Source organism: Brevundimonas sp. UBA7664 (genome assembly GCF_002483305.1).
Taxonomy (GTDB): domain Bacteria; phylum Pseudomonadota; class Alphaproteobacteria; order Caulobacterales; family Caulobacteraceae; genus Brevundimonas.
In genome coordinates this window covers 1-56908 of the sequence record NZ_DLHQ01000024.1, presented here as the reverse complement: position 1 = coordinate 56908, position 56908 = coordinate 1, and the positions used below count along the sequence as shown (strand labels likewise).

The following is a 56908-nucleotide window of genomic DNA, read 5'->3' as shown; positions in this document are numbered from 1 at the left end:
CGAGAGGTCGGCGAGCGGGCGATCCTGAGCACCGCATCGGTGGACAGGATCAGGGCCTCCACGGCCAGACCCTCGCCCTGGCCGTCGGTGTCGAGATTGATCTCGATCAGCCGCCCGATCGTCTGGCTCATCATGGCGCTGCGTCGGGCCATCAGCTGGAACAGCTGGGTCGGCCCCAGGGTCGGCGGGCTCAGGCTTTCGCCGGGGCCGGAGAAGGACGCGGGAGAGCCGCCGGGCGCCCGGGCGGTATAGACGGTCATGCCGCCGCCGGGGGTCACCCGCAGCAGCTGGTCGCCGGCGTCATTGCGATAGATGACATCGCCGCGCGGGGCGGCGGTGGGGCGCAGCACCCAGGTCTCGTCGCGGCGGTCGAAACGCAGCAGGGGCCGCTGGCCCGACCGGTCGAGGATGAAGGCCTCGCCGGACTCGGCGACATAGCGCCCCGTCGGCGGCGGGGTGCGGCCCGGCGCGCCGCGATTGCGCAGGGCCTCGGTCTGTTCGGCCTGGACGTTGCCGCGGGTCTGGGCCTGGGCCTGGGAGGCGACAGGCAGCAGGGAAAGGGCCGCCGCCGCGAGGGCGATCGCCATCGCGGCCGGAAGCGGCGTTCGCGCCGTTCTGACCCTTGCCGTCAACTCCATGACGCTATTCGTGAAACGGGCACACGGCGGATTTTGGGCGGACGCGCGTCAGCCGACCAGATACTGACCGCCGTTCAGCGACAGGGTGCAGCCTGTGACATATCCGGCACGTTCGCCGGCCAGCCACGACACCATGTCCGCGATTTCCTCGCCTTTTCCGAGTCTTCCGACCGGAATCTGGGCGATGATTCCGGCCAGGACCTTCTCGTCCATGGCCCCGACCATCTCGGTGTCGATATAGCCCGGGGCGATGCAGTTCACGGTGACGCCCTTGCGCGCATTCTCCAGCGCCAGCGCCTTGGTGAAGCCGATCATCCCGGCCTTGGCGGCGGAATAGTTGGTCTGGCCGATCTGGCCCTTCTGGCCGTTGATCGACGAGATGTTGACGATCCGGCCGAAGCCGCGGTCGCGCATGCCGTTGATCACCTGGCGCGTCATGTTGAAGACGCTGTCCATGTTCACCCGGATCACGTCCGACCACTGCTCCGAGCTCATCTTGTGGAAGAAGCCGTCGCGGGTGATGCCGGCGTTGTTGACCAGGATGTCGATGGGACCCAGCTGGTCCTCGATCTCCTTCACCGCCCGGGCGCAGTCGTCGAACGAGCCGACATTGCCCTTGACGATGGTGACGCCCAGCTCCTTCGCCGTGGCCTCGGCGGCCTCGACATTGCCGGAATAGCCGGCGGCGACGGACATGCCGTCTTCCTTCAGACGCTGAACGATCGCCTTGCCGATGCCGCGGGTTCCACCCGTGACCAGAGCCACTCGAGCCATATGCGTTTCCTTGTCCCTGCTGGTGGTCCGCTCTGACGGCGGGCCTTCGTCAACAGGTGTAGCGGCGGGAGTGGCGAGGGTCGAGGGGCGAGGGTCGAAGCAGGGCGACACTCGCTCCCGGATCGCGTCTTCCTCGACCCTCGACCCTCGGCTCTCGCCCCTAGATCTTCGCCATATCCAGCACGAACCGGTACCGCACGTCCGACTTCTCCAGCCGGGCATAGGCCTCGTTGATCTGGTCCGGGGCGATCACCTCGATGTCGCAGGCCAGGCCGTGCTCGGCGCAGAAATCGAGCATCTCCTGGGTCTCGCGGATGCCGCCGATCAGCGACCCGGCCACCGACCGGCGCCGCCACAGCAACCCCATCGCATAGACCGGCAGCCCCTCGGTGGTCAGGCCCAGCATGACCATGGTGCCGTCCTTGGCCAGCAGGTTCACATGGCTGGCGATCTCATGCGTGGCCGAGACGGTGTTGATGATCAGGTCGAAGCTCTCGCCCGCCGCCTGCATCGCCGCCTTGTCCGAGTTGATCAGGAAATGTTTGGCCCCCATCCGCTCGGCGTCGGCCTTCTTGCGGTCCGAGGTCGACAGGACGGTGACTTCCGCCCCCATGGCCGCCGCCTGTTTGACCGCCATATGCCCCAGCCCGCCAAGGCCGATCACCGCCACCTTCGATCCCGGCCCCACCTTCCAGTGGCGCAGCGGCGAATAGGTGGTGATCCCGGCGCACAGCAGCGGCGCCGCGGCGTCCAGCGGAATGCTGTCGGGAATGGTCACGACATAGTTCTGGTCGACCACGATGGCGGTGGAATAGCCGCCCTGGGTGATGGTCTGGCCGACGGCCGCCCCCTTGGGATCGGGCGAGCCATAGGTCTGGGTCATGCCGGGCACGCAGTACTGCTCCTCGCCCTCGCGGCACGGCGCGCACTGGCGGCAGCTGTCGACCATGCAGCCGACGCCGACCCGGTCGCCGACCTTGAAGCGGGCGACATTGCCGCCGACCGCGGTCACCACGCCGGCGATCTCGTGACCCGGCACGATGGGATAGGTCGTGTTGCCGAGGTCGTTCTTCACGATATGCAGGTCGGAGTGGCAGACCCCCGCGAATTTGATCTCGATGGCCACATCGTCCGGACCGGGATCGCGCCGGTCGAAGCTGTAGGGCGACAGCGGCGCCGTGCTGGAGGTGGCGGCGAAGGCGCGGGTGGCGATGGGCATGGAGGGTCCTTGGGTCTGGCTTCAGGGCAAGGTGACTACGATGGACCCGCCCCGCAAGGTCACCCGCCGTCGCGCCCATCGACCTGGCGCACCGGCACGGCGGCCAAGTCGAGGTCGTCGAACAGCCGGGCGTTCAGTACGAGGCGCGCGGGCCGGCCCTCGCCCGCGTCCGTGGTCCAGGCGGGCGCTTCGTCGAACACGCCGCACCCGCACGTCGTGCAATGGTGAAAGGTCATCATCCGGTCGCCCCACTGGTAGTCGGCGAGGCGTTCCGGCGTCAGGCTGAGTTCGACCTCGTCCGGCGCATAATAGGCGACCAGCGCCCCGCGCTTCGAACAGATCGAACAGTTGCACGACGTCACCGACTGCGGCGCCGGCGCCGAAAACCGCTGGGCCCCGCAGTGGCAGCTGCCGCGCAGCATGGTCACCCGGCCAGCTTGGCGATCAGCGCCTGCGCCGCGGCCGGATTGCGCACCTTCGCCCCGGCGATGAAATAGGCGAAGACGTCGCCGCTTTTCGCCCAGTCGCGGGTCTGACGGACGATCCCGTCCAGTTCCTTCGAGGTCATCCCCGACGACTCGTCCTCGCGGCTCGACATCAGCCGGGCGTACCGGAAATCGGCCGTGTCCTGGTCGATCGTCGGCCACTCCGGGGCCTCGTCGTCCTGGCCGTAGACGATCGCCGCGCCGTATTTGCGCGCCAGGTCGTAGAACTGCTCGCTCTCGAACGTCCCGCTGCGGACCTCGAGCGCGTGGCGCAGCCGCACCCCGTCCTTCTCCTTCGGCAACAGCTTCAGGAAGCCCTCGAAATCGACCGGATCGAATTTCTTGGTGGCCATAGTTACCAAGGCGATTAACAAAGCAGAGTCTGACTCGACGCTAAGACGCTGATCGGCGGTTCATAGCGACCACGGTGCCAACGGAATGGATGACAGATCACAATCTTGAGCGACAATGCCTTCCCAGCCCCGGAGGTCATTTGAGCCAGCACACAATCGTCTTCGATCTCGAAACTGTGCCCTGCACCGAGACGCTCGCGCGCCTGCACGGACGCGATGTCCTCACCGACGATGAGGCGGTAGAAATCCTTGGAGAGAAGTTCCCCAAGCTTCCGCTCCACAAGGTCGCTGTGCTCGCCGCCCTCGTGGCAGAGCGTATTGAGGGAATCTGGCGCGTAAGGTCGCTGGGTGCACCGCACATCGGCGACCGAACAGAAGTCGATTTAATCTCCGCATTCGCCGCCCGCGTGGACAGCCTTCGACCGACTTTAGTGACCTTCAACGGCAATGGGTTCGACATGCCGGTCCTGCGCTACCGGGCGATGGTCAACGGCATCGCTGCTCCCGGCCTGACCGCTCGCCCCTACTTCAAGCGCTACGATCAGGCGCACGTCGATCTATGTGAAGAACTCGCCAGCTTCCAATCGAACGCGAAGTCATCGTTAGACGACCTGTGCAAGATGATGGGCCTTCCGGGGAAACCGGAGGGGATCGACGGCTCGAAGGTCTGGGAGCACGTTCGAGCCGGTCGCATTCAAGAATGCGCCAACTACGGGGAGACCGATGTTGTGAACACCTACCGGGTGTGGCTGCGCTACGAACTTTTCCGAGGAGCAATCACGGAGGAGCAGATGGTTGGAAGCGAGGCTGACCTTTCCGCGTTCATCACGGCCCGGCTCTGCGAGCGCCCGCACCTTGCGTTTCTCGTTGCCCCACCTGCGGAGGGCGAAGGCGATGTGCGGACGCTTTGAGACCACAGGCAAGTTCAGTTGGGCCGAAATCCACGAGGCTCTGTCCACCTATGCACCGGTGACGACAGCCCCTCTGAATTTTGAGCCAAATGACGATGTGCGACCGACGACAAGTCAGGCCACTGCGCGGCTGGGCGAGGACGGCTGGATCGTCGAGAAGATGCGCTGGGGCCTCGTGCCCTTCTGGCGCAACGGCAAGCCGCTCAAGGACACCGAGAAGGGCAAAGGCGATGGCTTCAAGCTGACCACGTTCAACGCCCGATCAGAGACCTGTGCGGGCACAACCACCTTCCGCGAAGCCTTCGGCAAGCGACGTTGCATCGTCCCCGCCTCGGCATGGTTCGAATGGACCGGCGACAAGGGGTCGAAGACCAAGCATCGCTTCGCCCGCGCAGACGATGACCTGCTCTGGTTCGCCGGTATCTGGGATCGCGTCACCACCCCCGACGCGGGCGAGTTCGGCAGCTTCACGATCATCACGGCAGAGTCGTCCGGTTGGCTCGGCGACTATCACTCTCGTGCGCCGGTGATCCTTGAGCGCGACGACTGGGGCCTATGGCTGGACCCGTCCGCCGACGCTCGCGACTTGTTCGCGGCGGTGCGTCCCGAACGGTTTGGGATGGGTTAGGCCCGAACTTCCATGAGATCGCTGATCCGCGTCGTGTAGCGAGGCGACCGATTGCTCGACCGCGTGGACCATGATGTCGCTTTGCTGATCCCGCCCGGCCGTAGCGTCCCTCGACCGAACCGAGCGTTTACCGCGTCCAGCGCCGTCATCAGTTTCTCGGATCGCACCGGGTCCACAGTCGGGAGCAGATCGCGCGGTGCGTCCTCCGCAAGCTGGAGGTCTAACAAGATCACGCCGCACTTGGCGTAGCGTGTATCTGGCCGCCACATCGACCGCCCGGCGGCGACTACCTGTCTGATGATCGCGAAGCTGTCGGCTGTCGGCTCGATCTCGAACGAACGCTGACCGTGATACCAAGGGTCGCCGTTATGCGGATGGGTCTGGAAGAACACCTGCATGGCGTTGGCTTGAAGACCGTGCTTCCTACATTTCTCCGCAGCGCGCGAAGCGTGGGCCGCGAGCGCTTCACGCATGTCCTCCCAAGTCTCGACCAACCGACCGAACATCCGTGTCACGGCGACGGTTTGCTTCTGATCTGGAGCGAGGGTTAGGGGCATACAGGACACCCCGTTCAGTTCGGCGTGGGTCCGCTGGCCGGTCACCGTCATGAGCTTTCTGACGGACGCGCTCGGCAACGCCGCGAACTGCTCAACGGTGAAAATGCCCTGATTGTTGAGCTTGGTCTGACTTGCCCCGCCTACGCCCCATATCTCGCTGATCGGCATTTCCGCGAACGCCTGACGACGGACGTCGATGTCGCTGAAATCCGACACGCCGGTCGGACCGCCCTTGGCGTGTTTGTTCGCCAGCTTCGCCAGCGTCTTCGTCGGCCCAATCCCGATGCACGTCGGAATTTTGGTGATCTGACGCACCCGATCCCGAACCCGGCGGCAGTAGTCCACCCGCGCGAACTGAGTCAGGTCCAGAAACATTTCGTCGATGCTGTAAGGTTCGACGCGCTGGAAGCTCTCGGACAGAACCTCGAACACGCGGCGGCTCATGTCGCCGTAGAGGGCGTAGTTTGAGGACTTGGCTATAACGGCGCGGAACTCCGGCTTGCGCTTCGACAGATGCCACACCTCACCCATTTTGATCCCGAGCGCCTTCGCCTCGGCTGACCGGGCGATGGCGCAGCCGTCGTTGTTCGACAGCACGATCACTGGCTTGCCGATCAGGGTCGGGTTAAAGGCTCGCTCGCACGAGACATAGAAGTTGTTGCCGTCGATCAGGCCGAACATCAGACATCCGTCCGAACCAGCGCTGCGATCATGGCCCAGACCTCGGTGTCGTCGGATACGGGCTGGGGCGTTTGGTTCGAAGGCTCCAGCCACCATTGGCCGTCCTTCTCCATCAGCACCGCCAGCACCACGTCGCCATGCAGGAAGGCCACGCAGACCTTGCCGGTGATCGGCGGGGCGTCGGTCGTCACCACGAGGATGTCGCCGCCATGGATGCCGCGCTTCCTCAGACCCTCCCCCTTCACCCTGACAGCGTATCGCTGCGGCCGCCGTAGCTCCAGAAGCTCCGCGAGATCGGGCACGCCCTCGATGTGATCTTGGGCGGGCGATTGGAAGCCGGTTGTCTCGCCGCCCTTATAAGCAGGTGCTGCCACGTCAGACCGGCCGATCCAGTTTCTTCATGGCTTCCATCTGCTCGCGGTAGCGCACCTTCAACAGCGCGTCGGCGATCTTCGCCTCCGTCCGTTTCTTGGACGCGGCTAACCGCGCGGGCGTGGGTTGGCGGGTGGACATCGCTTTAGCATGTTCTTGCAATGTTCTCATTGCAAGGCGGTTGGCGAGATGGTCCACAGACGCTACCAATCAGCGTTATGAATGAAGCCGAGAAAGCCCACGAGCGGACGAACAGCAAGCTGTTCTACGGCTTCATTGCCGCTGCGATTTTATCGGTCGTGGTGGTCACGATGAATCGCGATCCTGCCGACGCTAAACGAAGCGACGACCGTAATGCGGCGGTTAAAGCGTGCTCAGAGCGCGGGATGAGCCGTGCCTATAATCAGGGATATTCGCCCAGCGACGACGATATTGAACGGATCGTCGTGACCTGCATGAACGCCAATCCTCGCCAATGAAACCTGTCGCTGACTGGACGGTAGCTGACCTCGAAGCCCTGATCGGGGTGGAAGAGTCATCTAATCTTGAGTTCAAGGATGGCCGCTCGCTTTTGAATGAGCCGGAGAAAAAGAAGGAAATCGCCAAGGACGTAAGCGCCATGGCGAACGCGGCTGGGGGGACCATCGTTTATGGGCTGCATGAGCGGGACAGCATAGCGACCGAGATCGTTGGCTGCGATGCCAGCCACGGTAAAGCAGAATGGTTCGACCAAATCATCACAAGCAACATCGAGCCAAAGGTTCAAGGTGTTCAGGTGAAGCGGATCGACCTGCCCAATGGGAGGTTGGCTCTCTTGGTCGAAGTGCCGCAAGCGACGAACTTCGCACCGCATCAATCCAAACCTCACTGCCAGTATTTCCGCCGTTACAACACGACGATACAGCCGATGTTGGATCACGAGGTGCGCGACCTCATGCGTCGATCTTCCGCGCCCGAACTTTATCTTCGCTGGGCGATCCTACCGGCGGGCGGAAACCGTGACCTGTTTTCGCTACATGTCTTCTACGGAAACATGGCGAAAGAACCAGCGCTCTACAGTCAGGTCGAGCTGATATTCGAAGATTCCGTCGCTCCGATTCACCCGGACGCCGGATGGCAAATGTCCAATCTCCACATTCAGGATGTCGGACAAGGGAAGGTCTACAAGCGGCAGTTTATGGTTCCGAACCACATGCCGATCATGACAGAGCGTGAGCAGGAGATTTTTAGAAGCGAAATGATCCTCGGCGAAAACATGGTCTACACGCTGGGTTTTCAAATCAGCGCGCCGGGATTCTTCAAGGCGCTACTGTTCAGCGCATCCCGCTTCGGCACAGAACTTAAAGTGCATCTGGAGCCAGCGAGCTTAAGCCGACGCCCGAAGTGATTTTGGGTCGCGCATCCGAAGTTGGGATTTGAGGTGTGCGGCAACTGACCGGCCCCCGTGGGAGTGGTCGCCCGCCAGCGTCGAGGGGCACCCCTCCCAAACGTCAGGTCACTGCAAACTCTTTCGCATCGTCCGGCTAAGGTGCTGAAACCGTTGGCCCTCGCTACCACAGGCTACGGCACGCTGTGTTGAGACGTCATTTCCAGCAGGCTACGTCCGCCGGGCAAGGTTCGATAAAGCGTGCTCGGGGCCACCCCGACCTGTCGGGCGATCTCGGACATCGAAAGCTGATCGTCGGCCATCAAAGCCTTTGCGATCTTGAGCTTGGTCTCGTCCATCGCCTTGGGTCGGCCGCCGAGACGTCCGCGCGCGATTGCGGCCTTCCGCCCAGCTTCACAAGCCAGACGCTTCTGCTCCACCTCATACTGACCGAGCGCTGCGAGCGTGTGCACTGCCAGCCGCCCGCTGGGCGTGGTGCTGTCGATAGCCTCGCTTAAGGACTTCAGACCGATGTCGCGGCGCGTGAACTGATCGACCAGATCGAGGATTTGACGGACATCTCGGGCCAACCGGTCGAGCCGAAGAACGACCACGGTGTCTCCGGGCCGCGCAAACTGGAGAAGCTCGGTTAGCTGCGGCCTATCCGACCGGGTGCCGGATGCTGTCTCGACAAAGATGCGTTCGCACCCTGCTCGCTCCAGCGCGTCAATCTGTGACTCGTGGTTCTGTCCGCGAGCCGAGCACCTCGAATATCCGATCAACATCCGTGTCCGAAAACCCCTGAAAGCTCCGCGTTGTCGGAGATAGATTTCAGGATACGGTATTCGGAGAATCTGTCATCCATATCTGATGATTAACGCGATACTTCCACGCGCGTGATCCCACATCTCCCAGAAGTATACGTTCTGGGAAGACGCTCTTCGTGGGACGCTTGCGTATCGAGCAGGCCGCAGGATGGAGGCCGCAAAACATATGGACAGCAACTGCTTCCTTAGACGATAAATAGGATCATAACCTGTTCTGCCGTGAGCAAGACGTTTGGACCGGGCCATTAGATATTGGATAAATATGATCGGAACTTTGCATTCAGTTCTGAATCTAATCCGAAAACTCAGGCCCTGCGATCTTGCTCATCGCGGGGCCTTTTGCTTTTCGGACTTTAGATGGACAACCCCTTCGCAGCCGTCGTGGCTGAACTTGATTACCTTGGGCAAGATAACGCCTTGCTCAACTGCGCTCTCCACAAGAACCCTGATTTCGTTCGGTGGTGCGAGCGTGTCGTTGATCGTCAGCACGAAGCTTCAAAGGGTCGGGTGATGCCCTTCCCAGCGTTCGCCGACGTTTTGGCGCTGGAGGCAACGATCTTCGACAATGGCGAGGACAAGAAGTTCCGCCACAAGCTGACCCTTAAGGCGTATACAGGACCAAGGATCAAGAGTTGGAAACGGCCCGACTGGACCGCCACCGCGACCCTCTGGCCCTACGATGTCGCGGTGAAGACGGCGAAGAGATCGAAGGCGAAGTTCACTGACGCCACGCTTGCCCTGATCGAGGAAATGGCGGCCGGGGGTTCCGGCTACATCGGCGTGTTCATGCACACTGGCGGCGGTTCCGCTTACAACGATCTGCACGTCGTCTGGGTCGATCTCACCGATAACAGGGCCATGGTCTACACGCCGAACTGTCAGTGCTGGCTTGCACCGTTCGAAACGACCGACGCCAAAAACAAGCCGCTCAAGGGGAACGCGATGCTCCACTCCCGCTCATCCTCGGCCATGGCGCTGGACCATTGGGCCACAGGCGACGCCACGCCTCTGTGATCCCTGTTTGCGCCGGCAGAAGTGTTCCCTCTATTAATACCCCCAAATACAAATATATTAATAGAGGGAGTAGCCCTCGGTTCTGAATATAGCTCTTATCGGTTCCCTCTAATACAGAGCGTCACCTTACGGTTCGCTCGACAATAGATATACAGGTCGTCCTCGCCTCGTTTCACTCGGTCGAGGCCAGACCTTCTCTAATAGGGGGAATGGGGTTGCGGCGGCGATGGCTGCGAGTGAGGGTCGCACGAAGCTGGAGGGAAAATGACCGACGACGCACTGCACCCGAACGTCGCTTTCGCCACGAAGTTCGGCGATCCAACAGGTGACTTCCTGAACGCCTACACGGCGCTCGCTCGCTTAGACGGGCTTATTGAAGACGCCGAGAAGGTCCGAGACATGTTGGATAAGGCGGAGCCGAAATCCGAAAGGTGGTTCCCGTGGTATGGAGCCGAGATCGTCTCCTACTACGCCGTGGCATATGTCACATGCTTGGAGTGGCACGCCAAATCGCGTTTTGCCGACCTTGCTGCTTATTCTCCATCATCGCTAACGACCGGCGACTTGAAGGGTCAGGTCAGCGACAAGGTAATGGTGCAGCTTCTGACACAGGGCGCTTCGGTAGCAAATCTTCTGAGTGCGGCCACGAGCGTAGGTAGCTTCCCGAAATACATGAGCCTGATGAACCGCGTTCTTACCGCTTTCGGCAGCACTGAAGATGCCTACGCAAGCGCCAAATCCATCGGCACTACAATCAGCGCGCCATGGCTTGAAGGAAGTGACTTCGAGGAACTGGAGCGGCTCTTCCTGTTCCGTAATGAACTCGCCCACGAGATTGGGCGGGGGGTCGTTGGCCATCTGAACGTCAGAGAAGGGTGGACCCCCGCTGAGGCAGTCGAAGCCGGGCAAAGGGTTCGGAAGCTCATGATGGCGGTGGAGCGGAGCATTACGGCAAATGCCCCCGACGACTTCCCAAATCTGCTCGACGAGACCGGCTTTCCAGTTTGGCGTCAAGAACGGTTGAATGGCGAAATCGCCAAGCTCGAAGCGGAAGTCCTGACCATCATCGAGAGGGCGGATTTCGGCAGTCAGGATCGCAACAAGGCCGAATGGTTTGAGGCTCTTGAGGCATCACGAGCGCACATCAAGGCCGAGCATAGCTTCGTTCAGAATGCTCCGTTTTTGCACTCCCGCTACATCGACCTGACGAGCGGGCTACAGCTTCATATCGTCAACGCGCGACACCAGTATCTGAAAATGCTTTTGAAGAATGCCGACGTGCTCTGGGGAGATAACCCGGACAATGGCCAACAGGATGAAGGATAGGCCGCCAGTTGATGTCTGCTGCGCCGACGCCAACCTTACCCGCGTCCGGGTCATCAAAATCAATAAGTCCGAGGACAGAGGTTTATCGTGAAGTGCAGATCGGCCGCTGTCGGTTGAAGCGATCCCAGATCAACGCGGCACCACTCTCCACCATGGCGCAATTTATCTCGACGCCTGATGTGTTGTGGCAGATCGCGGTCACCCGTTCGTAGCTTTGCCCCGTGCGTAAGCAGTTGATTCTGTTTCCGGCAAGCCGAGTCAGGGCGGCGGTGCTGGTCGCGGCCGAAGCTGTCGGGCACGGGTGTCCCGGCGAACAGGAGTTGTCAGTTTCTCTGGCGGCTATGGCGTGAAGACGAACGCGCGTGCCGTCTCGGCAGCGGAGAGTATCGCCGTCGTTCACATAGGCGACGTCGCATACGAAGTCGTAGGCTGGCGTCGCAGCTTCGGCTGGCGTTAGTTCTCCAGACCGAGGCCACCACATCGTCCCAGCGAACGCAGCCACGGCCACAAACACGACCGTCGTGATGAACTTCGCCGTCGAGCGCTTGGCCGGTGCTCTCGCCCTCCGCTTCGGCCAGCGGCGGTAGTTCACAGTTTTGGGCACTCTCTTCATGCGGTGAGCACGGCCACGGTCTGGCAAACGACCGCCTAACGACCGGCTGGATCGCTTCTAATCGTCGGTGATTTGGTTGACGGACCCAGCTTCCGTGAGACCCTGAAACCCCCACAAAACAGGAGGTTGAATGGCACCGGAAGAAGCCCCGCTGCGATGTCTTGCTGTCCGAGCCGTCGTTGACGAGGCGGGCGAGATCGACGGTCTCGAACTCGAACTCTACATGAATGCCGTCGCCGGTCCTCACCAATGGATCAGCACGACAGAGTGGCTTTTTATCAGCCCCCCCGCAGAAGCTGACGGGGAAATCACCGTGCCCGTCGTGGTCCCCGAGGCCATCGCGATCAAGGCGATCCTTGCGGACCTCACCAACGATCCGAATCGCATCGTCTTCGACCAAGCTACCTCGCCGGGCGAGACCAGAAAATGGCGCTGGGTCGCCTTCCAGACTGCGCCGAACGCTCAAGGGCAAGGCCGATTTCCGTGGGAGCGCTTCAATGCGTGAGGGCGGGCTGCTCGGGTGGAGCACGTCTGCTTTGATCCGGGCCGACGACGAGGCCCCCGGAACCATCGCCCGCGTGCTCACGGCTGCTCCGGCGCGTCGTCAGGCGATCTTCTCAGCGCTGGCAGCACACGAGGTAAAGGCCGGTGTTTTCGATGCGGGTGAAGACCTCTTTCCGCAGTCGTTCGCGGAGGTGATCCGCCACGGCCGCGTCGCCGACATCCTCCGTGCGGCGTTTGGTGATGTCCCCGAGGGTTATCCGGGTCTGCTCGAACGCATCGGAGAGCGACCTTTGGATCGGCCGGGTGACTATCTCGCGATCCACCAGATGCTCGCCCGCAACGATGTCAGAGCGGCCGATGCGCTGCGTGGAGCGGGACGGATCACCCGCCGGAAGTTGGAAGTGTTGTCGGCGCTCGATGTCCGCTGGCATCACTCCAACACGCTCGTTCGGATCGACACTGGACCCGAAGCTCTGACGTTCAATGCGGCCGTGAACTTTGTTCAATCCGTCAGCACTCGCGCGACGGATGAAGCGGTAGCGCAAGCTATCGCGCTCATGCGACCGACATCGACGTTGCCCAGACTGCTCGACCGCTTGCTTCGACGCGCCGACCGCATGCCGCCCCACCCTTTGCCTGTGGGTGACGATCAACTTCGTCCCCTCGCGACCATGCGCGCGCTCATTGAAGCTGGCCGAAGGTATCGAAACTGCTTGTCTCACCGGCTGGCTGAGGTCGCGGCAGGCAAGATGGCGGTGGCGGAATTTAGGGACGAGTGCCTCGTGGAGTTTCGGCCTTTGACTCAGGGGGCGGGTTGGATACTGCGAGACGTCCACATTGAGCGCAACGCACCAACCCCGCTGACTCTGATCGCGGCGGTGGAGTCGAAGTGCGACGCCCTCGGCTTCGCCCGGATCGACGAAGTGGTAGGCGGCGACTGGAAGAGCTATCGCCGCTTCACCGGCGAGTTGGAATGGGGTTAGCGAGACATACATCACTAACACAAGTCTGGCCCTTGACGGGCATGGCTGCGCTTGTTGCAGTTCTTCGATGCACTCGATTTTCGGCAAGCCTATCGGCGTCAGCACGTCAGAAGCTCGGGGTATCGCCGCGTGGCTTGTGGACAACACCGCTCTGACGTTCGAGCAGATTGCAGAGTTTATCGGTATTGCTCGATTTGAGGTCAAACTCATCGCCGACGACCAGATGGTTCCCCGCCCACAAACTACTGATCCAGTTAAATCGGGCTGGTTGAACAAAGACGACATTCACCGTTGCGAAGCGGACGCCACGCGGTCGCTGTCAAAGCCTTGGGCATGGATTTCAGACACGCTCACACAGGCCGCCTCGGCATCACTTCGAGACGCGCCGATCTACGGGGCACAACTCACGCGCTTGGCGTTTCTCACATATGGCAGGAATGCATGGCACAGCACTTGGATTACTCGGTATTACACTGCTGGCAGCATCGGCCTGACCGTGGGCACACTCCAGTCCAAAGCGGAGCGGCTTCGAACGCAAGGGTCAGTTTTCAAGATCGACGAAATGCCCGCGTTGGCCCTCCAGACAGAAGCGGCGACGCTCTTTCTCGTGGAGGTAAACCGGGGGCGTCAACTGGAAGCCTTGGAGGAAGAAGTCCTTGCACCCCTATTCAGCGCTGGCTTGTTGAAGAAGGTAGCAGACTGCCCGAAGAACTCCCTTGTCTGCCTTCAAGCCCCAGCGCGGATCAATCCCCCACCCATGCGCGGCACCAGACCGTTCCACCAACTCCGGTCGTCACCGCAGGGGGCCAACCGAAGTTTGGGCTGGTCGAAGACCAATCTCGATCTCCTTTCTGACATGGCGCGGTTCGAGAAGCTCCAAAGCCATTTCTCTGGCCTTGAAGACCTGACGGAGAAGGTCTGGGTCGCCTCCAAGCACCTTCCACCGGAAGCCCGCCTGCACCCGTCCAAAATTGAAATCTCGACGGACGCCGACAAGCGCGTCCTACGCTGGGGCGAGGCCAGCTATCACCTCGATGTTTGACGTTTCGGATTAGCCGCCTTCGCGCAACTCATATCGTCCTCGCAGGTCCGCATCCGGCGCTCGCACGAATTGGGACAGCAGACCGTCCAGCGTCGCGTTCGGCTGCACCGCATCGTCGGGCACCAGCGCGTAGCGCCACGGCTTGTCGCCGTGCTGCTTGGCGTGGTGTTCGGTTGCGATGAAGCACCAGAGAGAGGCAGCGTCGGCTTTTCGGCGAACTTCCACATCGTCCATGTCCGAGCGCCGCTTGGTCTCGATGATCAGGCGCTCGGTCTTGGTTTCGACCACGAAGTCGGGGCGGTAGGCGGACCCTTCGCTGTCGAAAATTTTGAACTGGTTGGGGCCGGGCTTCATCCAGAGATCGACCGTAGGATCGCGCTCCAAGAGGACCGCCATCTTCCGCTCGGTGTCGGAATCGAACTTCGCCTGCGCGTAGCAGGCACGCGGGCCGAAGCCGGTGAAGATGAAGCGTTTGATCTCGTTCAGCCGCTCGGGCGGGCTGCGGAAGTCGCGCACCGCGTCTTTGCCTGATCCGTCGAATGCCTGTGGCTTCAGTTCGCTGAAAGCGGCGTTCAGGGTCACCCGATAGGTCGTCGTGGTCCGCCACATGTTCTGGCGCATCTGGGCGAATACGGCCTTGGCCATGTCCCGGCTCCAGCCCTGAAGCGTGGCGCGGACCTCCTCGTCGTCCTTCAGATAGCCGCGCAGGTGCGCCACCACCTGACCGGCGAGGTCGTAGAGAAGCTCGGCGTGGGCGTCGTAGTCGATCTCGTCGAAGTCGATCAGCTTGACGACCAGATAGTCCTCCAGTCGCGCGGGCGTGTCGCCGCCCTCTTCGCCGCTGATCACGGTCTGCTTCTCGGTGCGGAGCACCTGCACCAAAAGCTCGCGCGAGAGCGGCTGGTAGTTCCAGCTACCGACGTCGAGTGTGAAGGGCTGGAAGCCGAACGACACCTGATCCTGCGGCGTGACCGTGAGGCTCGGGATGGCGATGGTCTTGGCGACGAACGCGGCACAGAACTCCTTCACCACGGCCTCGGCGCGCTCCTCGGTCAGTTCCGAGAACAGGCCCTGTTTGCTGCGCTGGATCGCCATGGCGTCGGCGACGATGCGCTTGACCACTTTGTCGTCGTTGAGGTCGCGCATGGTGCCGATCTGCGTCTTGATCCTCGGCAAGACATCGGTGAGCACGGTCTGCGCCAGCGCCAGTTCCTCCTCCTTCTGGAAGGTGAAGGCGGGCGCGGGCCTCTCGGACATCCCGCTGGCTTTAGGGTCAGGCGCGAATTCGACGGCTACAGAGTCCTCGGGCGGCTGCACGATCTGCTTCAGCATCTGCTCGATGACGGACGGGGCCTCGACCATCACCGGTTTGGCGGTGGAGACGTCGCCGCCGTCGCCGATCTTCACCTGCTTCAGCGAGTGGATGACGCCATCGGCGTCCTTGGCCTTCTCGATCAGGTCGTTGAAGCGGTCGTGGGCGATGACCGTCAGAGTGTCCACGGCATCGACGCCCGTGCGCTTGCCGTAGGGCAGACGCAGACCCCGGCCGAGGGTCTGCTCGGTGAGGATGTCGGAGGCCGAGGCCCGCAGCGGGACGATGGTGAAGAGGTTGGAGACGTCCCAGCCTTCCTTCAGCTTGTTGACGTGAACCACGATGTCCGTGTCGCCGCTTTTCTCGATGTTGAGCAGTCTTTGGGCGTTCTCGTCGCTCTCCTCGCCCGTCAGCTTGGAATGGATTTCCGCGACCCGGCCCTTGTAGCGACCCTCAAAGAAGCTGTCGGACTCGACGTATTCCCGCACACGCCGGGCATGGTCGGTGTCCTGCGTCACGACCAGCATGAAAGGATGCACGAGGGGCTTCTCGTTCTGCTTGGCGTAGGTCGCAAGCTGGACCTTCACATGCTCGTGGTAGTGGATGCCGTCTTCGAGCTTGATGTGCTCCAGCGTGTCCTCATCGACCGACTTCGGATCGAAGTTGGCGCGGGTGCCAACCGCCGGTTCCTTGACGTAGCCGTCCGCCATCGCGGCGGGTAGATCGTAGCGATAGACCACGTTCTTGAAGGCGGCCGACTTGGCACCGACGCTCTTGGGCGTGGCGGTGACTTCCAGCCCGAGGATCGGTTTCAGTTCAGCGATAGCCTTGGCCCCGGCCGAGCCGCGATAACGGTGCGCCTCGTCCATCAGCAGGACCAGATCGTCGAGACCCGCCAGATAGCTGAAGTAGCTCTCGCCGATGTATTCCTGAAGTCGCTTGATCCGGGGAAGCTGGCCCTTCCGCTGGGATGCGGTCGTGTCGGAATTGATCTTCGAGATATTGAAGATGTTGATGATCGCCGCCTCCTGCCCCAGCAGGTCTGTGCCGCGCACGCCGCGACCCTCCTCGTAGTTCTCGGCGTTAACGATCAACGGCGGCTGATGGGCGAACGCCTCCACGCCCTTGAACACATACTTCGGGCTGGACGGCTGAAAGTCGGCCAGCAGCTTTTCGTAGATGGTCAGGTTCGGGGCCAGAACGAAGAAGTTGCGGCTTTTGCCGATCATGAACAGGTAGCTGACGAACGCACCCATCAGCCGGGTCTTCCCGACCCCGGTTGCCAAGGCGAAGCAGACGCTGGGGAAGTCGCGCTCGAAGTCCTCGAAATAGGCATCGTCCAGATCGCCATAGGCGGCCCGGATCGCGTCGCGCGCGGCATCGACAACCGTCTTCTTGGACGGAGCGATCAGGTCCACGATGTCCGCGAGGCGACGCAAGGATTCCGTTTGTGGTTTCCGCAGCGAGAGACGCTGATTGATCTGAGTTTCGGCTCGCTTGGGATCGACGGCCGAGATGCTCACGCCTCGCCCTCCTCGTCGCCGTTGAACAGGCCGGGCTGGTTCGGATTACCGACCGACTTCCGGCGCGGTGCCTCGTCCACTACTCCTTCCGGCTCGTCCTCGATCAGCGGCAGAGCCTCGATCTTCAGCGAGTAGTCGTCTTTGCCCCACTCGCACCGGTCGAGGATTGCGCCCGGAATCTTCCTGATGGTCAGATTGCCAAAGGCGTCGGCGTTGCCGCCTTGGAACGCTCTGCAGCAGATCAGAAGGGTGCGCTCTGGTCCCACTTCATCCGAGATGGCCGCAAGCTGCTCATGGGTCAGGCTGTTGGTCGTGACGTAGATGAAGTCCGTCTCCGACGAATGGCCGTGCATCCAGTAGTGCTCGTCGGAAGGCGCGTAGGCGAAGCCAAAATGCTTGCACATCGCCTCGGCCAGCATCGCGGGGTTGTAGGATTTGGAGATCACCCAGTTGTCGAACTGGTCCTTCTCCAGCAGCGAGGGTGCCAGTTTGTAATAGCGATATCCGCCGCCACCCTTCCAGCTAACAGCTTCAGTGATGCCACCGGAGTCTTCGCCGTTGATCACCTTGTTAAGGCGGGGAACGATGTGAGTTTCGCAGTGATCACCGAGTTCGACCATGATCCAACGACGGCCCATCTTGTGAGCCACTGCTCCGGTCGTGCCGGAACCGGCGAAGCTATCGAGCACGAGGTCACCGGGATTGGTCGCGATCTGCAAAATCCGCTCGATTAGCCTCTCAGGCTTTGGCGTGGGGAAAGGCTGATCAGGCTGGCTTGCGACCGCTTCCTTCTTCGCCTCCTGCGTATTTCCTACATCTTCATGGAGCCACAGAGTTGTTGGCACTTGATCAGTGGCTTCTACGGCCTTGAAGTTCTTGTATCGAGGCACAGAATTCGTGCCCTTCTTCCCCCAATAAACAAGGCCCTCTTCCACATTCTTCGCATGTGTCTCCGGCGAGAACCTCCACACAGCCGTCTCCTTGGGCCAAACTTCCTCCCCGGTGTTCGGATTCTTGATTGGGTAGTAGAGCCTCGGCCGCTCTTGGCGATTTTTGTTGCAGGTGTAGTCTACCGAAATCCATGCGCCCCTCGCGTCGTCGTCGGCGTTCGACCTTTTCGTTGAAGTCTTTGTTGCGATGGGGAGGCGATTTGGACGCCAGATTTCCTTGTTTCGAGCGTATACAAGTATGTGTTCATGGACATCACTCAGCCATTTGGCATCGTTCTGTGCAGAAAACTTCTTTTGCCAGATGACGTTTGCAACGAAATTGGCCCGGCCGAAAATCTCGTCCATTAAGACCTTAAGGTAATGTCCCTCTCTGTCGTCAATCGAAATCCAAATTGAACCGTCGTCGGATAGAAGACGGTGGAGCACTGAAACTCGTTCTCTTAGTAAGCCGAGCCAGAGCGAATGCTCCACTGAGTCATCATAGAGAGTGAATGCCGATCCGGTGTTATACGGCGGGTCTATATATATGCACTTCACGCTGCCTGTGTGAGTAGCTTCCAGCGCCTTCAATCCGAGCAGATTGTCACCTCGGATAAGGACATTGTTAAACTTGTCACCGTCTCGTCGCGCCGTCGCGTGATGCGATAGCCGCTCTTCCTCGATCAGAATGCGCGGCTCCAATCGAGGCCGGTTCTCCTTGCCGATCCACGTTAGTTCCAGCTTGGTCTTGGCGGCCATCAGGCAAGGCTCCATCGGATCGTGAATAGGGTCGTCATTTCGGGCGTCAGGGACAGCTTGTCGGCGATCTCGTCGAGCATGCGTTCGCGCTCGTCGTCGATCTCCTTCAGCCGGGTGTAAAGCTGATGCTGGAGGTCGTCAGCCTGACGCTTCAAGGCCGATGCCTCGCGCTGTAGCTCGACCTTCTCCTGAAGGTTCTGGACCGCGCGGGCCAGCTTCTTCTTCTCGTTGGCTTCCTTGGTCAGGGCCTTGATCTGCTGGTCGTAGGAGACCCGCGCGTCGTCACGCCAGTTGTCGAGCCGCTCCTCCTCCTCATTGAGGAAGTCGCCCAGCCTCTCCTGCGCTCGGCCGACGATCTCGGTCTGGCCGTCCTCCAGCAACTTCGACAAGTCGCTCTCCGGTGCCGCACCATCGGCGGCTCCGGTGACCGAGGCGGGCACGCTCATCATGCGGGCGGCGGTTTCGGCATGGATCAGTTCGCCGGTATCCGTAATGGCGGCGCAGATGAGTTCATCAAAGGTGCGCGCGGGCGTGACAAGCTTTAGCCGCGCGACCTTCAACCAGCCCCTCTTGCCCCGAAGCGGGGCCACATCGCCAAGCTGCCCGTCGTAGGCGTCGTAGTCGAACGCCACCTCGGCCGCGCCCAGATCGCGTCCCTTGGCTCTCGTCACCAGTTCGTCGGCCAGACCCTCGTCAGCCAGCCGGAAGAAGCGCCAGCCGCGCTCGTCTGCCTCCGGCCATTCTGACGAGTAGGTGTCGCCGTCGTAGTCGAAGCGTTCGACGTGATCCTCGTGGAAACGTGCCTCGGGCAGTTCGGCGCGAGCCAGCGTGAGCAACGCGCGTTTGAACTCGTTCAGCGACGAAGCGACCGCGCCCTGCCGGAACTTCAGGCGTGAGATCACCTTGTCGTCCATCTCGGCCAGCAGCTTGTTGCGGGCCTCCGTCTTGGCCTCGTCGATCTCGACGCTGAACTCGGCCTGAAGCGCGTCGAAGGCTTCGTTGATCTGGTCGTTGGTGCGGCAGGACTGCACGATGTCGAGGATGCGGCGCTCGATATCGACGCCGGATTCGATGGCACCCAGCACCTCGTCCGACGAGCCGAAGACGCCCTCGAACAGTTTGAACTTCTGATCCAGAAGCTGGACGATCCGCGCCTCGGCTTGGTTCTTCCGGTTCATGAAGTTGATGACGGTGACGTCGATCTTCTGGCCGTAGCGATGGCAGCGGCCGATGCGCTGCTCTACCCGCTGGGGATTCCAAGGCAGGTCGTAGTTGATCAGCAGCGAGCAGAACTGAAGGTTGATGCCCTCGGCACCCGATTCTGTGGCGATCAGGATAGTGCGGTCGTTGCGGAAGGCGTCCACGATGGCCGCTTTCATGTCGGCGGTCTTGGAGCCGGAGACCACATCGGTTCCCCGGTGCTTCTCCAGCCACGCCTTGTAGATGGCGTTGCTGTCCTTGTCGGAGTTCGAGCCGTTCAGGACGACCGTCTGGCCCTCGAAGCCATGCCGCTCCAGAAGCTCCCGAAGATAGGTCTGGGTGCGGACGGACTCGGTGAAGATCACGGACTTCCGCTGACCACCCTTGCCGACGATCTCGTCGAGCACGCCCGGCAGACAATCGAGCAGCGCCTTTCCCTTGGCGTTCGTCTGGATCGACGCGGCGAGGTCGCGATAGCGCGCCAGTTCGTCGATCTCGGCCTTCAGGTGCGCGGGGTCTATGTCGTCGATGTCGTCGTCAGTCTCGTCCTCCAGCGCCTCGGCTTCGCGGGCGTCGCCGTCCTCACGCCACTCCTCGGCGGTCTCCTCGACGCCATCAATGTCGTCGAGAGCTTCTTCATTGACGGCCAACTTCCGCTCAAGGCGGGTGACCATCTTGTCGAGCGTCGCGGCCACAGCGAATGACGACGATCCGAGGATTTTACGCAGGACCAGCGTGACGAGGTGTCGGCCGTTCTGCCCCACGGCCAGAGTGTCATCCCGTTGCAGGTAGGACGACATGTGCTCGTAGAGGTCGGTCTCCAGCTTGTCTGGGGTGAAGTCGAATGTCTTGGGCAGACGGTTGGTGTAGTTGATCAAGCCCGCCTTCTGGACCTGACGGCGCAGCGTGCGTTTGCAGATAGGCTCCAGTCGCCGCGCCAGCAGCGCTTGGGCCGCCTTGTCCTCGCGCCCGCCGAACTCGGCCCGAAACGCCTGTTCCGAGCCGAAGTAGGTCTCGTCGATGATGGTGACGAGGCCGTATAGCTCCATCAGGTTGTTCTGGAGCGGCGTGGCCGTCAGCAGCAGCTTCTGGCGACCGGCCAGCGCGTCGCGCAGCACGGCGGCCCGCGAGGTCTCGATGGCCCGGTAGACGTTCCGCAGCTTGTGCGCCTCGTCGAAAACCACGAGGTTCCACGGGATGCCACGAAGCTGGTCGGCGATCCGCGCAGCGTATTCGTAAGACAGAATGATGATGCCCTCGCCGCGCCCCAACGGGTTGGGCTTGCCGACCTTGGCGAGGTCTTTCACCCGCTTGGCGTCGAGGATCACCGAGGGCAGCGAGAACTTCTCGCGCAGTTCGGTCGCCCACTGCTTCCGCAGCGATGCGGGCACGATCAGGATTAGGTCGCGTTGGCGCTCCCACCAGCGCTGTGACAGGACCAGCGCCGCCTCGATGGTCTTGCCCAGCCCTACCTCGTCGGCCAGCAGCACGCCCTTGGACAGCGGAGATCGCAGCGCGAACATCGCGGCATCGACTTGGTGGGGGTTCAGGTCCACCCGCGCCGATGACAGCGATTGGGTCAGCCCTTCGCCTTCATCGAGACCCTCACGGGTCAAGAAGTGCGCGAAATACTTGGCCTGATGAGGCGTATAGCTGGGCGTGGCGCTCATGTTCCCCCGATGTGATCCGGGGCGTTAGCGACAGCTACCGGTGCACACCAGTCTCTCGAATCGCGGCCACAGTTCGGCTGTTTGTTCAGGGGATGTTCCCGCAGTTGCACGGTTCGATCAAGCGCAGGATCGTTATGCCTTGCACGTTTCAATGGACGCCGTTCGCGCAAGCGCCTTATCTATGTGGATGTTGGACGAGGCCGAGTCGCTACAGCTAACTTTGAATCACGAGGGGCCAATCCCTCTCGCCGACTTCACCAATGCCCTCTACCGGATCGATGCACGCTACGCGCGCTTCGCGCGGGGGCGAAAGTCGCCCCTCGAAGACCAGCACCTTTCGATCACGCGCATTCACGAAGGATCGGTTGTCATCGATCTCGTCGTCGCGGCGGCAGCGGCCCAAAGCGTAATCGCGGGCGCTGGCGGCCTAAACACGCTCGTTGATTTCGGTAAAAATGTCGCCGCCCTGCTGACCGCGTTTCGCTCTCCTGACACGAGCGCGTCTGATGTTTCGATTGCCGATTGCGATGACGCGCGGGCGTTGGTGAAACCTGTCCTGAACACAGAAGGCGGCGGCATCACACTGGCGGTCAACGGTGACAATAACGTCATCCAACCGATCCTGATTCAGATCGATCAGGCCGATGCACGGATCATAGACAATCGAGCGGCGCTTATCAGGAATACCCTTGCGTCTCCCGACGAGGAGACGCGGCGGGAAGTCCTTTTCGTCTGGAAGCAAATACAGGATGCCCCCGGTAAGGAAGTCGGGCAACGCAGCCCCGACCGAGGGATTATCCAGTCTATCGATGGCGTCGCGCGCGCGATCACCTTCGCTGACAAAGCGATCAAGGAGGAGATGTATCGTGGAGACATCAACCCTTTCGAGGTCGGATATATCGTCGATGTGAAGGTGCTCATCAGCCCTACTGGCATCGCGGGATACCGCATCCTCGTAGTGCATGACACGATCCCGCTCGACACTGCGTGAGCGGCATAAATACCGGAAAGGAGACCTCCGGTATGGACATCTACCACTACTTTCTCGAACGCGGCCTGACGGATTCGCATCGACATTTCTCGTCAGCATGGCTGGGTCGCGCGGAAAACTATCTCTGCCTCCGGTCTGGGCGAGGGCCTTCCAGCGACGCGCTGATCGAACTGTTCCAGACCCTCTGGCGCGAAGGTCGCCTGATGCTCGCAGCAAGGGTCGCGTGGGCGGTTCTCTGGCTGAAGCCGGAGGCGCGGCGATGAACGACGACAATGACCTGCTGTTCGGGTTGGACGATCTGGACGGCTACAAGCGGGGAGAAAAGCCGCACGGGTGGCTGGAGAAGCAGAAGGAAGCGCTTCTCGAACGCTTCAGCGCCCAGTCAGCCGGTTTTCAGAAATTGCTCATGTCGGCGGCCCCTCACACGGCCCGCCGACTTCACAAGCGGCTCTAAATCCCGCCGACCGATCAAGCGGCAATGGGCATGTCCTCTGCGATGATGTTGTCATTGTCGCCCAACCCGACTTTCTCGCGATCTTCCGAGCGCATGGCTCCAAGGCGATCCTCGGCCATTCGGCAATAGTCAGCCGACTGTTCGATCCCGACGAAACGTCGCCCTTCCATCAGCGCGGCCAAGCCGGTTGAGCCAGAGCCGCAGAAGGGGTCGCAGACCGTCGTTGAATACGTCGCCGCGATAAGCATGCGCGGCAGTTCAACGGGAAACGGGGCGGGGTGTGGATTGCCGCGATCCGGCAAAACCTTGATGACGTCCTTCAGGCCGTGCCCCTTGCGGAAGCGGAACTTGGGCTTGGCGAACACATAGATCACTTCGTGCGACGGCGTGGCAAAGGCGCGATTGAAGTTCATGCCCGAGCCGCGATCCCAGACGATGATCTGGCGCAGCGGCAGATCGGGATTCAGGTCGTGGGGCGTCCGCACTACACCGTTCTGAACGCGGTTTTTGTGTTGGTAGAAGATCGCGCCGTCCTCGGGGATCAGACGCCAGCATTCCAGCAGAAACGCCTTCTGCCATGCGACGTAATCGTCATAGGCCATCGCGTCGTCGTGCCCGTCGTAGCCCTCGCGCAGCTTGGCGGTCTTCCACTTGCCCTTGCGGGTCGGAAAGCCTCCCTGCCCTTCACCGAGATTGTAGGGCGGGCTGGTCACGATGATGTCCACCGAGCCGTCGGCCATCTTCTTCATCTCGGTCAGGCAATCGCCGTGAATGACGTTGATCGCAAGGGGATCACGAGGAGGAGCTTGCATTGCGATGTCGTCCTTTGCGGGCGACATCAGCCCGGCATCCTCAACAGCGGCGGGCGGCGTCGAATTCGCATCAGGCGACAGGCTCTGCTCGACAGCTTCGATGCGTTGCTTTGCGATCTGGAAGAACTTGGGATCGCGCTCGATGCCGATGAACTTGCGGCCAGCGGCCACCGCCGCGCAGCCGGTCGTTCCGCTCCCCATCGTGTTGTCCAGCACGACATCACCGGGATTGGAGTAGGTGCGGACGATCCAGTCGAACAGTTCGACAGGCTTCTGGGTGGGATGAACCGGCTTGAAGACAGACGGGAAACGCAGGACCGAGCGAGGGTAGTTGGTGTGCGTTTGACGGCGTTGGGAATCTGAACGGTAGGGATGGGTCTGATAGAGGGCCGATCCCACCCCACCATTGCGGCTGACGCGAGGTTCAGCGAGTTCGACCAGTCCCTGCGGATTGTAGGTCATGGGGCTGGAAGCGCGATTTCCAATGCCGCCCTTCGAGAACACAAGGACGTCCTCGTGCTCCATCAGAACCTGCGACTTCGCGTGGATGAAGCGGGTGGCGCGGGTCTTCTCCCAGACCAAAGAATATTTGTAGAGGTCGGGTGCGGCCATCATCAGCTTGGCGGAAAACAGCCCAGCCGAAGTCAGCACGATGGTTCCGGTTGGCTTCAGAATGCGGCGATATTCGGCCCAGAGAGCTTCCATCGGGATGATCTCATCCCACAGCGCCCGCGTGCAGCCATACGGGAGGTCCGCGCCAATCAGGTCTATCGACTGGTCCGCGATGTCAGCCATGCGTGCGAGCGTTTCGCCCAGCAACAGGCGAGCGGCATCATCTTCAAGTCCGAGACGCTCCTCGATGATCGGCCAGTAGGTCGCCTCGCGCTCGATCATCACCGTCGAACGACCATGGGCCATTGCCGCCGCACCGGTCGTTCCAGAGCCGCCGAACGGGTCCAGCACCAGATCGCCGGGGTTCGAGCAGGCCAGCACGATGCGCTCGATCATGGCTTGCGGGAACGGGCACGGGTGCGAGGTGCGCTCCTTCGACGTGCCGTGGACCTGCGTGAAATCCCAGATGTCGGCGGGGTTAGCTCCGGCCGGGTTGTTGCGCTTGTCGGCCGCAATCGAGGGACGGCGCACATCGTCAAGATTGAAAGTCGGCGCGATGTTCTTCGGACGACCACGGCAGCCTTTCACCACGCCCGGCTTCACCAAATAGACCCAGCGCTCGGAGCGCGTGGAAAAGCGATGGATGGTGTTCTGCTGGGCACGACGGTCCCAGACGATTTCCTGAACGAAGGTCAGGCCCGTGCCAGCGATCAGGGGGAACAGGTAGTAAGTTAGAGGCACGCGGCTGTTCGGTCCCGCCTTGTGCATGCCGACGTTGATCCACATCGCGCCGCCCGGCTTCAGGACGCAGGCAGCGGCCGTGATCCATTTACGCGAGAACTCGATGTAGTCCTCGATGGTGGCGAAGGTGTCGCCATAGGGCATGCCGATGTTCAGGTAAGGCGGCGACGTGATCACCAGATCGACCGACTCGGCCGTCATCGCTCCCATGGTGACGATGCATTCGCCCTTCAGGAGGCGAGCGGACGGCGCGGACGGCGGCGGGGTGAGCGTGGGCAGGTTGTCGTTGGCGGCCGGAGCCTTCTGAACTTCGGTGACATTCTGGCGGCGGATGACCATGTGTTTCGTTCTCCTCATCGTTTGTCGATGGGGGCGTTATGATCAAGGCGAGGATAGCGGACCAGCGAACGAAAATGATGTAAATCAAAGGCTTTACAGATCAGCTTCCAAGTTCTCACATCGGCGCAGATGTTCTCACATCACGCGAGTTCGGTAAGGGAATAGAAGGCTTGAAATGGGACGGTAAACTCATGCTCGACCACGCTCCCGTCTACCGCTCAATCACAAAGTCTGCGCTCGCGGCGCTCCTCGGCATCCCCGAGGACGATTTATGGACACGAGCAAAGGCGGCCGACGAAATTGGTGTCAGTCAGGGACACTTGGCTAACCTCGCGAACCGTCACGAGAACGAGGGAAGTCGCGGTCCTGCCTACTTCCGATCAACCACCAGCCCGACTGCTGGCACAGCGTGGTATCCGAAGTCAGAAGTTGACGCTTATGCCCGCCACCGACAGTCGAAGATTATGTCGAGCTATACAGGCCGGGAGGGGCAGCAAGATTGGACTGTTCTGCAAGACGCCGCAGCGCAAGTCCCAGTGCACGTTCTCGTTAGAATGGTCGCGGAGTGGAAGGAGATCGACCTATATCGCCGGGCTGAACGATATGCCGAAGGTAGAAATATAAGCGGTGACGATTTCATCGGCCACCAGCTTGAGCGAGCCAAAATTCTTCCCGCCGAGTCTCCGCTGTCATTTTGCGAGGATGACGTGATGGACCTTTTGAAGGCGAAGGCGACGGAAGCGTGGGGAGCGGCGCACCATCACATTCTGCCAATCATGCTACGCGCGGCGTGGCGTGAAAATATCATTCACGAAGAGAATTGGGGCATTGGCGACTTGGAAACACTACCGATCAGTAAGCCATCTACCTGCTGATCTTCGTTGGAACACGACTTCCAACGGTGTCCGCCCTCTTTGACCGGAGCATGGGTTAATCTGTCAGCCGAAACCGTCGAAGGCATCTGGGGCGGCCCTCGGGAGGGCCTTTCTGAAGGCTTCTGCCTCCGCGTAGGTGCTGACTTCTCCCCATTGGATAATGACCGGGGTTTTTGCCTTTGCCAGCGCCGCTCCGGTCACTTCGTCGGGAAGGTCGAACCAGTCGGTCATGGCGTTATCGCCGACCCACCGAGCACGTTCGTTTTTCGCAATAAACATCCCTCCCGACGCGACTGGCATGATAGAATCGAAGGCATCGTTCAGAAGCGCGTTGGCCTTGGCTCTTGCCGTGTAGAGGTCATCGCCATCCAAGTTCCTGAACGACTGGACCCAATCAAGAGCCTCCACCACGGCATCGCGATGACTCCGATGTCTGGCCAATAGATCAGCCGCCTTAGCTTGAGCGATGGCTTTGTCCACATCGGCCAGTTCGCCCCTCCGCACTCGCAGACGATCTCCGACCGGCTCTCCAGCCTCCATAAGATCAAGAAGATTCTCGATCCGTCTTTGAAGGTCGGAGCGCTTGAGAAGCAGCGGCTCGATGTTGTGCGTGTCCCCGACCGGAGCGTCTTCGAACTTGGCCTTAATCAGGAAGTTTTCCAACCTCTCTTGGATCGGCGGCAAAGGATAGCGGGTCTTGTTTCCGCAGCGATGGCCACGGCTGGAGTTGTAGCAGCGAAAATACCGCACCCGTTCCTTGTTCATGTAATTTCCAAGGATCAGCGTTCCATGACACGCCTCGCATCGACCGAGACCCAAGAGAATGTTTGGAAACGTCTTCCCTCGGCGACCACGCTTCGGGTGCTTGCTCCGCATAGCCAAAATTGCCTGAACTCGCTCGAATAGGTCGCGGTCGATGACCTCGGGATAGTAGCCCTCGATCTCGGATCCGTCCGGGGTCCGGTTGGCTCGCTCTCCAGCAGTCTTGGACCAGAGCGTGGGCGTGTAGGTGCCGACGACGGACGGCGACTTGAGGATCGTCAAAACGTATCCGGCATGGAATCCGGAACTTCCCTCAACGAAAGGTTTGACGGTCGGGTCTTCGTTCAGCCGGTTCGTGATGGTGCTGGAGCCGAAGCCTTCAACGCATTCGCGGAAGATGCGCCGCACGATGTCAGCCCGCTCCGGTATCAGGTCGAAGCGTTTCTTAGTCTCGTTGAAGACTGTCCATGCCGGTCCTCGCTTGGAGAGGATTTCGCCCGTTTCGCGGGCGCGGCGCTTTTTGTCGGCCCATGCCTCGGCGAGGCGACCGCCGCGACGCTTGTTCTCTATGTGACCGGCAGACAGAGAGAGGATTGCTCGCATCAGGTCCATGGCGTCGGCGGTTTCGTCCAGTTCGGTCTCGTCGTTGAGCGTCACGACCCTGATCTTCGCCAGCAGAATGGAGGTCAGAAGATTCATGGCCACTACCTCGGCCTCGCGAGTTAGTCGGTCGAACTGTTCAATAAGAAGGTAGGAGCCGGGCGCGATCTGGCCTTTCTCGATCCGCTTAAGGAAGGAAGCGAGCGCACCCTTAACCCTATGCTCGCCGTGATAGGCCGACACGCCCAAATCGCGGGTGGTCGTGTCCAACACCACGTCAGGATGTTTGGCTGCCCACTCATCGGCCAGCGCTAACTGACGTCGGAGAGAATCGCCTTCCTTCTGAGCGGCCGAACTGAAACGAGTGTAGCTGTAGGCGGTGACCGTCATACCGTCCCATGCTTCAATCTTCGTTATTGCCCCGTCAAGACATGAACTGCCAGTTGATCGGCCCCAGCTTGTCGCCCAGCACCGTCAGTCCCTGGTCGAGGAACCGCCCCACGCTCTCGCCGCCCTCGGCCAGGATCTTGCGGTTGGTGCAGAACCGGCTCGCCTTGACCGCAAAGACGAAGTCGTCGGGCGTCTCGTCACGCCACTTCATCCACGTCTCGGGCTTGAAGCCGGAATAGTAGGTGCCGTTGATCTCGATCGAGTCCAGCTTGCCGGAGGCGTACTCCAGCTCCTTCTTCTGGCTCAGCTTGTCCGGATAGAAGACCCCGCGCCACGGCTCATAGGTCCAGCCGCCGATGCCGACGCGAATGGTTCCGGTCATGATGGGCTCCGCTCCGGTCAGAAGGTCAGGGACGCAGCATAGCCGGGATCGGCCAGCCGGGAATTGACGAACTCGCCCTGCCGTTCGCGCGGCACCGCATAGGCGATGTGCGGCGCCAGCGCGGGCAGAACGTCGGGCGGCGCGTCCATGGCCTCGGGCATTTCGCATTCGGCCACGGCGAAATAGCAAGCTCCGGTCGGGCCCAGCAGCAGGTCGATGTCCCACTGCAGGCCGTGCCGGTCTAACTCCGTCCGACGCCGCTTGTGGATGCGCCGGTTCGTCAGCGGCCACAGGTCGTCGAAGTCGCGGGGCTCGGTCATGGCCGTCTCGATCTCGATCAGCCGACCGGCCGCCGCGATCTTGTAGGTGAAGCTGTCGGAGGCGACCCCGTCCCGCGTCTGCCGCCGGATGCGCGCGTCGCCGGGCAGATAGCCTTGCCGGATCTCGCTCCAGTCCTCCGGCGCCCACAGCGCCCGCACCGCCGCCGGATCGGACAGGACGTATTTGCGCTCGTTTTCGGTCGGCATGGCGCGGTTCTAGCGCGGCGGCGAAGGCGTTGGAAACGCGCCGATCGCGGACTCCGGCCGTCGGCTCACCCGCGGATCAGCATTCGGCAGGCCGCCGCCGCCTGGGCCCGGGCCGCCGCTGGCCCAGTGCAATATGGCGGCGGCGCAAAAGGGGGTCGCGTCAGTCCGCGGTGAACCGGATCGAACTCACGGCCGCCTCGGCGGCCTCCAACCCGTTGCCGAAGCCGCTGGACGAGATCACCACGGACCGGGCGCCGTCGTTGACGACCGCCCACAGGCATTCGCCCGCCGCAGCGTGGAACCCGGTTTCCGGGTCGCTGATTCCGCAGGTTATGATGGCGCGGAGCCCGGACCTGCCGTTCACCTCGAACGGTTCGACCGCGACGGGCTCAAACCGGCCGTAGGTGGTCATCAGCCGGCCTTCGGCATTGCGTTCGAAGCCGGCCTCGGCGGCGGCGACTGTCTCGAGCGGACCCTCATGGACCTGCACCGTCAGAAGGTCGCGCATGAAGGCCTCGGCGGACGGGTCGAACAGGATCACGCAACGCGGCATGTCGCCGTCGCAGGGCCGGGTCTCGAGTCCGGCGGCATGATCGAAGGCCACACCGAAAGCCGCGGCCGACTGCGGGCCGGCCGGCGCCGGTCCGTCCGCGGCGGCGACCGGGGCCGGCTGGCAACCGGTCATTCCCAGCGCGGCCAGCGCCGCCACAGCAGCTGTTAATTTCATCATCGGCCTCCCCGCCTTCGCGGCCGAGCTTCCGCTCACCGGGGGCGGGGATCAAGGCTCAATAGGCGAAGTCCGCGTACATCCGGCTCACATCGCCGCCCCACTCGCCGTGATACAGCGACAACAGCCGGTCCGCCGGGGTGATCCCGCTGTCGGCGATGTCTTCCAGCTCCGACAGATAGCCGCGCTCGTCGACCATGCCGCCCGAGAAGCGGGCGCGGTTCTTCAGCCCCTGCCGGGCGATGTCGACCATGTCCACGGCCACGTCCTGCACCGACCGGCCCGCCACCTCGGCCTTCAGCCCCAGCCGCGTGACGTCGCGACGCAGGCGTTCGTGGTCGGCGATGTCCCAGTCCTTGACCAGGTCCCAGGCCGCGGCCAGCGACGCCCCGTCGTACAGAACCCCGGCCCACAGGGCCTGGAGCGCACAGATCCGGCTCCACGGCCCGCCGTCGGCCCCGCGCATCTCCAGATACGACTTCAGCCGCACCTCGGGGAAAAGCGTGGTCAGGTGGTCGTTCCAGTCCTTCAGCGTCGCCCGCTCGCCGGGCAGTGCCGGCAACCCGTCGGTCATGAAGCTGCGGAACGACTGGCCCGACAGGTCGACATAGGTCTCGCCCCGCTTGGCGAAATACATCGGCACGTCCAGCGCATAGTCGGCGTAGCGCTCGAAGCCGAAGCCGTCCTGGAAGACGAAGTCCAGCATCCCGGTGCGGTCCGGATCGGTATCGGTCCAGACATTGGCCCGCGCGCTCAGGAAGCCGTTCGGTTTTCCCTCGGTGAAGGGCGAACAGGCGAACAGGGCCGTGGCGATCGGCTGCAGGGCCAGCGAGGTGCGGAATTTGGCCACCATGTCGGCCTCGTCCGCGAAGTCCAGGTTCGACTGGATGGTGCAGGTGCGCAGCATCATGTCGAGGCCCAGCGACCCCTTCTTCGGCATATAGGCGCGCATGATCTTGTAGCGGCCCTTGGGCATGACCGGCACGTCCTCGCGCCGCCACATCGGGTCGAAGCCGGCGCCGATGAAGCCGAGGTTCAGCTGGTCCGCGACCTGTTTGACCTCCATCAGGTGCTGGCCGGTCTCGTTGCAGATGTCGTGCACGTCCTTCAGCGGCGCGCCCGACAGCTCGAACTGCCCGCCCGGCTCCAGCGAGATCGAGGCGGTCATCCCCTCGTCGTTCTTGCGCTCGAGCGCGATGACGTAGCCGGCCTCCTCGACGGGGCTCCAGCCGAACCGCTGCAGGCCGGTCAGCATGGCCAGGATGCCGCCTTCGCCCTCATAGGCCGGACGCCGCAGGGTGGTGCGGTCGAAGCCGAATTTCTCGTGCTCGGCGCCGATGCGCCATTGCGCCTTCGGCTTCGCGCCCTTCGACATGGCGCCGATCAGGTCATCCCGGGAAAGCGGCGCGGCGTCGGTCATGCATTCAGCCCTGTTGTCGCGGCTAGATGGGGCGGATCGCGACGTTCCTCAAGGGTCGTCGCGATGGACCATGCCGTGTTTCTTGCGGGCGGTGAATGGCGTCATCACGCTCACAAAGAAGGCGACCGACCAACCCAGCAGAATCGCCCCCGCCACCCCCTCGATGGCGCCCAGCAGTCGCCACTCGGGCACCATCAGCGAGTCGTCATAGCCGATCGAGCCATAGCTGATGCTGGAGAAATAGACCGCCTCGCGCAGGTCGGGCACGGCCCCGATCAGTTTGTAGAGGGCGGCGTACATCCAGATCTCGACGCCATGGATGACGAACAGGCCCAGGACCACGGCGATGGTCAGCAGGGCGTGCCCCCACAACGGGCCCTCGACATAGGATCGCCCGGCCCGGATTTCATAGAATTCGAGCCCCCGGCCGAGGCTGAGCAGGCCGAAGCCGTGAAGACTGACGGCGAGCAGGGCCATGACCGTCGACAGGGCGAGTTCGTTGAACATGGCTCATCCTGCTCCGAACCCGCGGGTCCCGCTAGCGGTCCCAGTCGCCGACGGCCGCCTGCCACAGGGTCAGGGCGGCGATGGCGGCGGTGTCGGCGCGCAGGATCCGCGGCCCCAGGGACACTGCGGTGGTGAAGGGCAGGGCCCTGAGCCGCTCCCGCTCCTCCGGCGAGAACCCGCCCTCGGGCCCGATCATGATGGTCCACGGACCTCCGCCCGCCTCCGCCAGCGCCGCCGCCGCCGGCGCGCCGCCCGTCTCGTCGCAGAACATCAGCCGCCGCCCGGCCTCCCAGCCGTCCAGCAGGTCCGCCAGTTTCACCGGCTCGTCGATCATCGGCACGTCCAGCCGGCCCGTCTGCTCCGCCGCCTCGATGGCGATGGCGTCCAGCCGGTCCATCCGCACATGCTGGACCTGCGTCCGGTGCGTCACCACCAGCCCGACACGCCGCGCGCCCAGTTCGGTGGCTTTCTCGACCGCGAACTCCAGCGCCGACTTCTTCACCACCGCGATCAGCAACTGCACATCCGGCCCCATCGCCTGCGGCCGCACCAGTTCCTCTGCCCGCAGCACCACGCCCTTCTTGAGGATCTCGGCGATGATGCAGCGCCACTCCCCGTCCCGCCCGTTGAACGCCAGCAGACTGTCCCCGAGCTTCAGCCGCATCACCTGGGTGAGGTAACGCGACTGGTCCAGCGTCGGCAGGACGGCCGCGTCGGCGGACAGGGGCGTGGGGACGTGGAGGCGGATCATGGGTCCAGTTCTTAGCTTGTCATCCCGGACGAGCGAAGCGAGATCCGGGACGGCAAGGCCAACACCATCTCCGGCCCGGTCGGCTTGCCGAACCGGGCCTAGGCCTGATTGGCCAGCAGGTCGCCGTACAAGTCCGCCCAGCGCGGATTCAGGTCCTCGACCAAGGCGAATTTCCACGCGCGCAGCCAGCGCTTGATGCGCTTCTCCCGCAAGATGGCCTGATCTACGTACTGATGGGTTTCATACCAGACGAGCCGATCAATCCCCCGCTCACGCGTATAGCCGGGGATCAGACCCTGCTTGTGCTCGCCAACACGACGGATCAGGTCGTTGGTCATGCCGACGTAGAGCCAGCCGCACGGACCGCTGGCGAGTAGATAGACATAGAAGCGCTTGGCCATCCCCGCCTCCCGGATCAACTCTTGCGAGTTGTCCGGGAGTAGTCAAGGTTGTGCGATCAACGTCCCCGATCTCACTACGCTCGTCGGGGATGACAAGACGAACTGGCTGCCGCCTACAGCGTCCGCGCGATCAGCAGCTTCATGATCTCGTTGGTGCCGCCGTAGATCCGCTGCACCCGCGCATCCTTGTACAGCTGGGCGATCGGGTACTCGTTCATATAGCCGTAGCCGCCGTGCAGCTGCAGCATCTCGTCGATGACCTCGCCCTGGATGTCGGTGACCCAGTATTTGGCCATGGAGGCGGTGACGGCGTCGAGCTGACCCTTCAGGTGCAGGCCCAGGCAGTGGTCGACGAACACCTTGGCCACCGTCAGCTTGGTCTTCACCTCGGCCAGTTTGAACTGGGTGTTCTGGAAGTCGATCACCCGTTTCCCGAACGCCTTGCGCTCCTTGACGTAGGCCAGCGTCTCCCGCAGCCCGCGCTCTGACGCCGCCACGCCCTGGACGGCGATGTTCAGCCGCTCCTGGGGCAGCTGCTGCATCAGCTGGATGAAGCCCTGGCCCTCGCCGCCGCCGATGATGTTCTCGCCGGGGACCTTCACATCGTTGAAGAACAGTTCGGAGGTGTCATTCCCCTCCATGCCGATCTTGTGCAGATTCCGGCCGCGCTCGAAGCCCTCGGCCCCATCCGTCTCGACCACGATCAGCGAGGTGCCCTTGGCGCCCTCCGACGGATCGGTCTTGGCCACGACGATGATGAAATTGGCCAGCTGCCCATTGGTGATGAAGGTCTTGGAGCCGTTCACCACATACTGGTTGCCCTGTTTGATGGCGGTGGTCTTGACCCCCTGCAGGTCGGACCCGGCGCCCGGCTCGGTCATGGCGATGGCGCCGACCAGTTCGCCCGACTGCAGCCGCGGCAGCCAGCGCGCCTTCTGCTCGGCCGTGCCGTAATGCCAGATGTAGGGCATGACGATCGCATTGTGCAGCGAGATGCCGAAGTGATCCGCGCCCTTCCAGCCCAGCTGGCGCATCAGCACCACCTCATGCCGGTAGTCGCCACCCATGCCGCCGTCTTCCTCGGGCATCGACAGGCCCAGCAGGCCGGCCTCGCCCGAAGCGTTCCACAACTCACGAGGCACGCTGGAATTGGCCAGCCACGATTGCACCGCCTCGGGCGAGGCATGCTCGTCGATCCATTTGCCGACGCTGTCGGAGAAGAGGACGATCTCCTCTTCCTGCATGAAATCGGGCTCGGGGACGTTCAGGACGTTCATGCTCAGAACGCCTCCGCCGGCATCTGCATCAGCACCTCGGCGCCGGTCTTCATCTTGACCAGATGCGCCGCGGTGTCCGGCAGGATCCGCTCCACGAAATAGCGGCCGGTCATCAGCTTGTTGGCATAGAACGGATCGCTGGTCCCGGCGTCGACCTGGGCCTGCGCCGCCTTCGCCATCTGCGCCCACATATAGGCCAGCGCCGTCAGGCCGAAGATGTGCAGGTAATCGGTGCTCGCCGCCCCGGCGTTGTCCGGGTTCTGCATCCCGTTCTGCATCAGCCACATCGTGCCTTCCTGTAGCTTCTTCTTGGCGTCGGCCAGGCCGTCGACGAAGGGCTTGATCGGGCCCTCGCCGCCGTTCTCGGACACGAAGGCGTCGATGTCGGCGAACCAGCTCATGATCGCCCGACCGCCGTTGGCCGGCAGTTTGCGCCCGACCAGGTCCAGCGCCTGGATGCCGTTGGCGCCCTCATAGATCATGGTGATGCGCGCATCGCGCAGATACTGCGACGCCGCGAAATGCTCGGTGTAGCCGCTGCCGCCGTGGACCTGCATGGCGAGGCTGGCGACGTGGAAGCCCTTGTCGGTCAGATAGGCTTTCAGCACCGGGGTGATCAGACCCATGTAGTCATGGGCCTTCTGCGCCTCGGCCGCGTCGTCCGAATGCTGAAGATCGGCCTGGAGCGCGGTCCACAGGGTGAAGGCCTGGCCGCCTTCGACAAACGCCTTGGCCTCCAGCAGCATCCGCCGCACGTCCGGGTGGACCATGATGGAATCGGCCGGCAGCTCCGGGCTCTTCGGTCCGGTCAGCGAACGGCCCTGCAGGCGATCGTGGGCGAACTCCACGGCGGCCTGATAGGCGGCGGTGCCGATCGACAGGCCCTGCAGGCCGGTGCCGAGGCGGGCCTCGTTCATCATCACGAACATGGCCGCCATGCCCTTGTTCTCGGTGCCCACGAGCCAGCCCTTGGCGTTCTCATAGGCCATGACGCAGGTGGCGTTGCCGTGGATGCCCATCTTGTGCTCGAGGCCGGCGCAGGCCGCGCCGACGTTGCGCTCGCCCAGCGAACCGTCCTCGTTGACGAACACCTTGGGCACGACGAACAGGCTGATGCCCTTGATCCCCGCCGGCGCGCCCTCGATCCGGGCCAGCACCAGGTGGATGATGTTGTCGGTGAAGTCGTGCTCGCCCGACGAGATCCAGATCTTCTGGCCGGTGATGTTGTAGCTGCCGTCGCCGTTCGGGACCGCCTTGGTGCGGATCAGGCCCAGGTCCGTGCCGCACTGCGGCTCGGTCAGGTTCATGGTCCCGCCCCATTCGCCCGAGGCCATCTTGGGCAGGTACATCGCCTTCTGCTCATCCGAGCCGTTGGCGTTCAGGCCCCAGTAGGCGCCCGCCGTCAGGCCCGGATACATCGAGAAGGCGGCGCTGGCGGCGGCGGTCATCTGGCCGAAGGCCATGGCCACCACGGCCGGCATCCCCTGGCCGCCGTGCTCGGGCAGGGCCGACAGGGCGGGCCATCCGGCCTCGACCATGGCCTTGTAGGCTTCCTTCCAGCCGGTCGGGCCGGTCACCTTCCCGTCGACCCATTTGCAGCCTTCCTGATCGCCGACCCGGTTCAGTGGGGCGATGACCTCCTCGGCGAATTTGGCGCCTTCCTCGAGGATCTGGCCGACCAGGTCCGACGAGACGTCGGCGAAGCCGGGCTGGTTGGCGTAACGGTCGATCTCCAGAACTTCGTTCAGGACGAACGTCAGGTCGCGGACAGGCGCCTTGTAGGCCATGGAACTACGCTTTCGCTTTGAAGGGCTGGTGGTAGGGGTCGGGGTTCAGGCGGGACTTCAGAAGGTCCGCATATTCCTCGGCGCCGGGCAGCAGATCGGGGCGGTGCTCGCCCAGTTTCCGCTCCATCACGGCGCAGGCTTCCTCGGCCGTGTCGATGGCGGCGTCGAGGTCCTCGCGCTGCTGTTTCAGCGCCGCGATCTGGGCCCGGTGGCGGCGCAGGGCCACCGCCATCTGATGGGCGTTGTGATCGTCGTGATCGTACAGATCCAGCATCTCCTGGATCTCCAGCAGGGAGAAGCCGATGCGCCGCCCCCGCAGAATCAGCTTCAGCCGCGCCCGGTCTCGCGCGTCATAGACGCGCGTCTGGCCCTTGCGGCCCGGGGTCAGCAGACCCTTGTCCTCATAGAAGCGCAGGGCCCGCGCCGTCGCGCCGAACTCGCGGCACAACTGGCGGATCGAATAGGTGCGATGATCGTCGGCGGTCGCCATGGCCGAAGTCATAACTTGACGTGCACGTAAAGGGAAGCCTTTAGCTCGGCATGGCTCGCAAACACGTCAATCTGGGCGTCGCCCCCGACAAGCGCGATCTGCCGCAAAAGACCTGCGTCGTCTGCGGCCGCCCGTTCTCATGGCGCCGCAAATGGGCGCGGGACTGGGAGGCGGTGAAGATCTGCTCGGATCGCTGCCGGGCGGCGAGCGCCGGATCCTGAAGGCGGGCGCCGGTCAGGAGCCCTCAGATTGTCTCTTTGCAGCGCGGCGCCGAAGGTCTTCTCCCGACCCGTTGCGGACATCTGACTAAGCGGGGCGTCGCCATTGCAAGGGGAGTTCGACCTCCTGCCCAATGTAAGCATCATCGGCCGCAAATCGTTCTGACATGCACAATCCCCACTCTCCAAGCCTGATGTTGGTGGTGCTGCGAACGACGCATCGTTCCAACGCTCCGGCTGCACCAACTCGACAACGGAGACGGGCCGAGCCGTCTGGAATGTCGGTAGCAAGCGGCTGGCAGTGAGCGATTTCCTCAGCCGTGGGAGTGAGTTTCCATCGCGTGGGTGCCGACTGATCCTGAACCGCAGCCGGGGCAAACCCGCATCCGCTGAGTAGAACCACCACAGTCGCGACCCGAACGGGAAACAGTCGACTCATCGCGAGAGGATAGGCACACCGAAGGTCCGCTAACCACCCAACTCAGCCTGTGGCCATGTCAGCTCGCGGGTCGGGGACCCGGGGACCGGCCCGCAAAGTCCAGCCCTCAGCGAACCTCGCGCGCCCGCTTCCACAGCACCGTCGCCGTCATGGCGATCAGCACCAGATTGGTCACCGCCGGGCCGACGTCCATGCCCGTGGCGTGGATGCCCAGCATCACGACTTCCAACGCCAGCAGGCCGCTCGCCGCCATGACCAGCAACGGCCGGCCATGCTTCCACGACGCCAGCGGCGCCAGCACCAGCACGGCGAGGAGGATCTCGGCGACGCCGAGCCCGCGCACCATGTTCGGCGCCACGAGCGCCGGCCAGCGCATCAGCTCGATGAGGTTGCCCATCGGCTCGCTCAGCTTGGCGTAACCGGCGGCGATGAAGAACATCGCGATCCAGCCCTGGAGCGTCCAGAGGGTCAGGTTGCGGTAGCTGGCGTTGAGCCGCGAACGGGCGGGGGAAAGGGTCTGGGTCGTCATCTTGGCTACGCCGGGGAGGGCGCTCTTGTTATTTGCAACAGTCGCGATGTCGGATCGTATGACCCGTTCCGCAAGAGCGCGAAGCGTGAGCGTAACCATCCGTGACCGCTTTCTGCGAGAGCTACGGGGCCGAAGCGTGGCCGTATCTATAATTCGTTGTAATCCACGGCCGGTTTCGATGACCTTAAGGCCGCCGGGAGGCGTGACGGCGCGGGGCGGCATCGGGGCGTGGGTCACGGCGGTTCCTGTCGGAAGACATACGGGCCCTCGGCCGCGCCGGCTTCACCTACCGCCGCCCTCCTGCCAGCCTGCTGTCAGCAGTCCGACAGATCCCATGCGGTCCCGGCGGACCGCAGCCGCCCAACCTTGGATTCCAGCGGCCCCCAGTCGTCGTCGGTCGCGATCGCGGCCCAGATCGCCTCGACCTCGTCGATCAGCATCTCCTCGGGCTCAGCGGCGGCGAACATGGCCGCCTCCAGCCGCTCGGGCCGGTCGGGCGCATGTTCGAACAGGGCGAAGCGGAAGGCGTCGAAGGCCTCGCCCTGATAGAGTTTGCCGCGCCGCCCGCCGAGCGCCCGCGCCGACGACGCGAAGCCGCCGAACCAGTCGAAGAACAGGGGCTCCCAACGCAAAGCCTCCCCGCCCTCGCGCAGCAAGGCCAGGGTCGTGTCCAGCAGCCGCTGGTCCGCCGCCTCTCCAAGACTCGACACCCCCAGCCGCGCCAGGAAGGCGGCCCTCAGCTCGCGGATATAGGCCGGTCCGAACCCGTTCAGCGCCTCGGTCAGCGGTTCGGCGTCGGCGACTGTCTTCAACGCCCCGCCCAGATGCGTCAGCGCCCAGAACACCGCCTCCGGCTGGCGCGCAAAGGCATAGAGGCCGGTCTGGTCGAAATATGCGGCGGTGAAGCCGGGCTCGTAGTGCGGCAGGAACCGCCACGGGCCGTAGTCGAAGCTCTCGCCGGTGACGTTCAGATTGTCGGTGTTCAGCACCCCGTGGACGAAGCCCGCCGCGATCCATCGCGCCGTGAGCCGGGCCGAGGCCTCGACCACCGCGCGCAGGAAGCCGGGCGTGTCTCCCGCAGAGACCGTCGGGTGGTAGAGGGCGCGCGCGTGCTCGACCAGCGCCTCGACCATGTCGTTGCGGCCCAGATAGGCCGCCCGCTGAAAGGTCCCGAAGCGGATATGGCTGTGCGACAGCCGCACCAGCACCGCCGACCGCGTCGGCGATGGTTCGTCACCCCGCTGCAAGGCTTCGCCGGTCTCGATCAGCGACAGGGCGCGGCTGGTCGGGACGCCCGACGCCTCCAGCATTTCGGCCGCCAGCACCTCGCGCACCCCGCCCTTCAGCGTCAGCCGGCCGTCGCCGTCCCGCGACCATGGCGTCCGGCCCGACCCCTTGGTTCCCAGGTCGAGCAGCCGGCCGCCCTTGGCCGCCCTGTCGCTCGCGCCGCGGGCGCTCGCTGCTTGAGGGCGTTCCCGCAGCTGCGCCGCCAGAAACCCCCGGCCGTCCCCCAGATCCGGGTTGTAGGTGCGGAACTGGTGCCCGTGATAGCGCATGGCGATCGGCCCGGGCTGGCCGGGCAGGGGCTCGAACCGGCCGAAATGGGCCAGCCATTCGGCGTCGCTCAGCGTCTCCAGCCCCACCGTCGCTGCCGCCCGGTCGTTGCGGATGCGCAGGACAGTCTGCGGGAAGTCCGCCCCTCTGACGGCGTCGCCATAGTCCTCCCCCAGATCGAAGAAGCGGGGCTCGGAGCGATAGGCGGGAGAGGCGGGCATGACCGGCAGATGCGGCCTGCCGCCGTCCGGCGCAACCTTGGCCCGGTTGAATCCAGGGCCGGCTTGCGTATGTTGCGCCGCAGAGATCAGGCCGGTTCGTCCCGGTCAGGCCGGCGCCCGTTTCCATATGGAGCGAATCCGGTCCGGCGTCCGTCGATAACCTGACGCCACGACAGTCCTTTCCAGATTTCCGGAGACCGCCGTGGCGCGCAAGATCACTCTCGACTTCCTCAAGACCGAGGCCGCCTCGGGCATGGTGCTGGGCCTCGCGGCCGTGGCGGCCCTGATCGTGGCCAATTCGCCCCTGTCGCCGGCCTATTTCGGCTGGCTGAAGAGCGAACACGTCCTGCAGATCGGCCCCCTGGTGCTGGAGCTGTCGATCTCGGAGTGGATCAAGGAAGGCCTGATGGCGATCTTCTTCCTCGTGGTGGGGCTGGAGATCAAATACGAGATCCTCAGGGGCGAGCTCAGCGATCCGCGCAAACTGGCCACGCCCGTGCTCGCCGCCGCCGGCGGCATGATCGCCCCGGCCCTGGTCTATCTGGCCTTCTCCGGGCTGATGAACGGGCCGCACGGCGGCTGGCCCATCCCGCTGGCGACCGATATCGCCTTCGCGCTCGCCGTGTTCGCCGTCGCCGCGCGCAAGCTGCCGTCGTCGCTGCGGGTGTTCCTGCTGACCTTGGCCATCGTGGATGACCTTGGCGCCATCGCCCTGATCGCCGTCCTGTTCTCCGAGGGCGTGCAGTGGGTGCCGCTGGTCTGGGTGGCGGGCCTGCTGGCGGCCGGCGCGGTGTTCGCCAGGATGCGCCGGGTCGCCGCCCCCTTCTGGGTTCTGGGCTTCGGCCTCATCTGGTACCTGACCGTGCTCTCCGGCCTATCCACCTCCCTGACGGCGGTGGCCTTCGCCCTGATCGTGCCGGTCGCCAATCGTACCGACGACCAGCAGAGCCCGCTGAAGGAGGCGATGCACGACCTGCACCCCTATGTCGCCTATCTGGTCCTGCCGCTGTTCGCCTTCGCCAAGGCCGGGGTCTCCTTCGCCGGCCTGTCGCTGGAGCAGGCCTTCGCCCCGCTGGTGCTGGGCATCGCGCTCGGCCTGTTTGTCGGCAAGCAGATCGGCGTCTTCGGCTTCGCCTGGCTGGCCTCGGCCCTCAAACTGGGCCGCCGGCCCACCGGCGCGACCTGGCTGGAGCTGTACGGCGTCAGCCTGCTTTGCGGCGTCGGGTTCACCATGAGCTTGTTTATCGGCGTCCTGGCGTTTCCCGGCCCCATCGACTCGCCCGAACAGGTCGAGGTCAAGTTGGGGGTGCTGGGCGGGTCCTTCCTGTCCGCCATAGCGGGCGCGGCGGTACTTGCCGTGGCCGGCCGGCGGCGCAAGAATTTGGCCGGGGCGTCCGTGGATACTGGCGCCGACTAGTCGAATATTGACCTAGCGTCACTGTTTTTGTCGCTTTTGCATCACAGTCCGGGTTCCCCCGTGGCGGAAATGAGGCGCCGACCCGCCGTTGTCCTTGTCGCTGAGTCCGGCTTGGATTACGCCGGAGACTGGACTTGCCGCGCTCCGCAGAAGGGTGCGGTCCAGGGATCAGGAAACGCCGGGGTCGCCGTCCAGCACGGGGGTCCGGCCCATGTCGGGGAGCCACCATGCGCCTTACCAATCTTCTTCGCACCACCGTGTCGGCCGCCGTCGTCGGCGCCTGCGCCTTCGGCTTTGCCGGCGTCGCCTCCGCCCAGGACGCGCCGCAGGAATCGGCCACCAGCATCGATGACATCATCGTCACCGCCCAGAAGCGCGAGCAGAACCTCCAGGATGTGCCCATCGTGGTCACCACCCTGTCGCAGGAGACGCTGGAAGGCGCGGGCGTGCGGGACATCAAGGATCTGCAGATCCTCACCCCCGGCCTGATCGTCACCTCCACCACCAATGAATCGGTCACCACCGCCCGGATCCGCGGCGTCGGCACCGTGGCCGACAACCCCGGCATCGAGAGCTCGGTCGGCATCGTCATCGACGGCGTCTATCGCTCGCGCAACGGCGTCGGCTTCGGCGACCTCGGCGAACTGTCGCGCGTTGAAATCCTGAAGGGTCCCCAGGGCACCCTGTTCGGCAAGAACACCTCGGCCGGCGTCATCAACATCATCTCCGAGGCCCCGTCCTTCACCCCGGGCTTCCAGGGCGAGATCACGGGCGGCAATTTCGGCGCCTTCGGCGCCTCGGCTTCGGTCACGGGCGGAATCACCGACCAGGTCGCCGGCCGGCTGTACGTCGGCCACCGCGAGCGGGACGGCTTCTATAACGTCACCATCCCCGCCGGCGGCCCGCGCACCGAGACCGACGACCAGAACCAGGACTTCTGGACCGCCCGCGGCCAGCTGCTGATCCTGCCCAGCGACTCCGCCTCGATCCGCATCATCGCCGACTACAGCGACCGGTCGGAATACTGCTGCGTCGCCTCCCAGGTCATCACCGGCCCCACCGGCGCCATCATCAACGCCCTGACGCCGGGCGGCACCGGCATCCGCGGTCCGGTCACCCCGAACTACGCCGCCGCGACCCCGCACTCGTTCTCGCGCGACGTCTACGCCAACCGCCCCACCGAGCAGTTCATCGAGGACATGGGTCTGTCGGCCGAGGCCAACATCGACCTGGACTCCATGAACGCGACCCTGACCTCGGTCACCGCCTGGCGGAACTGGGAGTCGGTCAACGGCGGCGACATCGACTTCAGCGGCGCCGACCTGTTCTACCGCGACTCCGACGGCTCGTTCAGCTTCGCCCTTGAACAGGTCAGCCAGGAACTGCGCCTGGCCGGATCGACCGACCGGGTCGACTGGCTGGTCGGCGGCCTGTGGAGCCATGAGGACCTGCAGCGGAACGACAGCTTCCTGTTCGGCGGCGGAGCGAGCTTCTATCTCTCGGCCCTGCTGGCCAGCCAGGCCGGCCTGCCCGGTTCGGCCGCGACCTTCCTGAGCTGCGCCACCGCGCCGTTCCCGTTCAACGTCGGTTGCGGTCTCGGCGGCTTCGTCGCCCCGGGCGCCCCCGGCCTCTCCATCGCCCCCGGCTCCGGCTACAAGGATCGCTACAGCCAGGGCTCCGAGTCCTTCGCCCTCTTCACCAACAACACCTTCCGGGTGACCGAGCAGTTCGAACTGACCCTTGGCCTTCGTTATACGAAGGAAACCAAGGAGATGATGACGAACCAGGACAACATCGGCGGCAATGGCGCGATCTGCGCCGCGGCCCGGGCCAACCCGCTGTTCGCCCCGCCCTCGCCGCTGAACGGCTTCCTGGGCGGCGGCTTCTGCATCAACCAGCTCAACACCGACTTCGACGGGCGGACCTATCTGCAGGAGTTCGAGGACGACGACATCTCGGGCAAGTTCGCGGCCCAGTACCGCTTCAACGACTCCCTGATGGTCTATGCCTCCTACGCTCGCGGCTTCAAGGCGGGCGGCTTCAACCTCGAGCGCTCCTCGGGCCCGACGGTCGTCGGCAACACCAATCCGTCGCCGATCGATGACACCTCCTTCGCCTCGGAAACGGTCCAGAGCTACGAGCTGGGCTTCAAGAGCACCCTGTTCGACCGCTCCCTGCTGCTGAACGCCACGGCCTATGAGCAGAATTTCGAGAACTTCCAGCTCAACACCTTCGTCAGCCCCAACTTCATCGTTGAGAGCATCCCCGAGCTGAACAGCCGCGGCGTCGACCTCGACTTCTTCTGGTTCACCCCGCTGGAAGGCCTGTCCTTCTCGGGCGGCGCGACCTGGACCGAGAGCGAGTACGGCATGTTCACCGCCGCCGACCTCCAGGTGCCGTCGCGCTTCCCGGCCCTCAGCCTGCTGCCGGGCAACACCGTCTCCTTCGCGCCGGAATACACCGGCTCGGTGGCGATGAATTTCGATCGCTCGATCGGCAACGGCCTGCGTCTCGGCCTGAACCTGGCGGCCAAATACACGACCGAATACAACACCGGCTCCGACCTGCTGCCGGCCAAGATGCAGGACGCCTTCACGGTGGTGAACGGCCGCATCACCATCGGTTCGGAAGACGACCGTTGGGCGCTGGACCTCTGGGCCCAGAACCTGACCGACGAGGAATACTACCAGGTCGTCTTCAACGGTCCGCTCCAGGGCTCGGCCTTCTCGACCCTCCAGCCGAACGGCACCTACTACAACCCGGCGGCGGACACGACGACCTACGACGCCTTCCTGGGCGCGCCGCGTACCTACGGCCTGACCCTTCGCGTCAAATACTAGACCGGCCTTCGACAGCCGATCGACAAGCGCCGGCCGGGGGAAACCCCGGCCGGTTTTGTTTTGGGCGATGGCCTTTGGTGCGAGGACGCGTCTCCATCCCCTTCATGGGGAGGGGGGTCGCGAAGCGACCGGGTGGGGACGTGTGAAGCCGGGCGCCGGTCGTGCGGGACGGGCGTGCCCCACCCGGGTTCGGCTGCGCCTCGCCGTCCCTCCCCATGAAGGGGAGGGAGAATAGGCCGGCCTGGATGCCGAAGCCTGACGCCTACTCGGCCGGGCTTGCCGCCTGGCCCGGCGCATGGCGCTGGCTCGCGAACGTCTTGCTCATGCGGCGTTTGAAGAAGCCGGCGATGTCATCGACGATGGTGAAGATCGGCGGGATGAACAGCAGCGACAGGAAGGTCGAGGAGATCAGTCCCCCGACCACCGCGATGGCCATCGGCTGGCGGAACTCGACGTCGGCGCCCCAGCCGATCGCCACCGGCAGCATGCCGGCGCCCATGGCGAAGGTGGTCATCAGGATCGGCCGCGCCCGCTTGTGCGCTGCATCCATGATCGCCTCCAGTCGCGACTGCCCGGCCTGCTCGGCGATGATGATGTAGTCGACCAGCAGGATGGAGTTCTTGGCCGCGATCCCCATCAGCATCAGCACCCCGATCAACGACGAGATCGAGAAGCTGGACCCGCCGATCATCAGCGCCACGAAGGCGCCGCCGATGGCCAGCGGCAGGGAGGCCATGATGGTGATCGGATAGGCGAAGCTTTTGAACAGCAGCACCAGCACGGCGTACATCAGCAGGATGCCGGTGCCGAAGGCGACGGCGAAGCCGACGATCATCTCCTGGATGAATTCCTCGTCGCCAGCGGGCACCTGACGCACGCCGGCCGGCAGGTTCTGGACCGTCGGCAGCCGGCTGACCGCGACGGCGGCCTCGCCGCTGCGGATGCCGTCCAGTTCCGCCGAGATGGTCGCCACGCGCGAGCGGTCCTGGCGCAGCACCTGCGACGGCCCGGCGCCGAAGCGGATGTCGGCGACGGCGCTCAGCGGTACGGAGGTCCCGTTGGCGGTCGGGACCCGCAGGGTCTCGAGCACCGACAGGTCCTCGCGCGCGTCGCGGGTCAGCCGCAGCCGGATCGGCACCTGGCGGTCGCCGAGATTGTATTTCGGCAGGTTCTGGTCGACGTCGCCGATGGTGGCGACCCGCACGGCCTGGGAGATGGCGCTGGTCGAGACGCCCATCAGGGCGGCCTCGTCGGCCCGGGGCGTGACCAGGATTTCCGGTCGCGCGATCGACGCGGTGTTGACCACATTGGCCAGTCCGGGAACCGTCCGCATCTCGGCCTCGACCGCGCGCGCGGCGGCGGTCAGGGTGGCGCCGTTGTCGCTCAGGATGGCGAATTGATACGAGGTGCCGTCGCTGGGTCCGCCCCCCTGTTGCGCCACGCCGGCCCCGATGCGGGCTCCGGGAATGGACTTCCAGCCGTCGACCATGACGCGGGCGAACTGCTGCTGGCTCAGGTCACGCTCGCCCTTGCCGACCAGGTCGGCGTAGACATTGGCCTGATTGACCTCCTGGCCGCCGATCGAGGCGTAGACCGAGGTGACCTCGGGCCGTTGCCGCAGGTCCCGGGTCAGGCGTTGAACCACGGCGTCCGTTTGCGCCAGGGTCGCGCCCGGCGGGAGTTCGACCGAGAAGCCGGCGCGGCTGCGATCTCCACTGGCGAGGAATTCGAACGGCACCTTGGTGGCCAGGAAGGCGCAGCTCACGAACAGGAGGGTGCCGATCCCGAACACCTTCCAGCGGTTCTTCAGACTCCAGTCCAGTCCCTTCAGATAGCCGCTCATCCAGAACGGGTCGGCGTCCTCGTGCTTCTGATGCTTGAGCAGGTAGGCCGCCATCAGCGGCGTCAGCGTGCGCGCCACCACCAGCGAGAAGGCCACGGAGACGCAGGCCGCCAGGGCGAAGGCCTTGAAGAACTGGCCGATGATTCCCGGCATGGCGCCCACCGGCGCGAACACCGCAATGATGGTGGCGGTCGTCGCGACCACCGCCAGGCCGATCTCGTCCGCGGCTTCCATGGAGGCGCTGTACGGAGACTTTCCGTCCCGCATGTGCCGGACGATGTTCTCGATCTCGACGATGGCGTCATCGACCAGGATGCCGATGGTCAGCGACAGGGCCAGCAGGCTGATGCCGTTCAACGACTGGCCCAGCGGCTCCAGCACCAGGAAGGTCGGGATCAGCGACATCGGAATGGCGGTGGCGGTTATGAAGGTCGCCCGCCAGTCGCGCAGGAAGATGAAGACCACCACGACTGCGAGCACCGCGCCCAGAAGCAGGGCTTCCAGCGAGGCGATATAGCTTTCCTCGATCTCTTCGACGCTGGCCGTGACCTGGCGGATGGTCAGTTCGGGATTCTCCTCGTCGATCTTGGCGACGGCTTCACGAACCCGTTCCGCGATCTTGACCTCGGACGCCGAGCGCGAGCGCAGGAAGTTGAAGGTGATCGCCTCCTGGCCGTTGTAGCGGGCCAGGCGGCGCGGCTCGGACCAGTGATCCTCGACCCGGCCCAGATCGCCCAGCCGCACGGAGCGGCCGCCGGACAGCGGCACCAGGGTCTCGCGCAGCCCCTCGATCGAGGTCGCGGCGCCCAGGGTCCGGATCGAGCGCTCTGCGCCCGAGATGGTCACCCGGCCGCCGGGTTGGTCTGAGTTCACGCTGGTCAGGGCCTGGCTGACCGCCGCCGCCGTCAGGCCGTATGAGGCCAGGCGATCCGGATCCAGTTCGACCGCGATCTCGCGATCCACGCCGCCGCCGCGGTTGACCTCGCCCACGCCCTTGATGGCCAGCAGGGTGCGGCTGATGTCGTTATCGACGTACCAGCTGATCTCTTCCGGCGTCATCGTCTCGGAACTGACGACCCAGGTGATCAGGGCGTCGCCGGTGATGTCGATGCGCTGGACGCTCGGTTCCTGCATGTCCTGCGGCAGGTCGGCGCGCAGGCCGCTCATGGCGTTGCGGACGTCGTTGGTGGCGCGTTCGGTGTCGGTGCCCAGTTCGAACTCGATCGTCGTCGAGGAGACGCCATCGGTGATCTGGGAGTTGATGTGCCGCACGCCCGACAGACCCGCCAGCGAGTCCTCGATCAGTCGCGTGACCTGGACTTCCATCTCGCTGGGCGCCGCGCCGGGCCGCACGGCCGTGACCGCCACCAGCGGAAAGTCGATGTCCGGATTGTTGTTGATCCGCATGTTCAGGAAGCTGAGCACCCCGCCGATGGTCAGCAGGGTGAACAGCAGGATGATCGGGATCGGGTTCTTGATCGACCAGGAGGAGATGTTTTTCATGGTCGGGCTCTAGCGCGCGGCCGGAGCGGCCGGAGCGGTGGGCGCGGCCGCGGCCGGGCGGGGGGCGGCGGCCACCGTCACCCGGTCGCCGTCGCCAAGGAAGCCCGCCCCGGCCACAACGACACGCGATCCGGCCGGCAGACCCTCGACGGCGGTCTCGTCCGCGGTCCGGGAAATCACCGTGACCGTCTGGAAGCGCACCCGGTTCTCCGCCCCCATGACGAACACCCCGGCGCGGTTCTCGCGATACAGCACCGACGCGGTCGGCACCGTCACGGCGGGCCGGTCGCCGACCTGGATGCGGGCGCGGGCGAACATGCCGGGGCGGAAATCGCCGCCGGCCAGCGAAATCCGGGCGGTCCCCAGCCGGTTGGCGGCGTCGACCTCCGAGGTGACGATGCGGACCCGGCCGGTGGTTTCCCCGACCTGATCCGAGCTGACGACGGCGGTCTGGCCCGCGCGGACCAGGGCCAGTTCGGTCTCCGGCACCTGGGCGTCCAGCTCCAGCCGGCCGTCGCGGACGATGCGGAACAGTTCGGTCCCGGCCCCGACGATCTGGCCGCGGGTGACGCTGCGGCTGATCACCTGGCCCGAAACGGGCGCCTTGATCGTGGCCTGCGCCAGGCGCGTGCGGGTCTCGGACAGCGACGCCTGGGCGGCGGAAACATTGGCGGCCGAGGCGCGCTGATTGGCCAGGGCGGTATCCAGCGAGGCCTGGCTGAGGAAGCCGCGCTCCTTCAGTTCCTGGGCGCGCTCCAGCGCGGCCTGGTCGCGCGCGGCATTGGCCTCGGCGGTCTGGACGGCCGCCTGTTGCTGGCGCAGTTGAGCCTTCAGCAGGGCGTCGTTCAGCTGAACCAGCGGTTGGCCCTGACGCACCCAGGTCCCCTCGTCGACGAAGACGCCGGTGGCGGTCAAACCGCCGGTCTCGGCCCCGACCGGCACCTCTTCCCAGGCCGAGATGCTGCCCGAGGCGGTCACCGTGCGCGGCAGGTTCTGCAGCGTCGCCACGGCGACGGAGACGGTCTGGCTGGACGCCCCGCCGCCGGCCTTGGTCTCGGCCTTCTTGGCCTCGCCTTCGCCGCCGCAGGCCGCCAGGGTCACGCTCAGGGCCATGACGGCCACGCCGGCAAGGCTGTTCCGCAGAATATTCGCCACGTCTGATCCCCATGGACGTCGCGGATGGGGAGCCGCGCGCCTGCTTGTGGGCCGCCCGTCCTGGGTGTCCCTGTCATCAGCCGTTGAATAGCGGTTTCGCCGCGGCTTCTCAAACGCCAATACGGCCCCTTACAGCGAAGTAATCCGTGCCGGATCCAGTGGCGAAACGCCCCGGCGCGGGCGCGCGCGTTGGCGATCCCGCGCCGCCGTGCTACCGGCGCGGCCATGACGACCCCTCCCATCGAACGCATCCGCAATTTTTCCGTCGTGGCCCACATCGACCACGGCAAGTCGACGCTGTCGGACCGGCTGATCCAGGTCACCGGCGGCCTGACCGCGCGCGAAATGTCGGCCCAGGTGCTCGACAACATGGACATCGAGAAGGAGCGCGGCATCACCATCAAGGCGCAGACCGTGCGCCTGAACTACAAGGCGAAGGACGGGCTCGACTACGTCCTCAACCTGATGGACACCCCCGGCCACGTCGACTTCGCCTATGAGGTCTCCCGCTCGCTGGCGGCCTGCGAAGGCAGCCTGCTGGTCGTCGACGCCTCCCAGGGCGTCGAGGCCCAGACGCTGGCGAACGTCTATCAGGCCATCGACAACAATCACGAGATCGTCCCCGTCCTCAACAAGATCGACCTGCCAGCGGCCGAGCCCGAGCGGGTGCGCCAGCAGATCGAGGACGTCATCGGCCTCGACGCCTCCGACGCCGTCCTGTGCTCCGCCAAGTCCGGCATCGGCATCGAGGAGGTGCTCGAGGCCATCGTCACCCGCCTGCCGGCGCCGAAGGGCGACCCCGCCGCCCCGCTCAAGGCCCTGCTGGTCGACGCCTGGTACGATCCCTACCTCGGCGTCGTCGTGCTGGTGCGCATCTTCGACGGCGCCCTCAAGGCCGGCCAGCGCATCAAGATGATGCAGCACGGCTCGACCCATCTGGTCGATCGCGTCGGCGTCTTCCTGCCCAAGAACACCCCGGTCGACCAGCTCGGCCCCGGCGAGATCGGCTTCTTCACCGCCCAGATCAAGGAGGTGGCCGACGCCGCCGTCGGCGACACCATCACCGACGAGCGCAAGCCCACGGCCGAGGCCCTCAAGGGCTTCAAGGACGTCCAGTCCGTGGTCTTCTGCGGCCTGTTCCCGGTCGACGCCGCCGATTTCGAGGACCTGCGCGCCGCCATCGGCCGCCTGCGCCTCAACGACGCCAGCTTCACCTATGAGATGGAATCCAGCGCCGCCCTCGGCTTCGGCTTCCGCTGCGGCTTCCTCGGCCTGCTCCACCTCGAGATCATCCAGGAGCGGCTCAGCCGCGAGTTCAACCTCGACCTGATCGCGACCGCCCCCAGCGTGGTCTACAGGATCGGCCTGCGCGACGGCTCGGAGATGGAGCTGCACAACCCCGCCGACCTGCCCGACGTGATGCAGATCCTGGAAATCCAGGAGCCGTGGATCAAGGCGACCATCCTGACCCCCGACGAATACCTCGGCGGCGTCATCAAGCTGTGCCAGGACCGCCGCGGCTCCCAGATCGAGCTCAGCTACGTCGGCAGCCGCGCCCTCGTGGTCTACGAACTGCCGCTGAACGAGGTCGTGTTCGACTTCTACGACCGTCTGAAATCCATCTCCAAGGGCTACGCCTCGTTCGACTACGAGCTGTCCGGCTACAAGGTCGGCGACCTGGTCAAGATGAACATCCTCGTCAACGCCGAGCCCGTCGACGCCCTGTCCATGCTGGTCCACCGCGGCCGGGCCGAGATGCGCGGCCGCAGCATGGTCGAGAAGATGAAGGAGCTGATCCCGCCCCACCTGTTCGTCATCCCGATCCAGGCGGCCATCGGCGGCAAGATCATCGCCCGCGAAACCGTCCGCGCCCTGCGCAAGGACGTGACCTCGAAATGCTACGGCGGCGACGCCACCCGTAAGAAGAAGCTGCTCGAGAAGCAGAAGGCCGGCAAGAAGCGCATGCGCCAGTTCGGCAAGGTGGAGATCCCGCAGGAAGCCTTCATCGCCGCCCTGAAGATGGACGACGACTGAGGCCCCCGGGGCCTCAGCCCTTCGCCGCCGGCCGCTTCGCCTCGGCCAGCGCCGCCTCCACCGCTTCGAAGGTGTCCGTCACGCTCGCCGCCGGCGGCCGGCCCATCAGGCTGACCCCGACGATGGCGAGGAAGCTGAGCACGAAGCCCGGCACGATCTCGTAGATCACGCCCGACAGCTTGCCCCCGTCGGCCAGCACCGGCGCATAGATCCAGACCAGCACCGTCACCGCCCCGACGATGATCCCCGCCAGCGCCCCGTTGCGCGTCATCCGCTTCCACGTCAGCGACAGGATCACCAGCGGCCCGAACGCCGCTCCGAACCCGGCCCAGGCGTTGGACACCAGCCCCAGCACGCTGTTCTCGGGGTTCCAGGCCAGATAAATCGCCGCCAGCGACACCGCCAGCACCGCCAGCCGGCCGATCATCACCAGCTCCTTCTGCGGCGCATTCTTGCGCAGGAAGACGCCGTAGAAATCCTCGACCAGCGAACTGGACGACACCAGCAGCTGCGACGAAATCGTGCTCATGATCGCCGCCAGAATCGCCGCCAGCAGGAAGCCGGTGATCAGCGGATCGAACAGCACGTCCGACAGCAGGATGAAGATCGTCTCCGGATCGGTCACCGACAGCCCGGTCCGCGTCGCATAGGCCAGACCGACCAGACCGGTCGCCAGCGCCCCGACCAGGGTCACCAGCATCCAGCTCATGCCGATATTGCGGGTCATCGGAATGTCGCGCACCGACCGCACCGCCATGAAGCGTACGATGATGTGCGGCTGGCCGAAATAGCCCAGCCCCCAGGCCATGGCCGAGATGATGCTGATCGCCGTCGCCCCCTGGAACACGTCCAGCAGCCCGGGATCGACCCCGCGCACCGTCTCCGCGACCTCGCCGATCCCGCCGACATTCATCAGCGCCACGATCGGCACGAGGATCAGCGCCACGAACATGATGCAGCCCTGGACGAAGTCGGTCAGGCTGACCGCCAGAAACCCGCCCACCATCGTATAGGCCAGCACCACCCCGGCCGTGATCCACAGCCCCATGGTGTAGTCCAGCCCGAACGAGGTCTCGAACAGCTTGCCCCCGGCCACCAGGCCGGACGAGGTGTAGAGGGTGAAGAACACCACGATCACCAGCGATGAGATCACCCGCAGCATCCGCGACCGGTCCTCGAACCGCTTGTCGAAATAGTCGGGGATGGTGATCGCGTCGCCCGCTGCCTCGGTATAGACGCGCAGCCTTGGGGCCACGATCAGGTAGTTGGCGAAGGCGCCGATGAACAGGCCGAGCGCGATCCACCCCGCCGACAGCCCCGCTGCATACATGGCCCCGGGCAGCCCCAGCAGCATCCAGCCGCTCATGTCCGACGCCCCCGCCGACAGCGCCGCCACCGACGGCGTCAACGACCGCCCCCCCAGCATATAGCCGGCCACGTCCGAGGTGGACTTGCGCCAGGCATAGACGCCGATGCCCAGCATCAGCACGAAATACAGGCCGAGGGTGACGAAGGTTCCGGTTTCCATGGGGGGTGGGGTAGCAGCCGAGGGCGCAGGCGGCCACCCCGGGGGGGGAGGGAAGGTCTGTAGGAGGGATTGCGCCCAGAGACGATCGGTTCGCTCACGGGGTTCAACCCAAGGGGCGAGCCTGCCCTTGATTTCGCCCTTCGGAATCGAAATCGAATGCGCAATGAGTGATCGGACAGCCAGCCCATGGGAAGGAATCTACTTGCCGCGCGCGTGTCTCGCGTGGGTGAAGGAGGTTGATCTGATCATGCTGGAAGAGTTCTGCATCGACCTCTCGGATGCAGGTGCTGATCGGGCGGACGTGCTGCGCTATTGGAAGTTCGACCAGAGCCCGGACGAGTTCGTCGCTTGGTTCGGTGAGAAGTACGATCTGATCACGAGAGACCAGTGGGACCCATTCTGTGCTTTCCGCCGACGCCTTGATTCTTACAAGCGCATGCTCTGACAGCCCTATGGGAGGGTCAGGTCTTGGCGGCATCCGACTTCTTCGCCAGCTTCGCGGCCAAGAACGCATCGCGCTCAGACAGGCGCCTCCGAAATGACTCGGTGTCGATCCCGTCAGGGAGGTTGATTTTCATGCCCTCCAGTTCAGCATAGTCCGAACCTTTTAGGGGTTTTGCGACTTTTACGGTCAGGGTATCGGGGTCAATCCAAATGGCTTCACAATCAAAGAGGATGTGAAGATCGGCGCGCAACAACAGCGCGTTGTCACGCTTGTTGCTGTCCTCGCCCATGTACGGGACGATATGCGCGGCTTCGAGAACTTTGGGCTCGATGCATCCGGTTAGAGCGCAGCGATGGCCGTAGTCCGACAACGCGGCATCCCGGAATTTCTTACTGCCCTGCCGGACTGCAATCTCAGCCATAATCTTCTTGCGCCAGTCACCCGGGGTGATCGCCTGATACCCTGACGGGCTTTCGCTGAAGGAATTTTGGGCACCGATTTCGCCGGAGTTATTGTAGCCCTCGAGGTAAAAAAACCCCTCGCCCCACCCAGTGACCTGACCCAGCCCTAGAACCTCGTAGCGAGCGGGACCAAGTTTGGTCTGGATGACAACGGCAACTGGAACCCGGTCAGCGGCGCAACGAATCAGCGCGTTGTTTGCCGATCGTTCCGAACCGAACTTGTTGGCGGCTTGCATGGCATATTTGTAGAGCCAGGAGCCATCTGCCCTCATCTCAGGGGGAACATCAGCGTAGGTTCCTCCCAGCGTCTGTTTAACGCTAAGGGCGTGCTGCCAGTTCGCTGGCTTCTGAATCCCCGTTTGAGCATTCAGCAGCGAAATGCCGTCGACCCATCCGGGATGACGAATTTCTTGTCCACGCCGCACCTGAAACCACTCGAGGCTTGCACGATGCTCGGGCGCGAGTTTGCTCAGACCTTTAGACAGAGCGCTCATCCGGCGCTGACACCAGCTAACCAGCGAAAAGCCGAGGTTCCCATCTGTGGTTGGTATCGCAATGCCGGACTCCTATCGGAGGTTAGGCATGTTGAGGACTGCAACGCTAGGGCGCCGCGCGCCATCATCTCGACTTCAGGCTGACCCCTCTCCCCTTGGGAGAGGGCTTGAGCGCACGGCGGCGGAGCCGGCGTTCTGCCGCGAAAGGGTGAGGGTCGACTGACCGGGGGCGGCTTCGCCGCTTCCACCGTCCGACCCTCATCCGGCCCTACGGGCCACCTTCTCCCAATGGGAGAAGGGACGACACGGGATGCGATTCCGACGCTCCGATTCCTGCCTCAGCGGGCGTTTCCGGCTTTTATCCCGACACGCCTCCGGGGCGCCCCAGACTTGCGCCCATGACCCGCGCCTGCGCCGAAGCTCCCGCCTCCCATTACCGCCTCAGCCCCGAGACCTGGGCGATCATCGGCGAGGAGTATCGCAACGGCGCCATGGCCAAGGATGTGGCGGCCAAGTGGAAGGTGGCGCCGTCGTCGGTGTATCGCCACGCCTGCCGGGACGGCTGGACCAAGAAATCGATGGGGGACGCGCGGGCGCGGGCGCATGCGCGGATGGTGGAGGCCGAGGAGGAGGGCGCGCGATCGCTGAACCCGGTTGGGTCGCGGGCGCTGAAAAGCCTCTTCGCCCCGCCGCCCGGCGACGACCCCGACGCCTCTGACCCCGCCGCCCTCGCGCGGGCGGCGACCCTGGCCTCGGGGCGGGCGATGAAGGGGCGGCTGTGGGCCGAGGCGCGGGCGCTGGCCGGGCTGGCCGAGAGCTATGCGCGGCTGGGCGAGCGGTCGAAGCGCCGCGAGCTGACGGTCGAGACGATGGACCTGAAGCTGCTGTTCGAGGCCATGCACTGCGATCAGGAGATCATTCGCGAGCGCTTCTGGATCCACGGGGACGAGGATCCGGACCGGGCGGTGAAGTCGGCCTACTGGGAGCACCGCCGTCAGATGATGACCGCCGCCCGCGAGACCCAGACGGCCCTGATGCGGCGGGTCTGGAACGCCGAGCGGATCGCGCAGGAAGCCGGCGGGACGGTCGAGCTCACCGAGGCGGGCCGCGCGGCGGAAGAGGAGACCGCGCGCTGGGTCGCGCTGACGGATGAGGAGATCGCGGAGGAAGGCGTCGAGGCGCCCCCGGATCAGGAAGGCGGCGCCGTCTGACCATTTCCTACCTTTTGCGGAACCGCGTGGCCTCGGCCTTCAGGTTCGAGCCCCAGTCGGTCACCGGCCGGTCCGGTTCGGCGTGGAAGGGCAGGGCGCCGGCGACGCCACGCATCGAAAGCGCCAGCGGCAGGGCCCAGTGCGCCAGCATGCGCAGCGGTTTGCGCCGCCCGTCCAGCACGTCCCAGCCCTCGGCGGCGAAGGCCTCGACCATGTCGGCCGGGTCCAGCCGCTCGATCCCGTCCCAGTCGGCGGGCCGGGCGACCGCCGCCGCCTCGTCCGGCGTCAGGCCGAAGGCGGCGCGCGCGGCCGCGTCGATGGCCTCGGCGATCTCGGGGAACTCGTGCCGCTCGTCCGGATCGGCGGCGCGCGGCTTCATCAGCGCCTTCATCTCCAGATCATCGATCCCGGGCAGATCGATCAGGCGGCGCAGGGGAGCTTGGGTCATGCCCCGGTCTCTAGCGCATCGCGCGGCCGGCCGCATCCGCGCCCGTCGCGCCCCGGCCGGGAACGGAACGCCGGCCCCGACCGCACGTTCAGTGGGTCCACCAGAGGTTTCCCCATGTCCCGATTGATGCCCCTCGCCGCCACAGCCCTCGCCCTGATGCTCGCCGCGCCGACCGCCGTCATGGCCGCAGACCCCGGCAACGGCAACGGCAAGGGCGGCGACCGGCAGGAGCGCGGCAACCGCGGCGGCGACGACGACCGCAGCGACCGCGGCCGCAACGACAACCGCGGCAACGGCCGTGACGACGACCGCCGCGCCGAACGCGCCCCGGCCCGGGTCGCCCAGGCCGCGCGCGCCGCGGCCCGTGACCGCGACGATGACCGCAACGACGACCGCCGTGACGTGCGCCGCGCCGTCGAACGTCAGGTGTTCCAGACCCGCGACGGCCGCCCCGTGGTCTATTTCCAGCGCGACCGCGACCGCGGGCTGATCGCCGGCTGCCCGCCCGGACTGGCGAAGAAGGACAACGGCTGCCTGCCCCCCGGCCAGGCGCGCCATATCGCCCGCGCCGCCGCCGCCGACCGCTACGAGTGGCTGTGGCGCGCGCGCGACGACCAGTCCCGCTACCGCTATGACAACGGCTATCTGTACCGGATGAATTCGCAGGGTTCGCTGCTCGGCTATCTGCCGTTGCTGGGCGGGGCGCTCGCCCCCGGCGCGGCCTGGCCGTCGCAGTACGGCTACCAGCCGGCGCCCGACTACTATTCCAGCTATTTCGGCCTGCCCCAGGGCCAGGACTATCGCTACGCCGACGGCGCCCTGTACGGCGTCGATCCGCAGACGCAGATGATCAGCCGGGTCGCGGCCCTGCTGACCGGCCAGAACCTCAGCGTCGGCCAGCCCCTGCCCAGCGGCTACGACGTCTACAACGTGCCCTACGCGTACCGGAACCAGTACGCCGACAACGCCAATGCGATGTACCGCTACAACGACGGCTATGTGTATCAGGCCGATCCCAAGACCCAGCTGGTGACCGCCGTCATCCAGCTGCTGACCTGATCCGGAGCCCAGACATGCGATTGAAGATGCGCTGGGCGCTCGCGCCCCTCTGCGTGATGGCCCTGGCCGCGTGCGGCGAGGGCGGGGCCGGCAAGGCCGACGGGACGGGGGCCGCCGCGCCCTCGAACCGGACCCTGACGGCGACGCTGAAGGACGACCGCGCCTTCGGCACGCTTGAGCGGGTGCTGGAGAACGCCGCCCTCGGCGACGTGCTGGCGGGCACCGGCCCCTATACGGTGTTCGCCCCGTCCGACGCGGCCTTCGCCGCCTCGGCCGGCGATCTCGGCGACGAGGCGATGAAGGCCCAGGGCGCCGCCGTGCTGCGGGCCCATATCGTGCCGGGGGCGCTGACCCGCGCCGACATCCTCGCCGCCATCGCCCGCGAGGGCTCGGGCGACGTGCAGATGCGCACCATGGCCAACAGCCTGCTGACCTTCTCGCAGGAGGGCGAGACGGTGATCGTGGCCGGCGACAACGGCGCCCGCGCGCGTCTGACCGGCTCGGAGACCGTGGCCTCCAACGGCGTGGTGCAGCCGGTCGACGCCCTGCTGGTGCGGCCGGCGGCGGCGGCGGCGAACTGACGGCATTGACCGTGGGCGCGACGCGGTCGAGAGCTGTCGCATGACCGTCGTCTCCAAAGCTCCCCGCCTCGCCGTGCTGATCGACGCCGAGAACGCCTCGGCCCGCATCGCCGAGGCCCTGTTCACCGAGATCGCCACCCTCGGCGAGGCCTCGGCGCGGCGCATCTACGGCGATTTCGCCAGCGCCCAGCTGATGGGCTGGACCAAGGTGCTGGCCCGCTATGCCATCCAGCCGCAGCAGAATTTCGCCAACACCAAGGGCAAGAACTCGGGCGACATCGCCCTCGTCATCGACGGCATGGACCTGCTGCACTCGGGCCGGTTCGACGGCTTCTGCCTCGTCTCCTCCGACGCCGACTTCACCCGGCTGGCGTCGCGGATCCGCGACGCCAGCCGG

At 64.4% G+C, this 56908-nt stretch carries 51 protein-coding genes and 2 pseudogenes (1 of these 53 cut by a window edge); 22 read left to right on the top strand and 31 right to left on the bottom strand.

Annotated features, from left to right (window positions below; translation table 11 throughout):
• The 5 genes and pseudogenes from B2742_RS05045 to B2742_RS05025 form a co-directional block, all read right to left on the bottom strand.
• On the bottom strand, nt 1–587 hold the 5' portion of the coding sequence (locus B2742_RS05045) for a DUF4908 domain-containing protein (protein WP_292063699.1). 163 nt of this gene lie to the left of the window's left edge; the window shows 587 of its 750 coding nt (coding positions 1–587); the start codon lies at nt 585–587; the stop codon falls past the left edge of the window.
• Nucleotides 588–686: 99 nt separating this feature from the next.
• On the bottom strand, nt 687–1412 hold the full coding sequence (phbB, locus tag B2742_RS05040) for an acetoacetyl-CoA reductase (protein ID WP_292063698.1): 726 nt from the start codon (nt 1410–1412) through the stop codon (nt 687–689).
• A 160-nt stretch (nt 1413–1572) separates the two neighbouring features.
• Nucleotides 1573–2631: an NAD(P)-dependent alcohol dehydrogenase gene (locus B2742_RS05035; RefSeq protein WP_292063696.1), complete on the bottom strand. Its 1059-nt coding sequence runs from the start codon at nt 2629–2631 to the stop codon at nt 1573–1575.
• A 59-nt stretch (nt 2632–2690) separates the two neighbouring features.
• Nucleotides 2691–3053, bottom strand: coding sequence for a GFA family protein (locus B2742_RS05030; RefSeq protein WP_292063712.1), 363 nt, complete (start codon nt 3051–3053; stop codon nt 2691–2693).
• A 2-nt stretch (nt 3054–3055) separates the two neighbouring features.
• A pseudogene (locus tag B2742_RS05025) lies at nt 3056–3469 on the bottom strand (DUF72 domain-containing protein); the annotation flags it as partial.
• A 140-nt stretch (nt 3470–3609) separates the two neighbouring features.
• On the opposite strand from B2742_RS05025, the gene B2742_RS05020 reads away from it, so the two are divergent.
• Entirely contained in the window at nt 3610–4380 is a 771-nt protein-coding gene (locus B2742_RS05020) for a 3'-5' exonuclease (protein WP_292063694.1), read from the top strand.
• Complete coding sequence (locus B2742_RS05015) at nt 4364–5008, top strand: SOS response-associated peptidase (RefSeq protein WP_292063692.1); 645 nt, start codon at nt 4364–4366, stop codon at nt 5006–5008. The genes B2742_RS05020 and B2742_RS05015 overlap by 17 nt, the downstream gene beginning before the upstream one ends.
• Here the strand turns inward: B2742_RS05015 and B2742_RS05010 are convergent.
• Genes B2742_RS05010 through B2742_RS05000 form a run of 3 tightly spaced genes read right to left on the bottom strand, consistent with a single transcriptional unit; the run spans nt 5005 to nt 6759 of the window.
• Complete coding sequence (locus B2742_RS05010; RefSeq protein WP_292063690.1) at nt 5005–6246, bottom strand: Y-family DNA polymerase; 1242 nt, start codon at nt 6244–6246, stop codon at nt 5005–5007. The two genes, B2742_RS05015 and B2742_RS05010, sit on opposite strands and share 4 nt — an antisense overlap.
• On the bottom strand, nt 6246–6620 hold the full coding sequence (locus B2742_RS05005; RefSeq protein ID WP_292063688.1) for a LexA family protein: 375 nt from the start codon (nt 6618–6620) through the stop codon (nt 6246–6248). Before B2742_RS05005 ends, B2742_RS05010 begins: the two co-directional genes overlap by 1 nt.
• 1 nt (nt 6621) lies before the next feature.
• Nucleotides 6622–6759 carry a hypothetical protein gene (locus tag B2742_RS05000; RefSeq protein WP_292063686.1) on the bottom strand — a complete coding sequence of 46 codons (138 nt, stop codon included), beginning with the start codon at nt 6757–6759 and terminating at the stop codon, nt 6622–6624.
• Nucleotides 6760–6836: 77 nt separating this feature from the next.
• On the opposite strand from B2742_RS05000, the gene B2742_RS04995 reads away from it, so the two are divergent.
• Complete coding sequence (locus tag B2742_RS04995; protein WP_292063684.1) at nt 6837–7097, top strand: hypothetical protein; 261 nt, start codon at nt 6837–6839, stop codon at nt 7095–7097.
• The gene (locus tag B2742_RS04990) at nt 7094–8005 is read left to right on the top strand and encodes a helix-turn-helix domain-containing protein (protein ID WP_292063681.1); all 912 of its coding nucleotides are present in this window, start codon (nt 7094–7096) and stop codon (nt 8003–8005) included. Before B2742_RS04995 ends, B2742_RS04990 begins: the two co-directional genes overlap by 4 nt.
• Before the next feature lie 173 nt (nt 8006–8178).
• On the opposite strand, the gene B2742_RS04985 is transcribed toward B2742_RS04990, so the two are convergent.
• Nucleotides 8179–8769 carry a recombinase family protein gene (locus tag B2742_RS04985; RefSeq protein ID WP_292063679.1) on the bottom strand — a complete coding sequence of 197 codons (591 nt, stop codon included), beginning with the start codon at nt 8767–8769 and terminating at the stop codon, nt 8179–8181.
• A gap of 399 nt (nt 8770–9168) precedes the next feature.
• Here B2742_RS04985 and B2742_RS04980 point away from each other — a divergent pair, with 399 nt between their 5' ends.
• The 5 genes from B2742_RS04980 (at nt 9169) to B2742_RS04960 (ending at nt 14293) form a co-directional block, all read left to right on the top strand.
• The gene (locus B2742_RS04980; RefSeq protein ID WP_292063677.1) at nt 9169–9825 is read left to right on the top strand and encodes a hypothetical protein; all 657 of its coding nucleotides are present in this window, start codon (nt 9169–9171) and stop codon (nt 9823–9825) included.
• A gap of 264 nt (nt 9826–10089) precedes the next feature.
• Nucleotides 10090–11151: a hypothetical protein gene (locus B2742_RS04975; protein ID WP_292063675.1), complete on the top strand. Its 1062-nt coding sequence runs from the start codon at nt 10090–10092 to the stop codon at nt 11149–11151.
• A 743-nt stretch (nt 11152–11894) separates the two neighbouring features.
• Entirely contained in the window at nt 11895–12269 is a 375-nt protein-coding gene (locus B2742_RS04970) for a hypothetical protein (protein WP_292063673.1), read from the top strand.
• A gap of 31 nt (nt 12270–12300) precedes the next feature.
• Nucleotides 12301–13251: a hypothetical protein gene (locus tag B2742_RS04965; RefSeq protein ID WP_292063671.1), complete on the top strand. Its 951-nt coding sequence runs from the start codon at nt 12301–12303 to the stop codon at nt 13249–13251.
• Between the two features lie 67 nt (nt 13252–13318).
• Nucleotides 13319–14293 carry a cell cycle transcriptional regulator TrcR gene (locus tag B2742_RS04960; RefSeq protein WP_292063668.1) on the top strand — a complete coding sequence of 325 codons (975 nt, stop codon included), beginning with the start codon at nt 13319–13321 and terminating at the stop codon, nt 14291–14293.
• Between the two features lie 9 nt (nt 14294–14302).
• Here B2742_RS04960 and B2742_RS04955 read toward each other — a convergent pair whose 3' ends face one another.
• The 3 genes from B2742_RS04955 to B2742_RS04945 are packed head-to-tail and all read right to left on the bottom strand — an operon-like array spanning nt 14303 to nt 21686.
• Nucleotides 14303–17128, bottom strand: coding sequence for a DEAD/DEAH box helicase family protein (locus B2742_RS04955; RefSeq protein ID WP_292063667.1), 2826 nt, complete (start codon nt 17126–17128; stop codon nt 14303–14305).
• Nucleotides 17125–18816, bottom strand: coding sequence for a site-specific DNA-methyltransferase (locus B2742_RS04950; protein ID WP_292063664.1), 1692 nt, complete (start codon nt 18814–18816; stop codon nt 17125–17127). Before B2742_RS04950 ends, B2742_RS04955 begins: the two co-directional genes overlap by 4 nt.
• Nucleotides 18816–21686, bottom strand: coding sequence for an SNF2-related protein (locus tag B2742_RS04945; RefSeq protein WP_349681114.1), 2871 nt, complete (start codon nt 21684–21686; stop codon nt 18816–18818). The genes B2742_RS04950 and B2742_RS04945 overlap by 1 nt, the downstream gene beginning before the upstream one ends.
• A 40-nt stretch (nt 21687–21726) precedes the next feature.
• Here B2742_RS04945 and B2742_RS04940 point away from each other — a divergent pair, with 40 nt between their 5' ends.
• From B2742_RS04940 to B2742_RS04930, 3 genes are read left to right on the top strand one after another with little or no spacing between them, the layout of a single operon-like run.
• Nucleotides 21727–22677, top strand: a complete 951-nt coding sequence (locus tag B2742_RS04940) for a hypothetical protein (RefSeq protein WP_292063658.1) — start codon at nt 21727–21729, stop codon at nt 22675–22677.
• Between the two features lie 32 nt (nt 22678–22709).
• On the top strand, nt 22710–22940 hold the full coding sequence (locus tag B2742_RS04935; protein ID WP_292063656.1) for a DUF6626 family protein: 231 nt from the start codon (nt 22710–22712) through the stop codon (nt 22938–22940).
• Entirely contained in the window at nt 22937–23131 is a 195-nt protein-coding gene (locus tag B2742_RS04930) for a hypothetical protein (RefSeq protein WP_292063653.1), read from the top strand. The genes B2742_RS04935 and B2742_RS04930 overlap by 4 nt, the downstream gene beginning before the upstream one ends.
• A 14-nt stretch (nt 23132–23145) precedes the next feature.
• On the opposite strand, the gene B2742_RS04925 is transcribed toward B2742_RS04930, so the two are convergent.
• Nucleotides 23146–25635, bottom strand: coding sequence for a DNA-methyltransferase (locus B2742_RS04925; RefSeq protein WP_292063652.1), 2490 nt, complete (start codon nt 25633–25635; stop codon nt 23146–23148).
• Nucleotides 25636–25805: 170 nt separating this feature from the next.
• Here B2742_RS04925 and B2742_RS04920 point away from each other — a divergent pair, with 170 nt between their 5' ends.
• Nucleotides 25806–26510 carry a hypothetical protein gene (locus B2742_RS04920; protein ID WP_292063650.1) on the top strand — a complete coding sequence of 235 codons (705 nt, stop codon included), beginning with the start codon at nt 25806–25808 and terminating at the stop codon, nt 26508–26510.
• Nucleotides 26511–26573: 63 nt separating this feature from the next.
• On the opposite strand, the gene B2742_RS04915 is transcribed toward B2742_RS04920, so the two are convergent.
• The 11 genes and pseudogenes from B2742_RS04915 to B2742_RS04865 form a co-directional block, all read right to left on the bottom strand.
• The gene (locus B2742_RS04915) at nt 26574–28262 is read right to left on the bottom strand and encodes a recombinase family protein (protein ID WP_292063648.1); all 1689 of its coding nucleotides are present in this window, start codon (nt 28260–28262) and stop codon (nt 26574–26576) included.
• Nucleotides 28263–28299: 37 nt separating this feature from the next.
• A pseudogene (locus B2742_RS04910) lies at nt 28300–28644 on the bottom strand (DUF72 domain-containing protein); the annotation flags it as partial.
• A 17-nt stretch (nt 28645–28661) separates the two neighbouring features.
• Nucleotides 28662–29171 (bottom strand): hypothetical protein, encoded by a 510-nt coding sequence (locus B2742_RS04905; protein ID WP_292063646.1) that lies wholly within the window; start codon nt 29169–29171, stop codon nt 28662–28664.
• Between the two features lie 160 nt (nt 29172–29331).
• Complete coding sequence (locus tag B2742_RS04900) at nt 29332–29898, bottom strand: hypothetical protein (RefSeq protein ID WP_292063644.1); 567 nt, start codon at nt 29896–29898, stop codon at nt 29332–29334.
• 58 nt (nt 29899–29956) lie between these two features.
• Nucleotides 29957–31318 carry a glutamate--cysteine ligase gene (locus B2742_RS04895; RefSeq protein WP_292063642.1) on the bottom strand — a complete coding sequence of 454 codons (1362 nt, stop codon included), beginning with the start codon at nt 31316–31318 and terminating at the stop codon, nt 29957–29959.
• A 48-nt stretch (nt 31319–31366) separates the two neighbouring features.
• Nucleotides 31367–31825: an ion channel gene (locus B2742_RS04890; RefSeq protein ID WP_292063640.1), complete on the bottom strand. Its 459-nt coding sequence runs from the start codon at nt 31823–31825 to the stop codon at nt 31367–31369.
• Between the two features lie 31 nt (nt 31826–31856).
• The gene (locus B2742_RS04885; RefSeq protein WP_292063638.1) at nt 31857–32576 is read right to left on the bottom strand and encodes a 16S rRNA (uracil(1498)-N(3))-methyltransferase; all 720 of its coding nucleotides are present in this window, start codon (nt 32574–32576) and stop codon (nt 31857–31859) included.
• Nucleotides 32577–32674: 98 nt separating this feature from the next.
• Entirely contained in the window at nt 32675–32977 is a 303-nt protein-coding gene (locus tag B2742_RS04880) for a GIY-YIG nuclease family protein (RefSeq protein ID WP_292063636.1), read from the bottom strand.
• Between the two features lie 113 nt (nt 32978–33090).
• Nucleotides 33091–34254 carry an acyl-CoA dehydrogenase family protein gene (locus B2742_RS04875; protein ID WP_292063635.1) on the bottom strand — a complete coding sequence of 388 codons (1164 nt, stop codon included), beginning with the start codon at nt 34252–34254 and terminating at the stop codon, nt 33091–33093.
• Between the two features lie 2 nt (nt 34255–34256).
• Nucleotides 34257–36041, bottom strand: a complete 1785-nt coding sequence (locus B2742_RS04870; RefSeq protein ID WP_292063631.1) for an acyl-CoA dehydrogenase C-terminal domain-containing protein — start codon at nt 36039–36041, stop codon at nt 34257–34259.
• Nucleotides 36042–36045: 4 nt separating this feature from the next.
• Nucleotides 36046–36531 carry a MerR family transcriptional regulator gene (locus B2742_RS04865; protein ID WP_292063629.1) on the bottom strand — a complete coding sequence of 162 codons (486 nt, stop codon included), beginning with the start codon at nt 36529–36531 and terminating at the stop codon, nt 36046–36048.
• Nucleotides 36532–36581: 50 nt separating this feature from the next.
• Here B2742_RS04865 and B2742_RS04860 point away from each other — a divergent pair, with 50 nt between their 5' ends.
• On the top strand, nt 36582–36752 hold the full coding sequence (locus B2742_RS04860) for a DUF2256 domain-containing protein (protein ID WP_292063627.1): 171 nt from the start codon (nt 36582–36584) through the stop codon (nt 36750–36752).
• Nucleotides 36753–37294: 542 nt separating this feature from the next.
• Here the strand turns inward: B2742_RS04860 and B2742_RS04855 are convergent.
• A complete protein-coding gene (locus B2742_RS04855) occupies nt 37295–37717 on the bottom strand; it encodes a DoxX family protein (RefSeq protein ID WP_292063625.1) in 423 nt (140 codons plus the stop codon).
• A gap of 314 nt (nt 37718–38031) precedes the next feature.
• Complete coding sequence (locus B2742_RS04850) at nt 38032–39492, bottom strand: protein adenylyltransferase SelO family protein (protein ID WP_292063621.1); 1461 nt, start codon at nt 39490–39492, stop codon at nt 38032–38034.
• Nucleotides 39493–39694: 202 nt separating this feature from the next.
• Between B2742_RS04850 and nhaA the strand changes: the two genes are divergently transcribed.
• Both nhaA and B2742_RS04840 read left to right on the top strand, forming a co-directional pair.
• On the top strand, nt 39695–40909 hold the full coding sequence (gene nhaA / locus B2742_RS04845; protein WP_292063619.1) for a Na+/H+ antiporter NhaA: 1215 nt from the start codon (nt 39695–39697) through the stop codon (nt 40907–40909).
• A 227-nt stretch (nt 40910–41136) separates the two neighbouring features.
• Nucleotides 41137–43749 (top strand): TonB-dependent receptor, encoded by a 2613-nt coding sequence (locus B2742_RS04840; protein ID WP_292063618.1) that lies wholly within the window; start codon nt 41137–41139, stop codon nt 43747–43749.
• Nucleotides 43750–44011: 262 nt separating this feature from the next.
• Here the strand turns inward: B2742_RS04840 and B2742_RS04835 are convergent, their stop codons facing one another.
• On the bottom strand, nt 44012–47095 hold the full coding sequence (locus B2742_RS04835; protein WP_292063616.1) for an efflux RND transporter permease subunit: 3084 nt from the start codon (nt 47093–47095) through the stop codon (nt 44012–44014).
• A 9-nt stretch (nt 47096–47104) separates the two neighbouring features.
• The gene (locus B2742_RS04830; protein WP_292063614.1) at nt 47105–48250 is read right to left on the bottom strand and encodes an efflux RND transporter periplasmic adaptor subunit; all 1146 of its coding nucleotides are present in this window, start codon (nt 48248–48250) and stop codon (nt 47105–47107) included.
• A gap of 225 nt (nt 48251–48475) precedes the next feature.
• On the opposite strand from B2742_RS04830, the gene lepA reads away from it, so the two are divergent.
• Nucleotides 48476–50284 (top strand): translation elongation factor 4, encoded by a 1809-nt coding sequence (gene lepA / locus B2742_RS04825; protein WP_292063612.1) that lies wholly within the window; start codon nt 48476–48478, stop codon nt 50282–50284.
• 13 nt (nt 50285–50297) lie between these two features.
• Here the strand turns inward: lepA and putP are convergent, their stop codons facing one another.
• Complete coding sequence (putP, locus tag B2742_RS04820; RefSeq protein WP_292063609.1) at nt 50298–51812, bottom strand: sodium/proline symporter PutP; 1515 nt, start codon at nt 51810–51812, stop codon at nt 50298–50300.
• 127 nt (nt 51813–51939) lie between these two features.
• Between putP and B2742_RS04815 the strand changes: the two genes are divergently transcribed.
• Nucleotides 51940–52257 (top strand): hypothetical protein, encoded by a 318-nt coding sequence (locus B2742_RS04815; RefSeq protein WP_292063607.1) that lies wholly within the window; start codon nt 51940–51942, stop codon nt 52255–52257.
• A gap of 16 nt (nt 52258–52273) precedes the next feature.
• Here the strand turns inward: B2742_RS04815 and B2742_RS04810 are convergent, their stop codons facing one another.
• On the bottom strand, nt 52274–53212 hold the full coding sequence (locus B2742_RS04810) for an HNH endonuclease (RefSeq protein ID WP_292063605.1): 939 nt from the start codon (nt 53210–53212) through the stop codon (nt 52274–52276).
• A gap of 398 nt (nt 53213–53610) precedes the next feature.
• On the opposite strand from B2742_RS04810, the gene B2742_RS04805 reads away from it, so the two are divergent.
• Nucleotides 53611–54423 carry a hypothetical protein gene (locus B2742_RS04805; RefSeq protein WP_292063603.1) on the top strand — a complete coding sequence of 271 codons (813 nt, stop codon included), beginning with the start codon at nt 53611–53613 and terminating at the stop codon, nt 54421–54423.
• Between the two features lie 7 nt (nt 54424–54430).
• On the opposite strand, the gene B2742_RS04800 is transcribed toward B2742_RS04805, so the two are convergent.
• The gene (locus tag B2742_RS04800) at nt 54431–54871 is read right to left on the bottom strand and encodes a hypothetical protein (protein WP_292063601.1); all 441 of its coding nucleotides are present in this window, start codon (nt 54869–54871) and stop codon (nt 54431–54433) included.
• 114 nt (nt 54872–54985) lie between these two features.
• On the opposite strand from B2742_RS04800, the gene B2742_RS04795 reads away from it, so the two are divergent.
• From B2742_RS04795 to B2742_RS04785, 3 genes are all read left to right on the top strand, one after another.
• Nucleotides 54986–55930, top strand: coding sequence for a hypothetical protein (locus tag B2742_RS04795; RefSeq protein WP_292063598.1), 945 nt, complete (start codon nt 54986–54988; stop codon nt 55928–55930).
• Between the two features lie 14 nt (nt 55931–55944).
• Nucleotides 55945–56511 (top strand): fasciclin domain-containing protein, encoded by a 567-nt coding sequence (locus B2742_RS04790; RefSeq protein ID WP_292063595.1) that lies wholly within the window; start codon nt 55945–55947, stop codon nt 56509–56511.
• A gap of 40 nt (nt 56512–56551) precedes the next feature.
• On the top strand, nt 56552–56908 hold a 357-nt coding region (locus B2742_RS04785; RefSeq protein WP_292063593.1), incomplete at its 3' end, for an NYN domain-containing protein.

What these genes read in the sequence shown, in the direction of transcription:
- phbB (WP_292063698.1), bottom strand. Translation starts at nt 1,412, where the DNA reads ATGGCTCGAGTGGCTCTGGTCACGGGTGGAACCCGCGGCATCGGCAAG.
- B2742_RS05035 (WP_292063696.1), bottom strand. Translation starts at nt 2,631, where the DNA reads ATGCCCATCGCCACCCGCGCCTTCGCCGCCACCTCCAGCACGGCGCCG.
- B2742_RS05030 (WP_292063712.1), bottom strand. Translation starts at nt 3,053, where the DNA reads ATGCTGCGCGGCAGCTGCCACTGCGGGGCCCAGCGGTTTTCGGCGCCG.
- B2742_RS05015 (WP_292063692.1), top strand. Translation starts at nt 4,364, where the DNA reads ATGTGCGGACGCTTTGAGACCACAGGCAAGTTCAGTTGGGCCGAAATC.
- B2742_RS05010 (WP_292063690.1), bottom strand. Translation starts at nt 6,246, where the DNA reads ATGTTCGGCCTGATCGACGGCAACAACTTCTATGTCTCGTGCGAGCGA.
- B2742_RS05000 (WP_292063686.1), bottom strand. Translation starts at nt 6,759, where the DNA reads ATGTCCACCCGCCAACCCACGCCCGCGCGGTTAGCCGCGTCCAAGAAA.
- B2742_RS04995 (WP_292063684.1), top strand. Translation starts at nt 6,837, where the DNA reads ATGAATGAAGCCGAGAAAGCCCACGAGCGGACGAACAGCAAGCTGTTC.
- B2742_RS04990 (WP_292063681.1), top strand. Translation starts at nt 7,094, where the DNA reads ATGAAACCTGTCGCTGACTGGACGGTAGCTGACCTCGAAGCCCTGATC.
- B2742_RS04985 (WP_292063679.1), bottom strand. Translation starts at nt 8,769, where the DNA reads ATGTTGATCGGATATTCGAGGTGCTCGGCTCGCGGACAGAACCACGAG.
- B2742_RS04980 (WP_292063677.1), top strand. Translation starts at nt 9,169, where the DNA reads ATGGACAACCCCTTCGCAGCCGTCGTGGCTGAACTTGATTACCTTGGG.
- B2742_RS04975 (WP_292063675.1), top strand. Translation starts at nt 10,090, where the DNA reads ATGACCGACGACGCACTGCACCCGAACGTCGCTTTCGCCACGAAGTTC.
- B2742_RS04970 (WP_292063673.1), top strand. Translation starts at nt 11,895, where the DNA reads ATGGCACCGGAAGAAGCCCCGCTGCGATGTCTTGCTGTCCGAGCCGTC.
- B2742_RS04960 (WP_292063668.1), top strand. Translation starts at nt 13,319, where the DNA reads ATGCACTCGATTTTCGGCAAGCCTATCGGCGTCAGCACGTCAGAAGCT.
- B2742_RS04950 (WP_292063664.1), bottom strand. Translation starts at nt 18,816, where the DNA reads ATGGCCGCCAAGACCAAGCTGGAACTAACGTGGATCGGCAAGGAGAAC.
- B2742_RS04945 (WP_349681114.1), bottom strand. Translation starts at nt 21,686, where the DNA reads ATGAGCGCCACGCCCAGCTATACGCCTCATCAGGCCAAGTATTTCGCG.
- B2742_RS04935 (WP_292063656.1), top strand. Translation starts at nt 22,710, where the DNA reads ATGGACATCTACCACTACTTTCTCGAACGCGGCCTGACGGATTCGCAT.
- B2742_RS04930 (WP_292063653.1), top strand. Translation starts at nt 22,937, where the DNA reads ATGAACGACGACAATGACCTGCTGTTCGGGTTGGACGATCTGGACGGC.
- B2742_RS04925 (WP_292063652.1), bottom strand. Translation starts at nt 25,635, where the DNA reads ATGGTCATCCGCCGCCAGAATGTCACCGAAGTTCAGAAGGCTCCGGCC.
- B2742_RS04915 (WP_292063648.1), bottom strand. Translation starts at nt 28,262, where the DNA reads ATGACGGTCACCGCCTACAGCTACACTCGTTTCAGTTCGGCCGCTCAG.
- B2742_RS04905 (WP_292063646.1), bottom strand. Translation starts at nt 29,171, where the DNA reads ATGCCGACCGAAAACGAGCGCAAATACGTCCTGTCCGATCCGGCGGCG.
- B2742_RS04900 (WP_292063644.1), bottom strand. Translation starts at nt 29,898, where the DNA reads ATGAAATTAACAGCTGCTGTGGCGGCGCTGGCCGCGCTGGGAATGACC.
- B2742_RS04895 (WP_292063642.1), bottom strand. Translation starts at nt 31,318, where the DNA reads ATGACCGACGCCGCGCCGCTTTCCCGGGATGACCTGATCGGCGCCATG.
- B2742_RS04890 (WP_292063640.1), bottom strand. Translation starts at nt 31,825, where the DNA reads ATGTTCAACGAACTCGCCCTGTCGACGGTCATGGCCCTGCTCGCCGTC.
- B2742_RS04885 (WP_292063638.1), bottom strand. Translation starts at nt 32,576, where the DNA reads ATGATCCGCCTCCACGTCCCCACGCCCCTGTCCGCCGACGCGGCCGTC.
- B2742_RS04880 (WP_292063636.1), bottom strand. Translation starts at nt 32,977, where the DNA reads ATGGCCAAGCGCTTCTATGTCTATCTACTCGCCAGCGGTCCGTGCGGC.
- B2742_RS04875 (WP_292063635.1), bottom strand. Translation starts at nt 34,254, where the DNA reads ATGAACGTCCTGAACGTCCCCGAGCCCGATTTCATGCAGGAAGAGGAG.
- B2742_RS04870 (WP_292063631.1), bottom strand. Translation starts at nt 36,041, where the DNA reads ATGGCCTACAAGGCGCCTGTCCGCGACCTGACGTTCGTCCTGAACGAA.
- B2742_RS04865 (WP_292063629.1), bottom strand. Translation starts at nt 36,531, where the DNA reads ATGGCGACCGCCGACGATCATCGCACCTATTCGATCCGCCAGTTGTGC.
- B2742_RS04860 (WP_292063627.1), top strand. Translation starts at nt 36,582, where the DNA reads ATGGCTCGCAAACACGTCAATCTGGGCGTCGCCCCCGACAAGCGCGAT.
- B2742_RS04855 (WP_292063625.1), bottom strand. Translation starts at nt 37,717, where the DNA reads ATGACGACCCAGACCCTTTCCCCCGCCCGTTCGCGGCTCAACGCCAGC.
- B2742_RS04850 (WP_292063621.1), bottom strand. Translation starts at nt 39,492, where the DNA reads ATGCCCGCCTCTCCCGCCTATCGCTCCGAGCCCCGCTTCTTCGATCTG.
- B2742_RS04840 (WP_292063618.1), top strand. Translation starts at nt 41,137, where the DNA reads ATGCGCCTTACCAATCTTCTTCGCACCACCGTGTCGGCCGCCGTCGTC.
- B2742_RS04835 (WP_292063616.1), bottom strand. Translation starts at nt 47,095, where the DNA reads ATGAAAAACATCTCCTCCTGGTCGATCAAGAACCCGATCCCGATCATC.
- lepA (WP_292063612.1), top strand. Translation starts at nt 48,476, where the DNA reads ATGACGACCCCTCCCATCGAACGCATCCGCAATTTTTCCGTCGTGGCC.
- putP (WP_292063609.1), bottom strand. Translation starts at nt 51,812, where the DNA reads ATGGAAACCGGAACCTTCGTCACCCTCGGCCTGTATTTCGTGCTGATG.
- B2742_RS04810 (WP_292063605.1), bottom strand. Translation starts at nt 53,212, where the DNA reads ATGAGCGCTCTGTCTAAAGGTCTGAGCAAACTCGCGCCCGAGCATCGT.
- B2742_RS04805 (WP_292063603.1), top strand. Translation starts at nt 53,611, where the DNA reads ATGACCCGCGCCTGCGCCGAAGCTCCCGCCTCCCATTACCGCCTCAGC.
- B2742_RS04800 (WP_292063601.1), bottom strand. Translation starts at nt 54,871, where the DNA reads ATGACCCAAGCTCCCCTGCGCCGCCTGATCGATCTGCCCGGGATCGAT.
- B2742_RS04795 (WP_292063598.1), top strand. Translation starts at nt 54,986, where the DNA reads ATGTCCCGATTGATGCCCCTCGCCGCCACAGCCCTCGCCCTGATGCTC.
- B2742_RS04790 (WP_292063595.1), top strand. Translation starts at nt 55,945, where the DNA reads ATGCGATTGAAGATGCGCTGGGCGCTCGCGCCCCTCTGCGTGATGGCC.